At 69.8% G+C, this 57145-nt stretch carries 50 protein-coding genes, 1 tRNA gene, 1 other RNA gene and 1 pseudogene (2 of these 53 running past the window's edge); 22 read left to right on the top strand and 31 right to left on the bottom strand.

Annotated features, from left to right (window positions below; all coding sequences use genetic code 11):
* Window positions 1-399: the 3' portion of a Pr6Pr family membrane protein gene (locus H629_RS0103450; RefSeq protein WP_240471013.1), read on the top strand. 300 nt of this gene lie to the left of the window's left edge; 399 of the gene's 699 nt are visible here — the last part of the coding sequence; the start codon falls outside the window, past its left edge; its stop codon occupies window positions 397-399.
* A 62-nt stretch (window positions 400-461) separates the two neighbouring features.
* Here the strand turns inward: H629_RS0103450 and H629_RS0103455 are convergent, their stop codons facing one another.
* The 4 genes from H629_RS0103455 to H629_RS0103470 form a co-directional block, all read right to left on the bottom strand.
* Window positions 462-698 (bottom strand): Rv0909 family putative TA system antitoxin, encoded by a 237-nt coding sequence (locus tag H629_RS0103455; protein ID WP_024355958.1) that lies wholly within the window; start codon window positions 696-698, stop codon window positions 462-464.
* Between the two features lie 92 nt (window positions 699-790).
* Complete coding sequence (locus tag H629_RS13925; RefSeq protein ID WP_024355959.1) at window positions 791-1384, bottom strand: hypothetical protein; 594 nt, start codon at window positions 1382-1384, stop codon at window positions 791-793.
* A gap of 8 nt (window positions 1385-1392) precedes the next feature.
* On the bottom strand, window positions 1393-2457 hold the full coding sequence (zapE, locus tag H629_RS0103465; protein WP_024355960.1) for a cell division protein ZapE: 1065 nt from the start codon (window positions 2455-2457) through the stop codon (window positions 1393-1395).
* A 33-nt stretch (window positions 2458-2490) separates the two neighbouring features.
* Complete coding sequence (locus H629_RS0103470; protein WP_024355961.1) at window positions 2491-3669, bottom strand: alpha/beta hydrolase family protein; 1179 nt, start codon at window positions 3667-3669, stop codon at window positions 2491-2493.
* 85 nt (window positions 3670-3754) lie between these two features.
* Here H629_RS0103470 and H629_RS0103475 point away from each other — a divergent pair, with 85 nt between their 5' ends.
* The 4 genes from H629_RS0103475 to H629_RS0103490 all read left to right on the top strand — a co-directional run bounded on the left by H629_RS0103475 (window position 3755) and on the right by H629_RS0103490 (window position 8976).
* Window positions 3755-4327: a DUF3000 domain-containing protein gene (locus tag H629_RS0103475; protein ID WP_024355962.1), complete on the top strand. Its 573-nt coding sequence runs from the start codon at window positions 3755-3757 to the stop codon at window positions 4325-4327.
* 2 nt (window positions 4328-4329) lie between these two features.
* Complete coding sequence (locus H629_RS0103480) at window positions 4330-5517, top strand: HRDC domain-containing protein (protein WP_029746538.1); 1188 nt, start codon at window positions 4330-4332, stop codon at window positions 5515-5517.
* A 121-nt stretch (window positions 5518-5638) separates the two neighbouring features.
* Window positions 5639-6835 carry a thiolase family protein gene (locus H629_RS0103485; protein WP_420835243.1) on the top strand — a complete coding sequence of 399 codons (1197 nt, stop codon included), beginning with the start codon at window positions 5639-5641 and terminating at the stop codon, window positions 6833-6835.
* A gap of 5 nt (window positions 6836-6840) precedes the next feature.
* Entirely contained in the window at window positions 6841-8976 is a 2136-nt protein-coding gene (locus H629_RS0103490; RefSeq protein ID WP_024355965.1) for a 3-hydroxyacyl-CoA dehydrogenase NAD-binding domain-containing protein, read from the top strand.
* A 168-nt stretch (window positions 8977-9144) separates the two neighbouring features.
* Here the strand turns inward: H629_RS0103490 and dxs are convergent, their stop codons facing one another.
* The 5 genes from dxs to dut form a co-directional block, all read right to left on the bottom strand.
* Window positions 9145-11112 carry a 1-deoxy-D-xylulose-5-phosphate synthase gene (dxs, locus tag H629_RS0103495; RefSeq protein ID WP_024355966.1) on the bottom strand — a complete coding sequence of 656 codons (1968 nt, stop codon included), beginning with the start codon at window positions 11110-11112 and terminating at the stop codon, window positions 9145-9147.
* Between the two features lie 185 nt (window positions 11113-11297).
* Window positions 11298-13985 carry an aconitate hydratase AcnA gene (gene acnA, locus H629_RS0103500; RefSeq protein ID WP_024355967.1) on the bottom strand — a complete coding sequence of 896 codons (2688 nt, stop codon included), beginning with the start codon at window positions 13983-13985 and terminating at the stop codon, window positions 11298-11300.
* A 154-nt stretch (window positions 13986-14139) separates the two neighbouring features.
* Entirely contained in the window at window positions 14140-14916 is a 777-nt protein-coding gene (locus H629_RS0103505; protein ID WP_024355968.1) for a DUF3159 domain-containing protein, read from the bottom strand.
* Window positions 14913-15578 (bottom strand): DUF3710 domain-containing protein, encoded by a 666-nt coding sequence (locus tag H629_RS0103510; RefSeq protein ID WP_024355969.1) that lies wholly within the window; start codon window positions 15576-15578, stop codon window positions 14913-14915. The genes H629_RS0103505 and H629_RS0103510 overlap by 4 nt, the downstream gene beginning before the upstream one ends.
* A gap of 65 nt (window positions 15579-15643) precedes the next feature.
* Window positions 15644-16081: a dUTP diphosphatase gene (dut, locus tag H629_RS0103515; protein WP_024355970.1), complete on the bottom strand. Its 438-nt coding sequence runs from the start codon at window positions 16079-16081 to the stop codon at window positions 15644-15646.
* Between the two features lie 100 nt (window positions 16082-16181).
* Here dut and H629_RS0103520 point away from each other — a divergent pair, with 100 nt between their 5' ends.
* Window positions 16182-16652 (top strand): DUF3093 domain-containing protein, encoded by a 471-nt coding sequence (locus H629_RS0103520; RefSeq protein WP_024355971.1) that lies wholly within the window; start codon window positions 16182-16184, stop codon window positions 16650-16652.
* A gap of 144 nt (window positions 16653-16796) precedes the next feature.
* Here the strand turns inward: H629_RS0103520 and H629_RS0103525 are convergent, their stop codons facing one another.
* Window positions 16797-17087 carry a DUF4193 family protein gene (locus H629_RS0103525; protein WP_017882531.1) on the bottom strand — a complete coding sequence of 97 codons (291 nt, stop codon included), beginning with the start codon at window positions 17085-17087 and terminating at the stop codon, window positions 16797-16799.
* Between the two features lie 224 nt (window positions 17088-17311).
* On the opposite strand from H629_RS0103525, the gene sepH reads away from it, so the two are divergent.
* A complete protein-coding gene (gene sepH / locus H629_RS0103530; RefSeq protein WP_024355972.1) occupies window positions 17312-18502 on the top strand; it encodes a septation protein SepH in 1191 nt (396 codons plus the stop codon).
* On the opposite strand, the gene H629_RS0103535 is transcribed toward sepH, so the two are convergent.
* A complete protein-coding gene (locus H629_RS0103535) occupies window positions 18499-19740 on the bottom strand; it encodes an alkaline phosphatase family protein (RefSeq protein ID WP_051137795.1) in 1242 nt (413 codons plus the stop codon). The genes sepH and H629_RS0103535 overlap by 4 nt on opposite strands.
* A gap of 10 nt (window positions 19741-19750) precedes the next feature.
* Here H629_RS0103535 and H629_RS0103540 point away from each other — a divergent pair, with 10 nt between their 5' ends.
* The gene (locus H629_RS0103540) at window positions 19751-22204 is read left to right on the top strand and encodes a DNA gyrase/topoisomerase IV subunit A (RefSeq protein WP_024355974.1); all 2454 of its coding nucleotides are present in this window, start codon (window positions 19751-19753) and stop codon (window positions 22202-22204) included.
* Window positions 22205-22207: 3 nt separating this feature from the next.
* Here H629_RS0103540 and H629_RS0103545 read toward each other — a convergent pair whose 3' ends face one another.
* Window positions 22208-23089, bottom strand: a complete 882-nt coding sequence (locus tag H629_RS0103545) for an EamA family transporter (protein WP_024355975.1) — start codon at window positions 23087-23089, stop codon at window positions 22208-22210.
* 235 nt (window positions 23090-23324) lie between these two features.
* Window positions 23325-25460, bottom strand: a complete 2136-nt coding sequence (locus H629_RS0103550) for a DNA gyrase/topoisomerase IV subunit B (RefSeq protein ID WP_024355976.1) — start codon at window positions 25458-25460, stop codon at window positions 23325-23327.
* 200 nt (window positions 25461-25660) lie between these two features.
* Between H629_RS0103550 and H629_RS0103555 the strand changes: the two genes are divergently transcribed.
* A complete protein-coding gene (locus H629_RS0103555) occupies window positions 25661-25882 on the top strand; it encodes a DUF7455 domain-containing protein (protein WP_024355977.1) in 222 nt (73 codons plus the stop codon).
* Between the two features lie 79 nt (window positions 25883-25961).
* Here H629_RS0103555 and H629_RS0103560 read toward each other — a convergent pair whose 3' ends face one another.
* Window positions 25962-27257 (bottom strand): RNA polymerase sigma factor, encoded by a 1296-nt coding sequence (locus tag H629_RS0103560; RefSeq protein ID WP_024355978.1) that lies wholly within the window; start codon window positions 27255-27257, stop codon window positions 25962-25964.
* 182 nt (window positions 27258-27439) lie between these two features.
* Window positions 27440-28408: a proteasome assembly chaperone family protein gene (locus H629_RS0103565; RefSeq protein ID WP_024355979.1), complete on the bottom strand. Its 969-nt coding sequence runs from the start codon at window positions 28406-28408 to the stop codon at window positions 27440-27442.
* Between the two features lie 183 nt (window positions 28409-28591).
* On the opposite strand from H629_RS0103565, the gene lpdA reads away from it, so the two are divergent.
* Both lpdA and sucB read left to right on the top strand, forming a co-directional pair.
* The gene (gene lpdA / locus H629_RS0103570; protein WP_024355980.1) at window positions 28592-29965 is read left to right on the top strand and encodes a dihydrolipoyl dehydrogenase; all 1374 of its coding nucleotides are present in this window, start codon (window positions 28592-28594) and stop codon (window positions 29963-29965) included.
* Between the two features lie 43 nt (window positions 29966-30008).
* The gene (gene sucB / locus H629_RS0103575) at window positions 30009-31769 is read left to right on the top strand and encodes a 2-oxoglutarate dehydrogenase, E2 component, dihydrolipoamide succinyltransferase (RefSeq protein WP_024355981.1); all 1761 of its coding nucleotides are present in this window, start codon (window positions 30009-30011) and stop codon (window positions 31767-31769) included.
* Between the two features lie 33 nt (window positions 31770-31802).
* Here the strand turns inward: sucB and H629_RS0103580 are convergent, their stop codons facing one another.
* The gene (locus tag H629_RS0103580) at window positions 31803-32033 is read right to left on the bottom strand and encodes a hypothetical protein (RefSeq protein ID WP_024355982.1); all 231 of its coding nucleotides are present in this window, start codon (window positions 32031-32033) and stop codon (window positions 31803-31805) included.
* A gap of 402 nt (window positions 32034-32435) precedes the next feature.
* On the opposite strand from H629_RS0103580, the gene H629_RS0103585 reads away from it, so the two are divergent.
* The 4 genes and pseudogenes from H629_RS0103585 to H629_RS13930 all read left to right on the top strand — a co-directional run bounded on the left by H629_RS0103585 (window position 32436) and on the right by H629_RS13930 (window position 36742).
* Window positions 32436-33125 carry a DUF4191 domain-containing protein gene (locus tag H629_RS0103585; RefSeq protein ID WP_024355983.1) on the top strand — a complete coding sequence of 230 codons (690 nt, stop codon included), beginning with the start codon at window positions 32436-32438 and terminating at the stop codon, window positions 33123-33125.
* A gap of 5 nt (window positions 33126-33130) precedes the next feature.
* Window positions 33131-33562, top strand: coding sequence for an RDD family protein (locus tag H629_RS0103590; protein ID WP_024355984.1), 432 nt, complete (start codon window positions 33131-33133; stop codon window positions 33560-33562).
* 145 nt (window positions 33563-33707) lie between these two features.
* Window positions 33708-35132 (top strand): type I glutamate--ammonia ligase, encoded by a 1425-nt coding sequence (gene glnA, locus H629_RS0103595; RefSeq protein ID WP_024355985.1) that lies wholly within the window; start codon window positions 33708-33710, stop codon window positions 35130-35132.
* A 321-nt stretch (window positions 35133-35453) separates the two neighbouring features.
* Window positions 35454-36742: pseudogene (locus H629_RS13930) on the top strand (anaerobic C4-dicarboxylate transporter family protein).
* Window positions 36743-36760: 18 nt separating this feature from the next.
* On the opposite strand, the gene H629_RS15620 reads toward H629_RS13930, so the two are convergent.
* The 6 genes from H629_RS15620 to H629_RS0103625 form a co-directional block, all read right to left on the bottom strand.
* Window positions 36761-37234, bottom strand: coding sequence for a hypothetical protein (locus H629_RS15620; protein WP_240471015.1), 474 nt, complete (start codon window positions 37232-37234; stop codon window positions 36761-36763).
* Window positions 37231-37857, bottom strand: coding sequence for an N-formylglutamate amidohydrolase (locus H629_RS15625; RefSeq protein ID WP_240471017.1), 627 nt, complete (start codon window positions 37855-37857; stop codon window positions 37231-37233). Before H629_RS15625 ends, H629_RS15620 begins: the two co-directional genes overlap by 4 nt.
* A gap of 43 nt (window positions 37858-37900) precedes the next feature.
* On the bottom strand, window positions 37901-38491 hold the full coding sequence (locus H629_RS0103610) for a DNA-3-methyladenine glycosylase I (RefSeq protein ID WP_024355986.1): 591 nt from the start codon (window positions 38489-38491) through the stop codon (window positions 37901-37903).
* A 276-nt stretch (window positions 38492-38767) separates the two neighbouring features.
* Window positions 38768-41788, bottom strand: coding sequence for a bifunctional [glutamine synthetase] adenylyltransferase/[glutamine synthetase]-adenylyl-L-tyrosine phosphorylase (locus H629_RS0103615; RefSeq protein WP_029746540.1), 3021 nt, complete (start codon window positions 41786-41788; stop codon window positions 38768-38770).
* Between the two features lie 25 nt (window positions 41789-41813).
* The gene (locus H629_RS0103620) at window positions 41814-43151 is read right to left on the bottom strand and encodes a glutamine synthetase family protein (protein ID WP_024355988.1); all 1338 of its coding nucleotides are present in this window, start codon (window positions 43149-43151) and stop codon (window positions 41814-41816) included.
* A gap of 86 nt (window positions 43152-43237) precedes the next feature.
* The gene (locus tag H629_RS0103625; RefSeq protein WP_024355989.1) at window positions 43238-43444 is read right to left on the bottom strand and encodes a hypothetical protein; all 207 of its coding nucleotides are present in this window, start codon (window positions 43442-43444) and stop codon (window positions 43238-43240) included.
* A 102-nt stretch (window positions 43445-43546) separates the two neighbouring features.
* Between H629_RS0103625 and map the strand changes: the two genes are divergently transcribed.
* Window positions 43547-44416 (top strand): type I methionyl aminopeptidase, encoded by an 870-nt coding sequence (map, locus tag H629_RS0103630; protein WP_024355990.1) that lies wholly within the window; start codon window positions 43547-43549, stop codon window positions 44414-44416.
* Window positions 44417-44495: 79 nt separating this feature from the next.
* On the opposite strand, the gene rnpB is transcribed toward map, so the two are convergent.
* From rnpB to H629_RS0103655, 6 genes are all read right to left on the bottom strand, one after another.
* Window positions 44496-44871, bottom strand: an RNA gene (rnpB, locus tag H629_RS14435) — RNase P RNA component class A.
* A gap of 13 nt (window positions 44872-44884) precedes the next feature.
* Window positions 44885-45613, bottom strand: coding sequence for a zinc ribbon domain-containing protein (locus H629_RS0103635; protein ID WP_024355991.1), 729 nt, complete (start codon window positions 45611-45613; stop codon window positions 44885-44887).
* Between the two features lie 132 nt (window positions 45614-45745).
* The gene (locus H629_RS0103640) at window positions 45746-46594 is read right to left on the bottom strand and encodes a Nif3-like dinuclear metal center hexameric protein (RefSeq protein ID WP_024355992.1); all 849 of its coding nucleotides are present in this window, start codon (window positions 46592-46594) and stop codon (window positions 45746-45748) included.
* Between the two features lie 3 nt (window positions 46595-46597).
* The gene (locus H629_RS0103645; RefSeq protein ID WP_024355993.1) at window positions 46598-47263 is read right to left on the bottom strand and encodes a methionine ABC transporter permease; all 666 of its coding nucleotides are present in this window, start codon (window positions 47261-47263) and stop codon (window positions 46598-46600) included.
* Window positions 47263-48291 (bottom strand): methionine ABC transporter ATP-binding protein, encoded by a 1029-nt coding sequence (locus H629_RS0103650; RefSeq protein ID WP_024355994.1) that lies wholly within the window; start codon window positions 48289-48291, stop codon window positions 47263-47265. The genes H629_RS0103645 and H629_RS0103650 overlap by 1 nt, the downstream gene beginning before the upstream one ends.
* Before the next feature lie 98 nt (window positions 48292-48389).
* Window positions 48390-49307: a MetQ/NlpA family ABC transporter substrate-binding protein gene (locus H629_RS0103655; protein ID WP_024355995.1), complete on the bottom strand. Its 918-nt coding sequence runs from the start codon at window positions 49305-49307 to the stop codon at window positions 48390-48392.
* 214 nt (window positions 49308-49521) lie between these two features.
* Between H629_RS0103655 and H629_RS0103660 the strand changes: the two genes are divergently transcribed.
* The 4 genes from H629_RS0103660 (at window position 49522) to H629_RS0103675 (ending at window position 53893) form a co-directional block, all read left to right on the top strand.
* Entirely contained in the window at window positions 49522-50961 is a 1440-nt protein-coding gene (locus tag H629_RS0103660; protein WP_024355996.1) for a glyceraldehyde-3-phosphate dehydrogenase, read from the top strand.
* 34 nt (window positions 50962-50995) lie between these two features.
* Window positions 50996-51844 (top strand): universal stress protein, encoded by an 849-nt coding sequence (locus H629_RS0103665; RefSeq protein ID WP_024355997.1) that lies wholly within the window; start codon window positions 50996-50998, stop codon window positions 51842-51844.
* Between the two features lie 14 nt (window positions 51845-51858).
* Window positions 51859-52506 (top strand): MBL fold metallo-hydrolase, encoded by a 648-nt coding sequence (locus H629_RS0103670; RefSeq protein WP_024355998.1) that lies wholly within the window; start codon window positions 51859-51861, stop codon window positions 52504-52506.
* 145 nt (window positions 52507-52651) lie between these two features.
* The gene (locus tag H629_RS0103675; protein ID WP_024355999.1) at window positions 52652-53893 is read left to right on the top strand and encodes an MFS transporter; all 1242 of its coding nucleotides are present in this window, start codon (window positions 52652-52654) and stop codon (window positions 53891-53893) included.
* Between the two features lie 9 nt (window positions 53894-53902).
* Here H629_RS0103675 and H629_RS0103680 read toward each other — a convergent pair whose 3' ends face one another.
* Window positions 53903-54409 (bottom strand): flavin reductase family protein, encoded by a 507-nt coding sequence (locus H629_RS0103680; protein ID WP_024356000.1) that lies wholly within the window; start codon window positions 54407-54409, stop codon window positions 53903-53905.
* Window positions 54410-54544: 135 nt separating this feature from the next.
* On the opposite strand from H629_RS0103680, the gene H629_RS0103685 reads away from it, so the two are divergent.
* Entirely contained in the window at window positions 54545-55033 is a 489-nt protein-coding gene (locus tag H629_RS0103685; protein ID WP_024356001.1) for a glutathione peroxidase, read from the top strand.
* A 186-nt stretch (window positions 55034-55219) separates the two neighbouring features.
* On the opposite strand, the gene H629_RS0103690 is transcribed toward H629_RS0103685, so the two are convergent.
* Window positions 55220-55293, bottom strand: a tRNA-Val gene (locus H629_RS0103690).
* A 77-nt stretch (window positions 55294-55370) separates the two neighbouring features.
* The gene (locus tag H629_RS0103695; RefSeq protein ID WP_024356002.1) at window positions 55371-55832 is read right to left on the bottom strand and encodes a peroxiredoxin; all 462 of its coding nucleotides are present in this window, start codon (window positions 55830-55832) and stop codon (window positions 55371-55373) included.
* A gap of 275 nt (window positions 55833-56107) precedes the next feature.
* Between H629_RS0103695 and aceE the strand changes: the two genes are divergently transcribed.
* Window positions 56108-57145: the 5' portion of a pyruvate dehydrogenase (acetyl-transferring), homodimeric type gene (gene aceE / locus H629_RS0103700; protein WP_024356003.1), read on the top strand. It continues 1689 nt past the right edge of the window; the window shows 1038 of its 2727 coding nt (coding positions 1-1038); it begins with the start codon at window positions 56108-56110; the stop codon falls past the right edge of the window.

The following is a 57145-nucleotide window of genomic DNA, read 5'->3' on the forward strand; positions in this document are numbered from 1 at the left end:
GCTGTCGCCTGCATGATCGTGGTCGCCGTCATCTACAACGGTGTCGTACCCGGCACGGCTGCCGCTCCCCCGTGGGTGAGCGCCACTCTGCATGCCGTGCTGCCGATCGCCGTGGTGCTCGACTGGCTGCTCGTCGGAGACCGACGACCGCTCGCATGGCGCAGCCTCTGGGTGGTGCTGCCCTACCCGCTGCTCTGGCTCGCGGTAGCGCTCACGCGCGGCGCCACGGACGGCTGGGTGCCCTACGGCTTCCTGCTGCCCGAGCGGGGCGCGGCTCTGCTCGCGGTCACCGTGCTCGGACTGCTGGCGGCGCTGCTGCTCGCGGCGGTCGGGGTCTGGGGCGGGAGCCGTGTCGCAGGCGTCCGCGGGGCGCTGCGAAGCCGAGTGCTGCAAGGCTGAGCGCAGCGAGAACCCCCGGCGACCGTCGCGGGCAACCGGGAGCCCTCAGGAGCGCCGAGGCGCTACTCGTTGCCGATCTTGCCGTCGAGGTTGTCGCGCAGCTCGGTGACCTTGTCGCTGTGCTTGCCCCCGGTGACCTTGTTCGCGAGGCCGGCGGCGCCGTCGAGGATCTTGTCGCTGATGCCCTCGGCCTGCTCGCTCTTCAGAGCCTCTTCGATCTTGTCCGCGTTCTGCTTCGCGAACTCGCCCGCCTTGCCCGCCAGCTGGGACACCTGCTTGCCCAGATCCTCGATGCCCATGTCCAGTTCCTCTCGTCGCGCGCCGACCGATTCGTCGCGTTGTCGCCATTATGGCCCGCGACGGGCGTAGCCGACAGAGGCCGAGCCGAGAATCAACCGCGAATGCCGTGCAGCCGCCCCACTGCCTGCACCGCCATCGCGAAGTGCTCGCGCGACAGCACGTGCCCCTCGCGGCGCATGCCGCGGTCGGCGATGCGCAGCACCCGGTCGGGTGCGAGGAAGCTCTCGCGCCCCTGACTGTCCCAGCCGCCCCTGCCGACCGAGACGAAGCCGCGGTGCGCTTTCGTGCTCAGGTAGCAGCCGGCCGTCGTGTCGCCGTCGATCCGCGCGATGATGAGCACCGGCCGGTCCTTCCCGCGCCCGTCGTTCTCGGCGTACGGCACCCAGGTCCAGACGATCTCGCCGGGGTCGGGATCGCCGTCGGGGTGCGGCTCATAGCTCGGACGCAGCGCGCGGATCTCAGCCGCGGTGAGGTCTCGGGTCGCGCCCGCCCCGTTGCGCCCGGGACTGTCCTCGGAGTCGTGGGGGACGGTGCGCAGACGAGTCGCGGAGCGCAGGGTGGCGGATCCGCCTCGCGACCCCGTGCCGCGCCCCGAAGCGGAGCGCCGCTGCGCGCCGATGAGCGCGTCGGCCACGGCGCGCGCGATCAAGCGCAGCAGCCCGCCCTCCGAACCCCCTCCGGCCACGCGCCCGCCTACGCCTCGAGCTCGCTCGAGGTGAGCGCGTTCAAGCGGGACATGCAGCGCAGGTACTTCTTGCGGTAGCCGCCGTCGAGCATGCCGCCGCCGAAGATCGAGGTGAGCGTCGTGCCGGTGGCGCGGATCGGGATCTGCGCGTCGTAGACGCGGTCGATGAACGCGACGAAGCGCAGCGCCGCCGACTGGTCGGTGAGCTCGTGGACGTCGCGCAGGCCGATGCACTGCACGCCGTCGAGCATGCCCACGTAACTCGACGGGTGCACGGTCGCCAGGTGGGCGATGAGCTGCGAGAAGTCGTCGTCGGTCATGCGCTCGCCCGAGGCCGCCACGTCGGCGAGGGCGAAGCGGTAGGCGTCGGTGTCGAGCGCGACGGCGTCGCCCTCGATGTCGCGCTGACGGTAGTCGACGCCGTCGATCCGCACCGTGACGAAGCGATCCGACATCGCCTGAATCTCGCGCATGAAGTCGGCTGCGGCGAAGCGGCCCTCGCCGAGTGCGTTCGGCGGCGTGTTCGAGGTCGCGATGAAGCGGGACCCCGTCGCGGTGAGGTCCTTGATGAGCCGCGTCATGAGCATGGTGTCGCCGGGATCGTCGAGCTCGAACTCGTCGATGCAGATGAGGCGCGCCCCCTGCAGCACACCGAGGGCCCCGTCGTAGCCGAGCGCGCCCACGAGTGCGGTGTACTGGATGAACGTGCCGAAGTACTTCCGACCCGCGGTCGCGTGCCACGCCGCGGCGAGGAGGTGGGTCTTGCCGACGCCGAAGCCGCCATCGAGGTAGACGCCCGGCCTGCTCGGGGCGCTCGGCCGCGGCTCGGCCGGCTTCTTCCGCCCGAAGCCGAAGAAGCCCCCGCGGGCAGCGGGCGGCTCGGGCTCGGTGAACGAGCGCAGCAGGCTTCGCGCCTCGTCCTGCGAGGGATACGCGGGATCGGGCCGGTAGGAGTCGAACGAGGCATGATCGAACTGGGGCGGCGGGACGAGCGTCGCGACGAGATCGGTGCCCGAGATGCTCGGGTGGCGGTCGACGAGACGTGCGGAGCTGTGCTGGGGGTCGGAAGACATCGTCCACCAGTCTACCGCCGCCGCGGCCGCATCCTAGCCGCGCCAGGCCGGCCGGGGCAGGGCGCGCGCGAACTGCTCGGTGACCCGCTCCCAGGGCTCGGGATCGACGTTCCACAGCTTCACATGCTCGCCGTGCCGCTGGAGGCGCAGCTGCACCAGATCGGGCCGCTCCTCCGCAAGGCGCTGAGCCCCGCTGCACGGCACGAACGTGTCCTGCTCGCTCGCGTGGATGAGCACGGGAACCCGCAGCTCGCGCCCGAACGCGGCAGCGTTCAGGCTGTCGAACGCGATGCCGCCGTCCTCTCCGCCGCGCACGCGCCCCTGCCAGAGCAGGCGGATCCCGAGCTCCGCGACGAGCCGCGGCGCCCGCCTGCCAGCCGCGTGGTAGCGCAGCAGCTCGCTCCAGTCCACTGCGGGAGAGTCGAGGATGACGCCGTCGATCACGTCCCGGTGGGCGCCGCGGGTCGCCGTGACCAGCGCCGCCGTACCGCCCATCGACCAGCCGAACAGGGTGACGCGCTGCGCTCCGCGCCGGCGCGCCTCGGCGATGGCGGCGTCGACGTCCCGCGCCTCCGACACCCCCACGCCGTAGCGTCCGTTGACGCCGCTCGGCGCCCCCGGGTCATTGCGGTAGGTGATGACGAGACTGGTGATGCCGGCCCGAGCGAGCGGCGCGACGCCGCGCAGCGCCTCCTCGGGCGGGGCGCCGCGACCGTGCACGTGCACCGCCCAGCGCTTCTTGCGGGCCCGGGCGGGGCGCACGATCCACGCCTCCGCGTCCCCGAGCTCGGTGGGGTAGGCGATCCGCTCGGCGGCGTAGCCCAGCTCGTCGGGCGAGGTGTACCACCAGCCGGTGAGACGGGCCGGCATCCCAGCTCGGGGTTCACCGCGATCCACCCGCAGCAGTTCGCGGATCGTGCCGTCCCGCCCCGAGGCGAGCACCGGGCCGAGACGGGCGTGACCGGCGCCGCGGTCGAAGACCAGCGAGTAGCGGCCCGGGAGGTCGCAGTCAACCCCTCGCAGCCGCACGAGCGTGGCCGTCCCCTCGCGCTGCAAGCCGACCACGGTGACCGGGGACTCGGCCTCCTGCTCCGGAGTCACCGCCATTCGAGCCAGGGCCACACCCCCGGCGACGACGCCCACCGCGCCGACCGCCGCCGCGCCCGCGGCGAAGCCGAGCGCGCGAGCCGCGTTCCGCTGCCAGTCCTCCATGAGCCGCTCTCCTCTCCCGCGATCCGCCCCTGCCCGGCGTGGCATCGCGAAAACCCTCACAGCAAACTCTAGTGTTCCCTCTGTGATGGCAAGGATTGGTCTGCAGTCGATCGACTTCGATGTCGCCGCTGCTCAGATCCGGGGCGGGCAGCTGCGCAGCGAACTCGTGACGCAGGAGATCCCGGCCCCCGAACGGATCGCTCCGCGCTCGATCGCCCTCGCGGCCGGCGTCGCGCGGGGCCCGCGGCGGGGCCTCTCCCCCGACGGCACGATCGATTCGCACCACGGCGCGGGCCGCCTCGTGCTCATGCACGACCCCGACTCCGCCGAGGAGTGGGGCGCGCCCTTCCGCATCGTCTGCTTCGCGCAGGCCCCGCTCGAGGTGGAGATCGGCGTCGACCCCTTCATCTCGGACGTCGCCTGGTCTTGGCTCGTCGACGCGCTCGACTCGCGCGGCGCCGAGTACACCTACCTCTCGGGCACCGCCACGAAGACGCTGTCGAGCGGCTTCGGCACGCTGGAAGCCCAGGGCGACGCCGCCCAGATCGAGCTGCGCGCCTCGTGGACGCCGCTCGGAGCGGACTTCGCCGCTCACGCCGAGGCCTGGTCCGAGCTGCTGTGCCTGCTCGCCGGCCTGCCGCACCGGGAGGGCGAGTGACCATGGTCGAACAGTCCGAGCTCGACACCGACTGGTCGCTCGTCACCGATCAGACCGGCCTGGAGCGCGCCGCCGAGGCGCTCGCCGCAGGCGCCGGCCCTGTCGGGGTCGACGCGGAGCGGGCCTCAGGGTTCCGCTACGGCTCCGACGCGTACCTCGTGCAGGTGTTCCGGCGGGGCACCCGTCCCTTCCTCTTCGACCCGACCGAGCTCGAGAGCTTCTCACCGCTGGCCGAGGCGATCGGCGAGGAGGAGTGGATCCTGCACGCGGCGAGCCAGGACATCCCCTGCCTCAGCGCGCTCGGTCTCGCGCCCGCCCGCCTCTTCGACACGGAGCTGGCTGCGCGCCTGCTCGGCTACGAACGGGTCGGGCTCGGCGCGATCGTGGAGTCGCTGCTCGGAATCAGCCTCGAGAAGGCCCACTCCGCTGCGGACTGGTCGCAGCGCCCCCTGCCCGAGCCGTGGCTCGAGTACGCGGCGCTCGATGTCGCCCTGCTGCCCGACCTGCGCGATGCGGTGGCGGCGGATCTCGATGCGCAGGGCAAGACCGAGTTCGCGCTGCAGGAGTTCGAGGCCGTGCGCACCCGGCCGGACAAGCCGCGCAGCCCGGAGCCGTGGCGGAAGCTCTCCGGCGGGCACTCGCTGCGCTCGCCGCGCGCCCTCGCCATCGCCCGGGAGTTGTGGCTCGCGCGCGATGAGCTCGCCCGTGAGCGCGACGTGGCGCCGGGTCGCCTGATCCCGGATTCCTCGCTCGTGGCCGCTGCCGGGGCGAACCCTCGATCGAAGGGGGATCTCGCCCGGCTGCAGACGTTCCGGGGCCGCGCCAGCCGCACCGAGCTCGACCGCTGGTGGCGGGCAGTCCTGCGCGGCAAGACGACGGAGGATCTGCCCGGCCCGAAGCCGCGTGATCCGGACACGGTACCGCATCACCGCGGGTGGCCGCAGCGCCACCCCGAAGCGGCCGCGCGCCTCGCGGCGGCCCGGTCCGCGCTCGAGGCCGAGGCGGAGCGGCAGCGGATCCCGATCGAGAACCTGCTCACCCCGGATACCCTGCGCCGCGTCGTGTGGAGCCCGCCCGGCGACCGCTCCCCCGCCGCCGTGGCACTGCGTCTCAAGGAGCTGGGTGCACGCGACTGGCAGATTGGCATCACTGCACCAATCATTGCTGCCGCTTTTGTGGACCTCGCATAATTACCGAGCCGATACCGCTCGGAATTGCGGCGAACCCGCACGCCCCCTTCCATCTGTGAGACTCCGTCTCTAGGATGGTGAGCACGCAGATCACACACCTGATGGAGGCACAGTGGCCGCAATGAGAGAAGTCGTGTTCGTCGACGGGGTGCGCACCCCGTTCGGGCGTGCCGGCGAAAAAGGCATGTACGCGGGAACCCGCGCCGACGACCTCGCGGTCAAGGCGCTGCAGGGCCTGATCGAGCGCAACGAGGCGCTTCCGCTCGACCGCATCGACGACGTGGGCATCGCCGCGACCACGCAGCAGGGCGACCAGGGGCTCACCCTCGGCCGCACCGTCGCGATGCTCGCCGGCCTGCCCGTCACGGTGCCCGGCTTCGCCCTCGACCGCATGTGCGCCGGCGCCCTCACCGTCGCCTCGTTCATGGGCGCCGCGATCGGATCCGGGCAGTACGATCTCGCGATCGCGGGCGGCGTCGAGCACATGGGCCGTCACCCCATCGGCCTCGACGCCGACCCGAACCCGCGCTTCGTGGCCGAGAAGCTCGTCAGCCCGGACGCCCTCAACATGGGCATCACCGCCGAGCGGCTGCACGACCGCTTCCCCGAGCTGACCAAGGAGCGCGCCGACCGCTTCGGCATGCTCAGCCAGCACAAGGTGCAGGCGGCCTACGACCGCGGAGACATCCAGGCCGACCTCGTGCCCGTCGCCACGCGCTCCGCGAACGGCTGGGGCCTCGCCACCGAAGACGAAGGCCGTCGCCCGCAGACCACCATGGAGGTCCTCGCCGGCCTCAAGACGCCGTTCCGCCCCCACGGCCGGGTGACCGCGGGCAACGCCTCGCCGCTCACCGACGGCGCGACCGTCTCCCTGCTCGCCGGCGCCGACACCGCCAAGGAGCTGGGACTCGGTGCCAAGATGCGCCTCGTCGGCTTCGCCTTCGCGGGTGTGCAGCCCGAGGTCATGGGGCTCGGCCCCGTGCCGTCGACCGAGAAGGCGCTGCAGCGCGCCGGGCTCACCATCGACGACATTGGCCTCTTCGAACTCAACGAGGCCTTCGCAGTGCAGGTGCTGTCCTTCACGGATCACTTCGGCATCGCCGACGACGACCCCCGCGTCAACCCGTGGGGCGGCGCCATCGCGTTCGGCCACCCCCTCGCCGCCTCCGGCGTGCGGCTCATGATCCAGCTCGCGCGCCAGTTCGAGCAGCGACCCGACGTGCGCTTCGGCGTCACCGCCATGTGCGTCGGGCTCGGCCAGGGCGGCACCGCCATCTGGGAGAATCCTCACTTCGACGGCAAGAAGGGCAAGAAGTAATCGCCATGACCGACTACAGCAAGATCGATTTCTCGCCGATCATCGAGGCGTCCGCCGACGAGGTCGTCACCGAGTCGTACGTGCGCGACGTGGCGCTGCCCTCCGGCGGCGTGCTCGCGCTCATCACCCTCGACAACGGTCGCGACCACACCCGCCCCAACACGCTGGGCCCGCGCACCCTGCAGGGCCTCGAACGCGTGCTCGACGAGCAGCGGAGCCGCGCCGCCGCAGGCGAGATCCGCGCCGTCGCCATCACCGGCAAGCCGTTCATCTTCGCCGCGGGCGCCGACCTCTCGAAGGTCTCCACGCTCGCCACCGAGCAGAACGCCCGCCTCATGGCGCAGTACGGCCACCGCGTCCTCGGCAAGCTGGGCACGCTCGGCGTGCCCTCCTTCGCGTTCGTCAACGGCCTCGCGCTGGGCGGGGCGATGGAGATCGCGCTGAACTCCGACTACCGCACGCTCGACGCCTCAGCGGCCGCGCTCGCGTTCCCGGAGGTCTTCCTGGGCATCATCCCCGGCTGGGGCGGCGCGACGCTCGTGCCCAACCTCATCGGCATCGAGAAGGCCCTCGAGATCATCGTCTCGAACCCGCTCAAGAACAACCGGATGCTGAAGCCCAAGCAGGCCTACGAGATGGGCCTGTTCGACGCGATGTTCGGCGCCGCGAGCTTCCTGGAGCAGTCGATCGCCTGGGCCGACGGCGTCATCGCCGGCCGCACCAAGGTCGACCGCCCCAACGTGCCCGGCAAGCTGGAGCGCCTCACCAAGTGGCCCGCGGCGATCAAGATCGCCCGGGACACTCTCAAGGCGCGCATCGGCACCGCGGCGAAGGCTCCCTACGTCGCTCTGGATCTGCTCAGCGCGGCCAAGGACAACGACATCGAGCGCGGCTTCGAGCGCGAGGACGAAGCACTCGCGCAGCTCATCTCGAGCGACCAGTTCGCGGCCTCCATCTACGCCTTCGACCTGGTGCAGAAGCGCGCGAAGCGACCGGCGGGCGCCCCCGACCGCGAGCTCGCCCGACCGGTGAAGAAGGTCGGCGTCATCGGCGCGGGCCTCATGGCCAGCCAGTTCGCGCTGCTCTTCGCCCGCAAGCTGCGCGTGCCGGTGCTCATCACCGACCTCGACCAGTCGCGCGTCGACAAGGGGCTCGACTACATCCGCGGCGAGATCGACAAGATGCAGGAGAAGGGCCGTCTCTCGGCCGACGACGCCAACCAGGTGAAGGCGCTCGTGAGCGGCACCACCGACAAGACGCTCTACGCCGACTGCGACTGGGTGATCGAGGCCGTGTTCGAAGAGCTCGGCGTGAAGCAACAGGTGTTCGCCGAGATCGAGCCCATCATCTCGCCCGAGGCGATCCTCGCGACGAACACCTCGTCGCTGTCGGTCGAGGAGATCGGTGCGAATCTCGCCCATCCGGAACGGCTCGTGGGCTTCCACTTCTTCAACCCTGTCGCGGTGATGCCGCTCATCGAAGTCGTGAAGGTGCCGGCCACCGACGACCCCACGCTCGCCACCGCGATGGCCGTCGCGAAGAAGCTCGGCAAGAGCGCCGTGATCACCGCCGACCGACCCGGCTTCGTGGTGAACCGCCTGCTGGCGAAGGTCATGGGCGAGGCGGCGCGGGCACTCGACGAGGGCACCCCGCTGCCCGTCGTGGAGCGAGCCCTCGCGCCGATCGGCCTGCCGATGGGCCCCTTCGAGCTCATCGACCTGGTCGGCTGGAAGGTCGCCGCGCACGTGCAGGACACCATGGTGCACGCCTTCCCGGATCGCTTCTACGCCTCCGAGAACCTGCACCGGCTGGCAGAGGTCGACGGGCCGCTCGTCAAGACCAAGCTCGGCAAGGTCGAGGATCTCTCGAAGGCCGGCCGCAAGGTCGTCGTGCTCGGCAAGACTGCCGTGAGCGAGGAGGAGATCCTGCGCCGCGTCGAGGACGAGCTCGCCGGTGAGATCCGGATCATGCTCGACGAGGGCGTGGTCGCCGCGGCTGAGGACATCGACCTCTGCCTCATCCTCGGCGCCGGCTGGCCGTTCCAGGCCGGTGGCGCGACCCCGTACCTCGACCGCGTCGGGGCGAGTGAGCGCGCCGCCGGCGGTGCGTTCCACGACCCGCGTATCCAGGGCGCCCGCTAGCCGCGCGCTGCAGCGCAGAGCCCCTGCCCGGATCGTTTCCGAGCAGGGGCTCTGCGCATGCGAGGTGACGGGTGGAGGCGCTGGCGCTGCACCTAGAAATCGCTTCGAGCGCGCTCGCCGGTGAGCGCAGCGGCTCGGCTGGATGCGGATCGGGGCCGCGGGCGGCGGCTACTCGGGGCGGGCGATCGGGATCCGCTTGCCGCGCACCTGATCTGCGACCGCTGTAGCGATCTGCTCGGCGGTGAGCCCGGCGTCCCGCAGCAGCTCGTCGCGGGAGGCGTGATCGGGGAATGCGTCGGGTGTGCCGAGCTCGCTCACGGCCGTGTCGACGCCGGCGTCGCGCAGCGCCTGCCTGATACGGGTGCCCACGCCGCCCACGCGGATGCCGTCCTCGATGCTGATGAGCAGACGGTGGCTGCGCGCGAGCTCGGTGACGGAGTGCGCGACCGGTACGACCCAGCGGGGATCGACGACGGTCGCCGTGATGCCCTGCTCGGCGAGGATCGCGGCGGCGTCGAGTGCCACCCGCGCCATCGGGCCCACCGTCACGAAGAGCACGTCGGTCGATGAGGCGTCGTCTGCCGAAGCGGCTTGCGTCGAATTCTCCGCCGCAGCGGCATCCTTCACGGTTTCGCCCGCCTCGAGCAGCACATCGACCCCGTCCTGGAGGCGTCGCACGGCCGGCACCGGCGCTCCCACGGAGCCCTTCGGGTACCTGATCACCGTGGGGCCGTCGTCCACCTGCACGGCCTCCCCGAGGAGCTCCCGCAGCGTCGCCTCGTCGCGGGGCGCGGCGATCCGGATGCCCGGCACGATCTGCAGGGTCGCGAGATCCCAGACGCCGTTGTGGCTGGCGCCGTCGGGGCCGGTGATGCCCGCGCGATCCAGCACGAAGGTGACGCCCGCACGGTGCAGGGCGACGTCCATGAGCAGCTGGTCGAAAGCGCGGTTCATGAAGGTCGCGTAGATCGCGACGACCGGGTGAAGCCCGCCGTATGCGAGCCCCGCGGCGCTCGTGACCGCGTGCTGCTCGGCGATGCCGACGTCGTACACGCGCGCCGGGTGCCGCTCGGCGAGCAGGTCGAGGCCGGTGGGCGCGAGCATCGCCGCGGTGATCGCGACGACGCGGTCATCGCGCTCGGCGAGCTCCACGATGCGCTCGCGGAACACCGACGTCCAGCTCGCCCCCGAGGAGGCCTGCACGGGCACACCGCTGTCGGGGTCGATCTTGCCGACGGAGTGGAACTGGTCGGCCTCGTCGTTCTCGGCAGGCGCGTAGCCGCGCCCCTTCTCGGTGATGACGTGCACGAGCGTGGGGCGGCCGTAGTCCTTCGCCTGCCGCAGCCCCTGCTCGACGGCTTCCAGGTCGTGCCCGTCGATGGGGCCCACGTACTTGATGTCGAGGTTCGAGTAGAGATCCTGGTTGCCGGAGGCGCGGCTCGCGATGCCGCGCATCGCCCCGCGGGTCGCGCGGTACACGGTGCGGCCGGGGGCGCCGAAGGCGGAGAAGAACCGCTCGCTGCCCTCTTGCAGGTCGCGATAGCTCGACGAGGTGCGCACCCCGTTGAGGAAGCGCGCCATGCCGCCGATGGTGGGGGCGTAAGAGCGCCCGTTGTCGTTGACGACGATCACGAGATTGCGGTCGTTGTCGTCGGTGACATTATTGAGGGCCTCCCAGGTCATGCCGCCGGTGAGCGCGCCGTCGCCGACTACGGCCACCACGTGGCGGTCGTGCTGGGAGCGCCGCGCGAACGCCCGGGAGATGCCGTCGGCCCAGCTCAGCGAGCTGGAGGCGTGGGAGCTCTCGACGATGTCGTGCTCGCTCTCGGCGCGCTGCGGGTAGCCGGCGAGCCCGCCGCGCTGACGCAGCCGGGAGAAGTCCCTGCGGCCGGTGAGCAGCTTGTGCACGTAGCTCTGGTGGCCGGTGTCGAAGACGATCGGATCGCGGGGCGAGTCGAAAACCCTGTGGATCGCGATGGTGAGCTCGACCACACCCAGGTTCGGGCCGAGGTGCCCGCCGGTCTTCGCGACCTCGGCGATGAGGAACTCCCGGATCTCCGCCGCGAGCTTGCGGCACTCCTCAGGGGTGAGCGCATCGAGGTCGCGGGGCGTTTCGATTCGATCCAGGATCGCCACTCGCCACCTCCGCAGTCGGTTCCGGCGGAATGCGCCGGGCATCCCCTCAGTCTACCGCGCCCCACCATGACGGAAGCCCGCCCCGCCCCTGCGAGCCGAGGGCTCGGGGCGGTGCGGGCTTCTGTGCGGTGCTGGCTCAGCCGGCCGAGCGAAGCTCGGACGGTATCAGCTCAGCCGGTGTCGGCTCAGACGAGCGAGCGCAGCACGTACTGCAGGATGCCGCCGTTGCGGTAGTAGTCGGCCTCACCGGGGGTGTCGATGCGCACGATCGCGTCGAATGCGATCTGCGAGCCGTCTTCCTTGGTGGCGGTGACGGCGACCGTCTTCGGGGTGATGCCCTCGTTCAGCTGCTCGACGCCGCTGATATCGAAGGTCTCGGTGCCGTCGAGCCCGAGGCTGTCGGCGCTCTGGCCCTGCGGGAACTGCAGCGGCAGCACGCCCATGCCGATCAGGTTCGAGCGGTGGATGCGCTCGAAGCTCTCGGTGATGACGGCCTTCACGCCGAGCAGGCGGGTGCCCTTCGCAGCCCAGTCGCGCGACGATCCCGAGCCGTACTCCTTGCCGCCGAGCACGACGAGCGGCACGCCCGCGGCCTGGTAGTTCTGGCAGGCGTCGTAGACGTAGGCCTGGGGGGCGCCCTCCTGGGTGAAGTCGCGGGTGAAGCCGCCCTCGACCCCGGCGCCGTTGTTCTCGGCGGCGAGCAGCTGGTTGCGGATTCGGATGTTCGCGAAGGTGCCGCGGATCATGACCTCGTGGTTGCCTCGGCGCGAGCCGTAGGTGTTGAAGTCCTTCGGAGCGATGCCGTTGGCGACCAGGTACTGGCCGGCGGGCGTCTCGGCCTTGAAGCTGCCGGCGGGGCTGATGTGGTCGGTGGTGACGGAGTCGCCGAGCTTCAGCAGCACGCGCGCGCCCGAGATGTCGCTGACGGGCTCCGGATCGCGCTGCATGCCGTCGAAGTAGGGCGCCTTGCGGACGTAGGTCGACTTCTCGTCCCAGGCGAAGGTGTTGCCGTCGGGGGTCGGGAGGGACGTCCAGTGCTCGTCGCCGTCGAAGACCGTCGCGTACTTCTCGACGAACATCTCGGAGCCGATCGAGGCGTCGGCGATCTGCTGCACCTCGACGGGGTCGGGCCAGATGTCGCGCAGGTAGACGTCGTTGCCCTCGGCGTCTTCGCCCAGGGGCTGGTTCTCGAAGTCGAAGTCCATGGTGCCGGCGAGCGAGTACGCGATGACGAGCGGCGGGCTCGCGAGGTAGTTCATCTTGATGTCGGGGTTGATGCGACCCTCGAAGTTGCGGTTGCCCGAGAGCACCGCGGTCACGGCGAGGTCGTTGTCGTTGACCGCCTGCGAGATCTCCTCGTTCAGCGGACCCGAGTTGCCGATGCAGGTGACGCAGCCGTAGCCGACGGTGTAGAAGCCGAGCGCTTCGAGGTCGTGCTTCAGGCCCGACTTCTCGTAGTAGTCGGTGACGACCTTCGATCCGGGTGCGAGGGTGGTCTTCACCCACGGCTTGGCCTTGAGGCCCTTGGCGACGGCGTTGCGGGCGAGCACGCCGGCCGCGAGCATCACGGAGGGGTTCGAGGTGTTGGTGCAGGAGGTGATCGAGGCGAGGGTGACCGCGCCGTGGTCGAGCTCGAACTCGTTGCCGGCCTCATCCTTCACCTTGGCCGGGTTCGCGGCCTGGGCGTAGTTCTTCAGGTCGGTCTCGAACTGGCTCTTCGCGTGGCTGAGCTCGATGCGATCCTGGGGGCGCTTCGGGCCCGCGATCGACGACACCACGGTGCTGAGGTCGAGCTCGAGGTACTCGCTGAACTGGGGCTCGCGGGCCGGATCGTGCCACATGCCCTGCGCCTGCGTGTAGGCGCGCACCAGGTCGATCTGCTCTTCGCTGCGGCCGGTGAGGCGCATGTAGTCGAGGGTGACGTCATCGACGGGGAACATGGCCGCGGTCGAGCCGAACTCGGGGCTCATGTTGCCGATGGTGGCGCGGTTGGCGAGCGGCACGGAGCCGACGCCCTCGCCGTAGAACTCGACGAACTTGCCCACGACGCCGTGCTTGCGCAGCATCTGGGTGATGGTGAGCACCACATCGGTGGCGGTCACGCCCGCGGGGATCTGGCCCGACAGCTTGAAGCCGACGACGCGCGGGATGAGCATCGAGATGGGCTGGCCGAGCATTGCGGCCTCGGCCTCGATGCCGCCCACGCCCCAGCCCAGGATGCCGAGACCGTTCTGCATGGTGGTGTGCGAGTCGGTGCCGACGCAGGTGTCGGGGTACGCGCGCAGCACGCCGTCGACGGTGCGGGTGAAGGTGACGCGCGCGAGGTACTCGATGTTGACCTGGTGCACGATGCCGGTCCCCGGTGGGACGACCTTGAACTCGTCGAAGGCGCCCTGGCCCCAGCGGAGGAACTGGTACCGCTCGCCGTTGCGCTGGTACTCGATCTCGACGTTGCGCGCGGCGGCGCCGGGGGTGCCGTAGACATCGGAGATGACCGAGTGGTCGATGACCATCTCGGCGGGCGCGAGGGGGTTGATCTTGTCGGGGCTGCCGCCGAGGTCGACGACGGCCTCGCGCATGGTGGCGAGGTCGACGACGCAGGGCACGCCGGTGAAGTCCTGCATGATCACGCGGGCGGGCGTGAACTGGATCTCGGTGTCGGGTTCCGCGGAGGGATCCCAGCCGCCGAGCGCCTCGATGTGCTCGCGGGTGACGTTCGCACCGTCCTCGGTGCGCAGGAGGTTCTCGAGCAGCACCTTGAGGCTGTAGGGCAGGCGCTCGTGACCCGGCACCTGATCGATCCGGAAGATCTCGTACTCCTGCTCGCCGACGGCGAGGGTGCCCTTCGCTCCGAAGCTGTTGACCGCTGCCATTGCAGTTCCTCCACTCATGTCCCGAGGCGCCGCATCCGGCGCCCTGCCCGCAGGCAAGATATCTCGATGTCGAGATAATTCTACACCCACTGCGGGCGCGCTCCGATCACTCTACCGGAGCCGCCTCCCCTGCTTTCGCAACGGTTTCGGACGCCTAATCATCAGATGATGCCGGTGCGCTCGGCGACTCGCCCAGCGACGCCGACACCCGGCTCAGCACGAGCCAGGTCATGATCGCCGCGAGCGCGAACAGCGGCACGCCCATGAGCAGTCGGGCGAGTCCCAGAGCGTCCACCGCCGCCGCGTCCCCGCCCTGCGCGGCGAAGTAGAGCGGCAGCTGCACGGCGAGACGCGCGCCGAAGGCCGCGATCCAGAACACCGTGCAGAGGCTCGCGGCGCGCCGCAGCACGGGGATCCGCCGCCACTGGGTGAGCGAGCCGCGGAGGAAGCCGAGCAGCAGGCCGATGAGCGGCCAGCCCACGAGCAGTGAGACCGTGTGCGCCACGATCCACGCCGCGTTGATCCAGAACCCGGGAAGGTAGTAGTCCTCGCCGCGGCCGGTGAACATCGTGACCCCCACGCAGACGAGCACGCCGATGAACCCCGACAGCGCCGCCTGCACCGGCTCCCGCCGGATGAGCCGCCAGCCGAAGGCGAGCAGTGCGAGCGCCAGCGGCGCGATCGCCGACACGCGAGCGTCGCGAGTGGCGACGTACACCCCGAGGTAGAGGGTGGCCGGCACCAGGGTCTCCGCGATCCCGCGCCAACCGCCGATCGCGTCGAGCACGCCCCGAGCGGACACGCCCTCGCCGTGCAGACCGGCCTCGACGACACCCCCCAGGCCCCCGCGGGCACCCGGAGCGCGCCCCTCGGGCCCGGGCGCCGAATCGACTCCGTCGTCGTCAGGCGCGCCTGCGGGCCGGGCGCTCACGCCTGCTGAGTCCCGCCGGCAGCGGGGCCCTGGCGCTGTGCCTGCACCCCTGCGGGCACGCGCAACGGCAGCAGCTCGCTCGGCGGCATCGGCTGCTCGCCGCGCACGACGACCAGCTCGCGGAACAGATCGATCACACGCTCGCGGGTCGCCACGTCGACGGCGGCCTTGCCCATGATGACGCCGCGCAGCATCCAGCGCGGGCCGTCCACGGCGATGAAGCGCGCAATGCGCGTACCGCCGCCCTGCTCGGCGGGAACGGCGGTCTGGGCGACGAGCTCGGCGCCGAGCGGGCCCTCCTCCTCGACGAGCGCAGCACCCTGGCCGGCCATCTGCTGCGCCAACTCGGCGCGCACACCGTGCCACAGCCCCGTGGTCTTCGGGGCCGCGAACGCCTGCACCTGCAGCAGCGACTCGGCGTAGTCGAGCGACACCGCCACCACGCGGTTCGCGCGCTCGTCGACCTCGAGACGCAGTTGCAGACCCTCGCGCGGCGCCACCTTGATGCCGCCCAGGTCCACGTACGGACGCATCGCGGGCACCTCGCTCGCGTCGAAGGGGCCGGCCTCGGCCCGATCCTCCGGCGCCGACTTCGCATCATCGATCTGCGGAGCCTGCGGCTCCCTCAGCTCGACCTCATCGGCCTGTCGTTCTTCGCTCATCCTCGGAACACTCCTTGTTCGCGCCCGGCCTGCCGGGCTCTTCGTCTGATTGTGCGGGTGCGGGCTCAGCCCCGCACTCCCGTCGACCCGAAACCCGACTCGCCGCGCACGCTCTCGGTCAGCTGCGCCACGGGCACGAAGACCGCGCGAGACACCGGCGTCACGATCAGCTGCGCGATCCGGTCGCCGGCCTCCACCCGGAACGGCTCGGACCGATCCGTGTTGAGCAGGGTCACCTTGATCTCGCCGCGATACCCCGCATCGACGGTGCCGGGCGAGTTCACGACCGTGATGCCGTGCTTCGCGGCGAGTCCGCTGCGGGGCACTACGAAGGCCGCATACCCCTCGGGCAGTGCGATGGCCACGCCCGTGCCGATCAGCGCGCGCTCCCCCGGCTGCAGCACGACCGGCTCGGAGGCGAACAGGTCGGCCCCGGCGTCGTCGGCGTGCGCGTACCGCGGGGGGATCTCGGCTCGGATGGGAATCTCTACGACATCGGTCACCCGGACAGGCTACCGGATCGGACCGGGAACACCGTGAGCCCCGGAGGCCCCCGCGACGGCACTCGGCGTCCTCGCCGCTCGACGCGGGGATAATGGGGGTATGACGAGTCGATCAGCCGTAGAACCCACCGCCCGCGTCTACCGGGAGCGGCTCCTCCCGGGGATCGGCCTCTACATCGCACTGCTGCTGCTCGTGCCCGCCGTCGCGCTGGTGCTCACGCCCATCGACTCGTCGCTGGCTCTGCCCGTGGGCATCGCGGCCTACCTCATCGTCGCCGTCGCCATCACCCTCATGTGCCCCGTCGTCACCGTGCAGGGGCAGCGCCTGGCGGCCGGCCGGGCCGAGATCCCCGTGCAGCAGCTCGGGCGCGTCGAACTGCTCGGCTCGGAGGGCATGCGCGCAGCCATCGGCCCCGGCGTCGACGCTCGCAGCTACCTCGTGGTGCGGGGGTGGATCCACCGCGGCGTGCGCATCGAGAACGTCGACCCGGCGGATCCGGCGCCGTTCTGGATCATCACGACGCGGCACCCGCAGAAGCTCGCCGAGGCCATCCAGGCCGCGAAGGCCTGAGCCGCCGCGGGCTCGATGCGGAGCGCTGGCGCTCATCGCATCGAGCAGAGCGGTTCAGTTCAGTTCAGCGAGCCGAACCGCTCAGTCCGCGCACTCCCCGGTGCAGTGGCCCCGGCTCGGAGTGCGCGGAATCGCCGACAGAACTCAGCCCGCGCACTCCGCGCAGACGGGCCCGAGATCGGTCTCCTCGGCCATCTGCGAGCGGTGGCGCACCAGGAAGCAGCTCACGCAGGTGAATTCGTCGTCCTGCTGCGGCAGCACGACCACGTCGAGCTCGACGTCGGACAGGTCCGAGCCGCCGATGTTGAAGCTCGGGTTGTCGGCATCCTCCGAGTCGATGCCGGAGGCGCCCTTCGCGGGTCCGCGTTCCTTCAGAGCCTCGATCGACTCGGCTTCTTCCTCGGACTTGCGCGGGGCGTCGTAATCGGTGGCCATTCTCTCCTGCATTCCCGTGCCGCGGGAGCGGCACCTCATCGTTCGAGCGGCCATAGTCTGCCCTACGATCCCGGTCCGGCGCAAACTCTTCGGCTCGGAGTTCTCTGTACGCGAAGTCGGGTGGGGAGTCGAGGCGCAGCATTCTTGGGCACGCGCCGCGTCAATACCCCGGGGAACGACGGTTCTGTGGCAGCCTGGGTCGCGACTCACGAAGGGATGCGCCGATGGACGAATTGCGCCTTGTGCGACGCGAAGAGCGCTCGCTGATCGTTGCCAACGACGCCGGCGAGGAGTTCCGGCTCGTCGTCGACGACGCCGTGCTCAGCGAGATGCGCCATCTGGGCCGCCGGGAGCGCGACACCTCCCGCGTGCGACCCCGGGAGATCCAGGCCCTCATCCGGGCTGGGAAGACCCGCTCACAGGTCGCGCAGCTGACCGGTCTCGACGAGGCCGACATCGAGCGCTACGAGGAGCCGGTCATCGCCGAGCGCAACTATGTGCTCGAGCGCGCCCACGCGGTGCCCGTGCGCACGGGCTCGGACGACGACGGCGATCAGCGCTTCGGCGCGGTCATCGCCGAGCGCCTCATCGGTCTCGGCTGCGACACCAGCGAGTGGTCGTCGTGGCGCGACCCGGAGACGGGGTGGATGGTGGCCCTCGAGTTCATCTCCCACGACGTCGCCCACCGCGCGGTCTGGACTTTCGAGCACCGCAAGGGCCTGCTCTCCCCCGTCAACCCCGACGCCGTGAACCTGTCGAAGCAGGGCGACGTGGGCGACCGGCTCATCCCGAAGCTGCGGGCCGTCGACGCCACCGAGGCCTCGCCCCGATTCGACTCCGGCGCGTTCCACGAGTCGTCCGAGGCGGACCCGGCTGCGGACGGCGGCGGTGATCCGTCCGGCGACGCCGCAGATCCGGCGCCCACATCGGAGCTCACCGCGCCGCTTTCGGACGCGAACGCCGAGTACCAGCGCCGCCGCGAGATCGATCAGCGGGCCATCAAGTCGGAGACCGCGGACTCGGATCTCAGCCAGACCGCCGATCTGCTCGACGCCCTGCGCAAGCGCCGGGGAGAGCGGGATCGCAGCCGCAGCGCCGCAGAGGCCCCCCTCGAACTGCCGGCCCCGGTGCAGCCCGCCGCGCAGCCGGTCCCCCCGGCCCCGCCCGCGGACCCCGACCCTGCCCCGGCTCCCCCGCGCAGCATCTGGGGCGCCGTCGCCGGTGCGGCCAGCGCTCCCGAGCGCACGGTCGCGCAGGACGAGCCCACCCGTAAGGACGAGCCCGCCCGCAAGGCCGACTCGAGCCGGAAGGGCGAGTCGTCCGAGGGCGAGCGCGGCGGTCGCAAGGGGCGCGCTTCGATCCCGAGCTGGGACGACATCCTGTTCGGCACCCGCAGCGACGAAGATCCCGCTTAGGGTTCGCGCGACGCTCCCTCGGCGGCGCACAGCGCAGCCGGCTCCGCTGCGGCCACGGCCGATGCGAAGCCGCTGCCAGCGAGCGCACCCGCCAGCGCGAGCGGCACGCCCCGCTCGTCCTCGCTGAACGAGCCGTGCTGCCCTACCATCTCGAGCGAGCGCGGATCGTCGGCGGAGCTGTAGTAGGCCACCTGCTTGCGCGCGGCGATCACCACGTCGCCGATCCGCTGCGCGACCTCGGGCACCACCGGGCCGAAGCAGCCGGAAGCGACCGCTTCATCGCGCGTCGCGATCCAGGCCCGCGACCCCTCGGCCTCGGCCCAGCTGCGCGCCACGGCTTCCGCATCCGCCCCGTCGCGCAGGAACAGCGAGCGGAACCGGGGCTCTCCCCCGACCTCGGCCACCTCGGCGAACAGCTCCGCATGGGCGTCGAGCATCACCTGCTGGTGCGGGCCGACATCGACGATGCCGTGATCGGCGGTGACGACCACCCCCACGTCGCCGGGTAGCGTGCGCAGGAACGCATCGAGCTCGCCGTCGACGCGTTCGAGCCACCGCACCCAAGCGTCGCTCTGCCAGCCGTGCTCGTGCGCCGCCTTGTCGAGCTCGTCGACGTAGAGGTAGGCGACGATCGGGTCGCCGCCGCGCAGCAGCTGCGACGCGACGGCGAAGCGATCCTCGATCCGCTGCCCCGGCAGGTATTCAGCACCGGTGAGGATCGCTTCCGTCAGGCCGCCCGTGGCGTGCGCGGGCCGCCCGATCGCGACCGGCCGCGCCCCGATGGCGCGGGCGATGCCGAACAGCGGCGTCGCCCGCTGCCAGGCAGCCCGATCCTCGATGCCCTGCCAGTCCTTGAGCGTCGTGACGAGACCGAGCTCGGGGTGGCGGATCCGGTAGCCGATGAGGCCGTGCGCGCCGGGCAGGCGACCGGTGGTGAGCGTCGTGAGCGCGGCCCCCGTCGTCGAGGGGGCGACCGTCTCGATGCGCCGCTTCGGCAGCCGGGCGAGCGCCGGGGCGTGCCCCTTGCGCGCCTGCAGGTTCGCGTGGCCGAGGCCGTCGATGACGATCATCACGAAGGAGCGGATCGCGGGCAGCCGAGCGGCATCGGGGATGGGCACGCCCGGGGCAGTTTCGAGCGCCGCCCGCGGGTCGATGCCGAGCCCCAGGGCGACCGCGGAGATACCGCTTGGCAGAATCGCGGCCAGCCTCGCACCGTTGTCGGCGGTCGTCGGTAGCATGATCTCCATTATGACGGAATCCCGAAGTGACGCCCCGCACGAGACCGCGGGGGAACGCATCGAAGACATCGACATCTCGCAGGAGATGGAGGGATCGTTCCTCGAGTACGCGTACTCGGTGATCTACTCGCGCGCCCTGCCCGACGCCCGCGACGGGCTCAAGCCCGTGCAGCGGCGCATCCTCTTCATGATGCAGGACATGGGCCTGCGCCCCGAGAAGGGCCACGTCAAGTCGGCGCGCGTCGTGGGCGAGGTCATGGGCAAGCTGCACCCGCACGGCGACGCCTCCATCTACGACGCGCTCGTGCGCCTCGCCCAGGGCTTCGCGATGCGGCTGCCGCTCGTCGACGGCCACGGCAACTTCGGCTCGCTCGACGACGGCCCCGCCGCATCGCGCTACACCGAGGCGCGCCTCGCCGGCGCGGCGCTCGCGATGACCGATGCGCTCGACGAGGACGTCGTCGACTTCGTCCCCAACTACGACAACCAGATCATGCAGCCGGAGGTGCTGCCCTCGGCCGTGCCGAACCTGCTGGTGAACGGCGCGAGCGGCATCGCCGTCGGCATGGCCACGAACCTCGCCCCGCACAACCTCATCGAGGTCGTCGACGGCGCCAAGCACCTGCTCCACCACCCCGAGGCCACCGTCGACGAGCTCATGGAGTTCATCCCGGGCCCCGATCTGCCGGGCGGCGGCATCATCGTCGGCCTCGACGGTGTGAAAGACGCCTACCGCACCGGGCGCGGCGCGTTCCGCACCCGCGCCAAGGTGGCCGTCGAACCCCTCGGCCCGCGCCGCACCGGCCTGATCGTCACCGAGCTGCCCTACCTCGTCGGCCCCGAGCGCGTGATCGAGAAGATCAAGCAGGGCGTCGAGGCGAAGAAGCTGTCGGGCATCTCGGACGTGGCCGACCTCACCGACCGCAAGAACGGGCTGCGCCTCGTCATCACGCTCAAGACCGGCTTCTCACCGGAGGCCGTGCTCGAACAGCTCTACCGCTACACCCCGCTCGAAGACTCCTTCAGCATCAACTCGGTGGCCCTCGTCAAGGGGCAGCCGCAGACCCTCGGCCTGCGCGAGATGCTGCGCGTCTTCCTCGACCACCGCGTGTCGGTGATCACGCGCCGCAGCGAGTTCCGCCTGAAGAAGCGGCGCGAGCGGCTGCACCTCGTCGAGGGCCTGCTCATCGCGATCCTCGACATCGACGAGGTCATCCAGCTCATCCGCACGAGCGACGACGCCGAGACGGCCCGCACGAGGCTCATGCAGGTGTTCGACCTCTCCGAGCCGCAGGCCGAGTACATTCTCGAGCTGCGCCTGCGCCGCCTCACCAAATTCTCCAGGGTCGAGCTCGAATCCGAGCGCGACCAGCTGCGTGCCGAGATCGAGGCGCTGCTCGAGATCCTGAGCAGCGACGAGAAGCTTCGCGGCGTCGTCGCCCACGAGCTCGACCAGGCGGCAGAGGCCTTCGGCACTCCGAGGCGCACCGTGCTCACGGGCGCCGTGGCCCGGCCCGCGCGAGCCTCCGCATCCGCGGCCTCGCTCGAGGTGGCAGACACCCCCTGCACGGTGCTGCTCTCGGCGACGGGCCGCGCGCTGCGCATCGACCGCGACCCCGAGGCCGCCGAGTCGCCGCGCGCCGCCGCCCGCGCGACGAAGCACGGTGCTGTGGCGTCGCGCGCCGACGGCACCGTGCGGGGAGAGCTGGGCGCGATCCTCTCCGACGGCACCCTGCACCGCTTCACCCCCGTCGACCTGCCGCTCGTGCCGGCCGCATCCATCGCGTTCTCGGCCGGCGTGAAGATCGCCGACTACCTGGGACTCACCGACAAGAAGCTCCGCGTCGCCGGCATCGTGCCGCTCGACGTGGAAACGCCCGTGGGCCTCTTCACGGAGCAGGGCACGGTGAAGCGCGTGGTGCTCACCGATCTGCCGGCGAAGCCCGAGTTCGAGGTGATCGGGTTGAAGGCGGGCGACCGCCTCGTCGGCGCCTTCGCCGCGCCCGACGACTGCGAATTCGCGGTCGTGACGAGCGACGCGCAACTGCTGCGCTTCTCGGCCGCCTCGGTGCGCCCCCAGGGCCGGCCGGCCGCCGGCATGGCCGGGATCCGCCTCGGCGCCGAGGCGCGGGTCGTGTTCGCGGGAGCCGTGCCCGACGGCGCAGAGGCCCGTGTGGTCACCGTCGCCGACAGCTCGATCACGCTGCCGGGCACCGACGTCGCCACGGCGAAGGTGACCGAGTGGTCCGAGTTCCCCGCGAAGGGGCGCGCGACCGGTGGCGTGCGGGCGCAGCGCTTCCTGAAGTGGGAGGATCAGATCGCCTGCGCCTGGATCGGCACCGGAGAACCCCGCGCCCTCGCCGCAGACGGTGCGGCGCGCAAGCTGCCGACCGAACTCGGCAAGCGCGACGGCTCCGGGCAGCCCATCGACGGCGCAGCCGCCTACGTCGGCGAGGCGCCGTAGCGCTCAGAGAGCGACGAGCAGCACGCCCGCCACGACGATCCCCGCCGCGAGCAGCCGCAGCAGCGGCCGGCTCTCCCGGTGGCGGATCGCGCCGTAGAGCCCGACCAGCACCACGCTCACCTCCCGCACGGGCGCCACGAGCGACACCGGCGCGAGTGTCACCGCCGTCAGCACGAGCACGTAGGCGAGCGGCGACAGCACGCCGAAGGCGAGCAGGCGCACCGCGTTGCTGCGCAGCTCGTCCCGCAGCCGCGCGAGCGCTCCCCCGCGCCGTTCGAGCAGCAGCATCGCGGTGAAGAACGGGATCTCGGCGAGGCTGCACCCCACCATGAACGCGACGGGCGCGATGCCCATGCCGGAGACCGCGCGAGCGTCCCACACCGTGTAGGCGGCGATCGCGACCCCCGTCAGCAGCCCGTAGCCGAGCCCGGGATCGACCCCTCGCCGTCGCAGCCCCGGGCCGGGCCGGCTGACGATGCCGAACGCCGCGACGCCCCCGATCACGAGCGCCACGCCGACGAGCGCGCCCGGCCCGGGACGCTCGCCGAGCAGTGCGACGGCCACCAGTACGGTGAGGATGGGCGCCGTGCCCCGCGCCGTGGCGTAGACCGTCGACAGCTCGCCGCGCGCGTAGCCGCGCTGCAGCACGAGCATGTAGAGCACATGCAGCGCACCCGAGACCCCGACCCCGAGCAGGAAGGCACCCGCGGAGGCCGAGCCGAGTCCGCCCGTGAACGGCACTGCGACGGCCCAGAGCAGCGCGCTGGCCACGGACCCCCACCAGAGGAACGGCAGGCCGGAACGGCTCGACCCGTGCGCGATGATGTTCCACGCGGCGTGCGTGATCGCTGCGGCGAGCACGAGGAGCAGGGCTGAAAGGGGCACGGCAGAACCTTCTGCCCGATCGCGAGCGGCGCGACGGGCGAGGTTCCTCCGGGCTTTTGTCCTGTCAGATGACGCCGGATCACGGAACCCGACGTGGCGCCGCTCGGACCAGGCGGGCCGCGCGCTCGCGCCGCGGCCCCGGAACCCTAGGCGCTATCGCTTTCAGCCTAGCAGCGGGCCCGACCACCGCCCGCAGCGTCGGAGGCCGCAGCGCCGGTGCGGTGTCAGACACGCCCTACGCGTCGATGCGCTCGCGGTCGAGGTCGTCGGCGTTCTCCACGATGAACTCCTTGCGCGGGGCGACCTCGTTGCCCATCAGCAGCTCGAAGACCCGGGAGGCCGCCTGCGCGTCCTCCACGCGGACGCGGCGCAGCGTGCGCTGCGAGCGGTCCATCGTGGTCTCCGCGAGCTGATCCGCATCCATCTCGCCGAGGCCCTTGTAGCGCTGGATGGGCTCCTGGTACTTCTTACCGCGCCGCCGCAGGTCGGCGAGCAGGCCGTTGAGCTCGCGCTCGCTGTACGTGTAGACGACGTCGTTGGGCTTACGGCCGGCGTTCTGCACGATCACCCGGTGCAGCGGCGGCACCGCGGCGTAGACGCGGCCGGCCTCCAGCATCGGTCGCATGTAGCGGAAGAACAGCGTGAGCAGCAGCGTGCGGATGTGCGCGCCGTCGACGTCGGCGTCGCTCATGAGGATCACCTTGCCGTAGCGGGCCGACTCGATGTCGAAGTCGCGGCCGGATCCCGCGCCGATGACCTTGATGATGGCGCCGCACTCGGCGTTCGACAGCATCTCGGCGACGGAGGCCTTCTGCACGTTGAGGATCTTGCCGCGGATCGGCAGCAGCGCCTGGAACTCGCTGTCGCGGGCCGGGCGGGCAGTGCCGAGCGCGCTGTCGCCCTCGACGATGAACAGCTCGGTCTCGGCCACGTTCTTCGAACGGCAGTCGATGAGCTTCGCCGGCAGTGAGGAGCTCTCGAGCGAACTCTTGCGGCGCGCGGTGTCGCGCTGGGCGCGCAGAGCGATGCGCGCCTTCATCTCGGAGACCATCTTCTCGAGCAGGGCGCCCGTCTGGGTCTTGTCATCGCGCTTAGTCGAGGCGTAGCGTTCGTCGAGGCCTTTGACGATCGCACGGGAGACGATGGAGCGCACGGCCGCGGTGCCGAGCACCTCCTTGGTCTGGCCCTCGAACTGGGGCTCGGGCACGCGCACGGTCACGACGGCCGTGAGACCCGTGAGGATGTCGTCCTTGTCGGGCCGGTCGCTGCCGGCCTTCAGCTTGCGGGCGTTCTGCTCGATCTGCTTGCGGAAGAAGCGGGTGAGTCCCTGCTCGAAGCCGCTCAGGTGCGTGCCGCCCTTCGGCGTCGAGATGATGTTGACGAAGGTCTGCACCTCGGTGTCGTAGCCGGTGCCCCAGCGCAGCGCGATGTCGACGTCGCAGTTGCGCTCGACCTCGCGCGACACGAGGTGCCCGGTCTGCTCGTCCATCACCGGCACGGTCTCCGTGAAGGTGCCGGAATCGGTGATCCGCCAGGTCTCGGTGAGGGGCGCGTCGACCGCGAGGAAGTCGACGAACTCCGAGATGCCGCCCTCGTACTCGAAGCGGTGCACCGGCGGTTCGCCGGCCTCGGTGAGCGACTCGGGGCGGCGGTCGGTGATCTCGATGGCGAGGCCCGGCACGAGGAACGCGGTCTGGCGGGCCCGGGCGACGAGCGCGTCGGGTTCGAAGCGGGCTGTGGCGAGGAAGATCTGCGGATCGGCCCAGTAGCGCACTCGGGTGCCGGTGACGCCCTTCTTCACCTTGCCGACGACGCGCAGCTCCGAGGAGTCCTCGAACGCGGTGAACGGCGCGTCCGGGCCCTCGCCGTCGAAGACGCCCGGCTCGCCGTGCCGGAACGACATCGCCCAGGTCTTGCCGCCGCGATCGACCTCCACGTCGAGGCGCGAGGAGAGCGCGTTCACCACCGATGCGCCGACGCCGTGCAGGCCGCCGGAGGAGGCGTAGCCGCCGCCGCCGAACTTGCCACCGGCGTGCAGCTTCGTGAAGACGAGTTCGACGCCCGAGAGGCCGCTCTTCGGCTCGACGTCGACGGGCACGCCGCGGCCCTCGTCGGATACGGTCACGCTGCCGTCCTCGTGGAGCGTGATGCCGATCGCACGGCCGTGGCCGGCGAGCGCCTCGTCGACGGAGTTGTCGATGATCTCCCAGAGGCAGTGCATGAGGCCGCGCGAGTCGGTCGTGCCGATGTACATGCCCGGCCGCTTGCGCACCGCTTCGAGGCCCTCGAGCACGGTGAGGTGCCGGGCGGAGTAGCTCGACTCCGCTGAGGTGGACGTCGCCGCCCCGGTCGCTGAACGCTCCGATGCCACTGTGGGGATCTCCTCTGCTCGACGGACGAATCCACCCTAGGGCAGACCGCAGACAGCGGCGCTCTCATCGCCCGGCGAGTGCGGATCCCGGCCACCGGTTGGCTACGCGCACAGCGAACCCGTGCTCCGGACTGCGCGAAAAGCGCCGCGGCGTGCTTGGATAGAGGTGCAACGATTGATCGGACGAACGGGAGGATGCCATGACGACACTCGAGCAGGATCGTGCGACCGAGGTCGAGGCGGCGGATCGCCCGCTCAGCGCTCTGGACCGCTGCGACAGCTGCGGAGCCCAGGCATATGTGCGAGTGATGCTCAGCGGCAGCGAGCTGCTGTTCTGCGCCCACCATGCCCACAAGCACGAGGCGAAGCTGCGCCCGATGGCCGAGGTGTGGCACGACGAGAGCCACCGTCTCGGGGCCTGAACCTCCCCGCAGAACGGAACAGCGCCGCCCCTCGAAGTGATTCGAGGGGCGGCGCTTCGTTCGTGCGCTGGCTCGCGGCCTACTCCAGGTAGTCCCGCAGCTGCTGCGACCGCGAGGGGTGACGCAGCTTCGCCATCGTCTTCGACTCGATCTGGCGGATGCGCTCGCGAGTCACGCCGAAGGTGTCGCCGATCTGATCAAGCGTCTTCGGCATACCGTCGCCGAGGCCGAAGCGCATGCGGATCACGCCGGCCTCGCGCTCCGAGAGCGAGTCGAGGAGCTGCTCGAGCTGCTGCTGGAGCATCGTGAAGCCCACCGCATCGGCGGGGACGACGGCCTCGGTGTCCTCGATGAGGTCGCCGAACTCGCTGTCGCCGTCTTCACCCAGCGGCGTGTGCAGCGAGATGGGCTCGCGGCCGTACTTCTGCACCTCGACGACCTTCTCGGGCGTCATGTCGAGCTCGCGGCTCAGCTCCTCGGGAGTGGGCTCCCGGCCGAGATCCTGCAGCATCTGACGCTGCACGCGGGCGAGCTTGTTGATGACCTCGACCATGTGCACCGGGATGCGGATGGTGCGGGCCTGGTCGGCCATAGCGCGCGTGATGGCCTGGCGGATCCACCAGGTCGCGTACGTCGAGAACTTGAAACCCTTGGTGTAGTCGAACTTCTCCACCGCGCGGATGAGCCCGAGGTTGCCCTCCTGGATGAGATCCAGGAACTGCATGCCGCGGCCCGTGTAGCGCTTCGCGAGCGAGACGACGAGGCGCAGGTTCGCGCCGAGCAGGTGGCTCTTCGCGCGCTGGCCGTCGCGGGCGACCCACTTGAGCTCACGGGTGAGCTTCTTCGAGAGACCCTTCTCGGTGGCGAGCTTCTCCTCCGCGAACAGGCCGGCCTCGATACGCATCGCGAGCTCGACCTCCTCTGCGGCGTTCAGCAGAGCGACCTTGCCGATCTGCTTGAGGTAGTCCTTCACGGGATCCGCGGTCGCACCGGGGATCGCAGTGGTGACGGTCGGTACGTCCTCCTCGTCGGAGGCCTTGAGCACGATCGCACCGGTGGGGAGCGGTTCGGTCACCACGGGGGCGGGCTTCTCCTCCTCGGCGGCCTCTGCGGTCTCCTCTTCGACCTCGGCGTCGACCTCGTCGAGCAGGTCGTCCTTCTTGCTCGCGCGACGCCCGGCCGGCTTCTTGGCGGCCGCAGCGGTCTTCTTCGGCGCAGCCTTCTTGGCGGCGGGGGCCTTCTTCGCCGCCGGCGCCTTCTTCGGTGCCGCGGCCTCGACGGCCTCCTCCGCCGCGACCTGCTCGGTCGCCTCGGAATCCTTCTTCGCCGCCTTCGCGGACGTTGCACGAGTCCTGGTCGTGGATGCAGTTGCCACGCAGCCGCCTCTCTGTCTGGTGTCTCGCCGGAGCCGTCGATGGCATCGACGAGTGCTCACAGCATGAAAACCCATGTCAAGCCCGTCGTATTCCCGAGAACGGGAGAACGCCGGATTGAATGGGCTACGGCCTCTATTATTGCACGCCGCGCGCGGCCCGTCTGACCGCCGCCTGAGCAGCGTCAGCGGCCGCCGCCGGCCCCGTTCTCGCCGTCAGCGCCCGCATCTGAGCCGTCGTCCAGATCGGATCCCGGCTGGCGCTCGGCGAGGAAACGCTCGAGCTCGCTCGCCAGCTGCTCCGCGGTCGGGATCATGCCGTCCTCGCCGATGAGCGGCGAGCGGATGGTCTGATCCTCCATATAGGCGTCGTAGCGCTCCTCGAGGGTGCGGACCATCTCAAGCGACTCCTGATTGCCTGAGATCTGCTCGTCCACCTGGGTCATGAATCGGCGCGAGGCATCGCGCACGGAATCGGTCGACAGGATCAGCCCCGTCGCGGCCATGATGCCGTCGAGGGCCGCGTAGAGCGCCTCGGGGTATTCGGTGTTCGCGAGGTAGTGCGGGATCAGCAGCGCGAAGCCCACCACCTCCTCGCCGAGACTGTGCAGACGGTACTCCAGCACGTGAGCAGCCGACGCGGACAGGCGGGTGGTCGGGCGCCACACCGAGCGCTCCTCGATGAGATCGTCTCGCGATCCGCTGACCGTCATCGAGATGGGCCGCGTGTGCGGCACCGGCATGGGAAGCGCATGCGACCACACCGTGATCGAGACCTCGAAGTCGTGCACGAGCAGCAGCACCGTATCGATGAACTGCTCCCAGCGGAAGTCTGGCTCGTAGCCGCTCAGCAGGAGGAAGGGCTTGCCGAGCTCGTCATGCACGAGGCTGAGCATCAGTTCCTCGGGAGAGTAGTCGACCAGGTGATCCTCGTCGAAGGTGATGACCGGGCGGCGTGCGCGGTAGTCGAGCAGCAGGTCGGCGTTGAAACGCAGCAGCTCCTCCGGCTCGTAGCGGTTCCAGAGGTACTCCTCGAGCTGCGAGATCGCGCCGCCGGCATCGGTCAGCCCCTGCATGGCGACGACGAGCGGCAGGCCGCGCGGCACCCGCGCGCGTCGCTCGGCGTAATCTGCGGAGAAGATCGAATCGGTCACGCCTCCATCCTACGAAGGCGGGCGGCCGGCGCGCCCGTTCGCCGTCACGCCCAGAGCGAACCCGCTCGCGGCAGGCAAGGCGCCCGGCGTTCGGCACAGCGCCGGGTGTAGGCTGGACACAGTGCGCCCGACACCATCCCGGGCCGCCGAGACACATTGCGAACACCCCGAGGGAGATCCCACTTGGCCGATCAGCAGTTTGACATCGTCGTCCTGGGCGGCGGAAGCGCCGGCTACGCAGCCGCCATCCGCGCGACGCAGCTCGGCTTCAGCGCCGCCGTCATCGAGAAGGACAAGCTCGGCGGCACCTGTCTGCACCGCGGCTGCGTGCCCACCAAGGCGCTGCTCCACTCGGCCGAGATCGCCGACGTAGCGCGCGAGGGAGAGGCCTACGGCGTGCTCTCCAGCGTCTCCGGCGTCGATATCGCCGGTGTCACCCGCTTCCGCGAGAATCTCGTCGCGGGCAAGTTCAAGGGCCTGCAGGGCCTGCTCAAGGCGAACGGCATCACCGTCATCGCCGGCGAGGGCCGTCTGGTCTCCCCGACCACGGTGCAGGTCGGCGAAGACCGCATCATCGGCAAGCACGTGGTGCTCGCCACCGGCTCGTACTCGCGCTCGCTGCCCGGCCTCGAGATCGGCGGCCGCGTCATCACCAGCGAGCAGGCGCTCGAACTGCAGGAGATCCCGAAGCGCGTGGTGATCCTCGGCGGCGGCGTCATCGGCGTCGAGTTCGCGAGCGTCTGGCGCTCCTTCGGTTCGGAGGTCACCATCGTCGAGGGCCTCCCCCACCTTGTGCCCAACGAAGAGGAGTCCGTCTCGAAGCAACTCGAGCGCGCCTTCCGCAAGCGCGGGATCGACTTCAAGATCGGCGTGCGCTTCAAGTCGGTCTCGCAGGACGCGAACGGCGTCTCGGTCTCGCTCGAGGACGGCACCGAGCTGGCCGCCGACTACCTGCTCGTCGCGGTCGGCCGCGGCCCCGCCACCCAGGGTCTCGGTTTCGAAGAGGTCGGCGTCTCGATGGATCGCGGCTTCGTGCTCACCGACGAGCGGCTCGCCACGAACGTGCCGGGGGTCTACGCCGTCGGCGACATCGTTCCCGGCCTGCAGCTCGCGCATCGCGGCTACCAGCAGGGCATCTTCGTCGCCGAGGAGATCGCGGGCCTCGCCCCGGTCGTCGTGCAGGACGTCAACATCCCGAAGGTCACCTACTGCGACCCCGAGATCGCGTCCGTCGGCCTCACGGAGGCCAAGGCGAAGGAGCAGTTCGGCGCCGAGAATGTGAGCAGCTACGAGTACAACCTCGCCGGCAACGCCAAGAGCTCGATCCTGGGCACCGCCGGCACGGTGAAGGCCGTGCGCGTCAAGGACGGCCCCGTGGTGGGCGTGCACATGATCGGCGCCCGCGTGGGCGAACTGGTCGGCGAGGCGCAGCTCATCGTGAACTGGGAGGCATACCCCGAGGATGTCGCCCCCTTCATCCACGGCCACCCGACCCAGAACGAGACCATCGGCGAGACCATGCTGAAGCTCGCGGGCAAGCCGCTGCACGCCATCTGAGCGCGGCCGACAGACTTTTACGAACGAAACGGAGATAAGCACGATGAGTGAATCGGTGGTCCTCCCCGCACTGGGCGAGAGCGTGACCGAGGGCACGGTGACCCGCTGGCTGAAGAACGTCGGCGACACCGTCGAGGTCGACGAGCCCCTGCTCGAGGTGTCGACCGACAAGGTCGACACCGAGATCCCCTCCCCCGTCTCGGGCGTGGTCGAGGAGATCCTGGTGCAGGAGGACGAGACCGCCGAGGTCGGCGCCGTGCTCGCACGCGTCGGCGACGGCAGCGGAGCCTCCGCTCCGAGCGAGGCCCCCGCAGCGGAGACTCCCGCAGCCCCTCAGGCCGAGGCTTCCGCGCAGCCCGCTGCCGAGCCGCAGGCGTCCGCTCCCGCAGAGCCCGCGGCTCCCCAGGAAGCGCCGGCCGCAGCCGCGTCCGCGGATGCGCAGGACATCGTGCTGCCCTCCCTCGGTGAGAGCATCACCGAGGGCACGGTCACGCGCTGGCTGAAGAGCGTCGGCGACACCGTCGAGGTCGACGAGCCCCTGCTCGAGGTGTCGACCGACAAGGTCGACACAGAGGTGCCGTCGCCGATCGCCGGAGTGCTGCAGGAGATCGTGGTGCAGGAGGACGACACCGTCGAGGTCGGCGGCGTGCTCGCCCGCGTCGGCAGCGGTGCGGCCGCTCCGGCGGCCCCGGCCCAGCCGGAGTCCGCTGCGACCCCCGAGCCCGCACCGGCGGCCCCTGCGGCCGAGCAGCCCGCGGCAGCAGAGGCGCCCGCGCCCGCCGCCGAGACTGTGCAGCCCGAGGCCGCACCCGCAGCTCCCCCCGCTGCGCCGGCACAGCCCGCTCCGGCACAGGCCGCGCCGGCGGCTCAGCAGCCCGCTGCTGCTGATCCGGCGCAGGCGGCGCCCTCCTCCGGCTACGTGACGCCGATCGTGCGTAAGCTCGCCCACGAGACCGGTGTCGACCTCTCGAAGGTCTCCGGCACGGGCGTCGGCGGCCGGATCCGCAAGGAAGACGTGCTGGCCGCGGCCGAGACGTCGAAGGGCTCGGCGCCCGCTGCGGCTGCCGCTCCCGCGGTCGAGGTTTCGGAGCTGCGCGGCACCACCCAGAAGATGAGCCGCCTGCGCAAGGTGATCTCGGAGCGCGCCGTCGCGTCGCTGCAGGGCACCGCGCAGCTCACCACGGTGGTCGAGGTCGATGTCACCCGCGTCGCGCGTCTGCGCCAGGCGAAGAAGGACGAGTTCCTCCAGAAGACCGGCTCGAAGCTGTCCTTCCTGCCGTTCTTCGCCCTGGCCGCGGCCGAGGCCCTGCGCACCTACCCGATCATCAACGCGACCGTCGACGGCGACTCGATCGTCTACCCCGACACCGAGAACATCAGCATCGCGGTCGACACCGAGCGGGGTCTGCTCACCCCGGTGCTGCGCGCCGCGGGTGAGAAGAACCTCGCGCAGATCTCGGGCGAGATCGCGGATCTCGCCGAGCGCACCCGCGACAACAAGCTCACTCCCGACGAGCTGAGCGGCGGCACCTTCACCCTCACCAACACCGGCTCGCGCGGGGCGCTCTTCGACACCCCGCTCGTGTTCCTGCCGCAGTCCGCGATCCTCGGCACCGGCGCGGTCGTGAAGAAGCCCGTCGTGATCTCGGGCCCGGAGGGCGACTCGATCGCGGTGCGCTCCACGGTGTACCTGGCGCTCTCCTACGATCACCGCATCGTCGACGGGGCCGACGCCGCGCGCTTCCTCACGCAGGTGAAGCAGCGTCTCGAGGCGGGCGATTTCGAGGGCAACCTCGGCTTCTGATCCGCATCGGAACCCGCGTGGGCCGCGGTCGCCTCATCGGCGGCCGCGGCCCACGTCGTTTCCGGGGTCGTGCGACGGTGAGGGCGCTTGCGACGGCGTGATCCTGCGACGCAGGGCGTAGGCGAGCGCGTCGCGGGCGAAGCCTGCATGCCAGGCGCCTCCGAGCGCCTCGATATCGCGCACCGCCTCGTCGAGCGCCTCGCAGACGAGACCGGCGGCCCCGACCGTGTCCCAGACGCGCACGACGCACGCGAGCCGTCGCATCGGCACCCCGAGCGCACCGCATCCCCGATCGTGAGCATGCGCGTCTCGCGGGCGCCCAGGCCGGCCGCGCGGGTCGGCGCACGCGCCCCGGGCTCTGAGCTCGATCCCGGCGAAGCAGATCCGCTCCACCCGAGCGGCGAGCTGCCCAGCACTGCCTGCACGCGCGCTCGGTTTCGTGCTGCGGCTCATGCTGCTCCCTTCCGCGGCTGTCGGCGACGAACCGCACTGAGGTTCTCAGTCTGAGCGAGAGACGGGGCCGACGGGCCCCGCACAGGGGAAGTGTGGAAAACCCGCTCGGAACTCGCCGAATCGTGGTGCTGTGAGCGAACATCCGGTGCCGTGCGGGCGCCGAGGAGCGCTGCGCGGTCCGCGGGCACGGCGAGAGCCGATATCCTAGGTGTCATGGCAGCAGAGAAGGCGAAGCGCAACGGTCGCATCCGGCAGATGGTGGAGATCTACAAGACCACCAAGGTTCACGATCGCAACCTCCCGTGGGCGCTGCTGCTGTGCTTCATCGCACCCATCGCGGTCGCCGTGCTGCTCGCGTGGCTGCTGCCCGGCGGCTGGTTCGGCTGGGTCATCTGGCCGGTGACCGGCGTGCTCGTCGGCATCCTGCTCGTCATGATCGTGCTCGGCCGCCGCGCCGAACGCATGGCGTACCAGCAGATCGAGGGGCGACCGGGGGCCGTGGGCGCCGTCGTGCAGAGCGCGCTGCGCCGCTCGTGGCGCGGATCCGAGGTGCCCGTCGCGATGAACCGCAACCAGGATGCGATCTACCGGGTGGTCGGTCGCGGCGGTGTCGTGCTCATCTCCGAGGGATCCCGCCAGCGCACCGAGCGCATGGCCGCCGATGAGGAGCGCAAGATCAAGCGTGCACTGCGCAACGTTGAGGTCGTGCACCTGTACGTGGGGCCCGACGGCGACGGCGTGCCGCTGCCGAAACTCTCCAAGACCCTGGTGCGCCTGAAGCCCAAGCTCAACCGCAACGAGGTGGCCGCGGTCTACAACCGGCTCTCGTCGCTGCAGGCCGCGCCGGTCGGCATCCCCAAGGGCATGGATCCCAACCGGGTCCGTCCGCAGCGCCCGCGTTGAGCCCGATGCCCGCGTCCTCGACCCCGCAGCGCTTCGGCGATCTCGAACCCAGCAAGTGGCCGGGTGAGCGACTCGGCCTCCCCGACGCGGGGCCCCGTTCGGTCGCGCGACTCGGCCGCCGAGCGCTCGCGATCCTCCTCGACTGGGGTCTCGCCGCGCTGCCGGCGTACCTGCTCATCGGCGGCCCCCACCCCGAGTGGTGGAACTACCTGATCTTCGCGGCGATGCAGATCGTGTTCATCCCCACGCTCGGCGGCTCCATCGGCCACCGCCTGCTCGGCATGCGCGTTGTGCCGATCGCGGGCGGCTGGGTCGGCCCCTGGCGTCCGATCGTGCGCACCCTGCTGCTGTGCCTCGTGATCCCCGTGCTCGTGTGGGATTCGGATCAGCGGGGCTTCCACGACAAGATCGCCGGGACGGTGCTGATCCGTGCCTGACCCCGCGTCGAACCGTCCGCGCAGTCGTGTAACACCCGCGAAACACGCGAATCACGGATTTGAAATCAGGCTCGCATAGGCTGGTACCAAGCAATCGGCCCGCGCCGTCGTGAGCGCACGGGTCGATCTGACCTCGAGGAGCAGTATGTTCACCACCCCCCAAGAAGTGATCGACTTCATCACGGAGACCGACGTCAAGTTCGTCGACATCCGCTTCGTCGACCTCCCCGGCGTGCAGCAGCACTTCAACATCCCGGCCTCCACGGTCGATCTCGACTTCTTCGAGGTTGGGCAGATGTTCGACGGCTCCTCGATCCGCGGCTTTGCCGGCATCGCCGAATCCGACATGCAGCTGATCCCCGACGTCAGCACCGCCTACATCGACCAGTTCCGCGCCGAGCGCACCCTCATCCTGATCTGCGACATCTTCAACCCCCGCACGGGTGAGATCTACTCGAAGGATCCCCGTCAGATCGCGAAGAAGGCCGAGCAGTACCTCGCCTCGACCGGCATCGCCGACACCGCGTTCTTCGCGCCCGAGGCCGAGTTCTACATCCTCGACTCGGTGCGCCACGAGACCACGCCCCGCCGCACCTTCTTCGAGATCGACTCCGAGGAGGCCGGCTGGAACTCGGCGCGCGCCGACGAAGGCGGCAACCTGGGCCACCACACCCCCGCCAAGGGCGGCTACTTCCCCGTCTCCCCCGTCGACAAGCAGGCGGATCTGCGCGACGACATCTCGCTGCGACTCATCGAGGCCGGTCTCCACCTCGAGCGCTCGCACCACGAGGTGGGCGCACCCGGCCAGGCCGAGATCAACTACCGCTTCGACACGCTCGTGAAGGCCGCTGACGACGTGCTGAAGTTCAAGTACATCGTCAAGAACACCTCCGAGCTGTGGGGCAAGACCGCGACCTTCATGCCGAAGCCGGTCTTCGGCGACAACGGTTCGGGCATGCACACCCACATGTCGCTCTGGAAGGGCGGGGATCCGCTGTTCTACGACGAGAACGGCTACGCGCAGCTCTCCGACATCGCGCGCTGGTACATCGGCGGCATCCTGCACCACGCGCCGGCGCTCCTCGCCTTCACGAACCCCACGATCAACAGCTACCGCCGCCTGGTGAAGGGCTACGAGGCGCCCGTCAACCTCGCCTACTCGGCAGGCAACCGCTCGGCCGCGGTCCGCATCCCGCTCACCGGCTCGAACCCGAAGGCGAAGCGCATCGAGTTCCGCGCCCCGGACGCCTCGGGCAACCCCTACCTCGCCTTCGCCGCGCAGCTGATGGCCGGGCTCGACGGCATCCGCAATCGCATCGAGCCGATGGAGCCGATCGACAAGGATCTCTACGAGCTTCCCCCGGAGGAGGCGAAGAACATCCCGCAGGTGCCCGGCTCGCTCGACGAGGCGCTCGAGGCGCTCGAGGCGAACCACCAGTTCCTGCTCGAGGGCGGCGTGTTCTCCGAGGAGTTGATCCAGACCTGGATCGAGTACAAGCGCGAGTACGAGATCCTGCCGATGGCGGTGCGCGTGCACCCCTTCGAGTACGAGCTGTACTACGGAGTGTAACGAGTAGGATTCCGGCTCGAAACGCCCCTCACCGCGCTCCGCGGTGAGGGGCGTTTCGCTGCACCGTCGGGCGTCCGCAGCGCGCGTTCTCAGAGGTCTCTGAGTCCATGAGCTCGATGGGAACGAGGGCACGGGGAGGCCGTACCGAGGTCGCCACCGCATGCGGCCCAGCTTGCTGCAGCATTTCTCTGCGATCGGCGGGTGCTGTCGGGACGGACTCGGTACTACGCTGACCTCAAGGCCTTGAGACTCGCAGGGGAACCGCACATGGAAACCGTTCTGTTCATCACCCAGCTTTTGGTCGTACTCGGGTGCATCGTGATGGGCACGCGCTCCAGCGGTGTTGGGCTTGGGCTGTGGGGAGGCACAGGTGTGGCGATTCTCGTTTTCGTCTTCAGGCTCACACCCGGAAACCCGCCGGTGGACGCATTGCTCATCGGGCTCTCAGTCGTACTCGCCTCTTCGATGATGCAGCCGCCGCTGGCATCGATTGGCTCGTTTCCGTGGCAGCAAAACTCATCGCCAAGAACCCCAAGCAGATCACGCTCGTCGCCCCGCTCGTCTCATTCGTATTCTCAGTCGGAGCCGGCACCTCGAACATTCTCTACCCGTTGCTGCCTGTGATCCAGGACCTGTCGTACCGCAATGGCATTCGACCGTCGCGGCCGCTGTCGCTCTCGGTAGTCGCGACTGGCGTGGCACTCGCCTGCAGCCCGGTGTCAGCCGCAATGGCGGCAATGGTCACACTCACCGATGTCGCGCCCTGGAACTTCGAGCTCATCGACATCTTGAAGGTGACCATTCCCGCGGCCGTCGTCGGCATCGTGCTATCGAGCGTCATCGTCAATCGACTCGGCGCAGAGATCGCAGCGGACCCCGAGATCCAGGCGAAGATCAAGTCGGGAGAGATCCCTCCTCCTGGAGACTCTGCGACCGCCGTCCAGGCAAACGTGACCGTCACCAAGTCGGGGCGCAACGCAGCTCTGATCTTCCTCCTCGGTGTTGTCGCCATCGTGGTCTTCGGACTCTGGAAGGGTCTGCGGCCGCTCGACGGAGCCGGTGACCCTGTTTCGATGACGCCGATCATCGAAATCGTGATGTGTGCGGTCGGCACGATCATCTTGCTCGTCTCTCGACCGAAGGTCGCAGAGATACCGACCACCACAGTTTTCAAGGCGGGCATGGTGTCGGCAATCGCGCTCTTCGGTCTCGCCTGGCTCACCGACACGTTCCTTTCCGCGCACACCGACCTCATCGCGGGCGGTGTCGGCGCGCTCGTCGAGGTCGCCCCGTGGATCTTCGCGCTCGGCATCTTCCTCGTCTGCGTGCTCACGACCAGTCAGTCGACCGCGACCCGCACCATCGTGCCAATCGGTCTGGAGGCAGGCGTGCCGCTCGGACTGCTGTCGGGCATGTGGGCTGGAGCGTTCGCAGGTATCTATCTTCTGCCCACGAATGGCTCTCAGATCGCCGCCGCGAACTTCGACACTTCTGGCTCGACGAAGCTCGGCACGAAGCTCTACGACCACTCGTTCTTCTTGCCGACGTTGATTCTCGCGGCGATCACGATCGCGTTCGGCGCATTGTTCGGTGCGCTCTGGGGCGGGTAGCGGCACGCACCCGTCCGATCACGCGCTTTCGCGGAACAGATTCCACGATCGCATACAGGCGCGGGCGATCGTATCGATGTGATCTTGATCCTCGTCGACCCAGTCGACGCCGGGCCGGTGCAACTCCTCGGTCGCAGCTTCACCGAGCAGCAACTCACGAAGAAACTCTGCTTGCACCGCTCCCAGCACGAGTCCGGCTGCTGTGGCTTCCTCCGCCAGGTCTCGAAACTTCTGGCCGTCGGCCAGAATCTCTTGACTGCCGAGGTATGGCTGATTGAGCGCGACATCTTCGGGCTTGCGTACGTGGAAGCCCTCCCGGTGCGCCTCGGCCAGGCGCCTGAGCGCTGCCGGGCGCATGGTTGGCGGATCCGCGTCCCCTCGCGACTCGCCGCGAGCATCACCGCAGTTCGACAGAGCCACCACTCTCGGCAGCCGATCTCCGGGCAGGCGCTCGACGTTCACCGCCCCCTCTCGTGTGGTGGTGGTGTTCATCGTGTCGTGAAACGAGAGTCGGGTGAAGCTGCCTCCATGCGCGAGCCGCGCGCCACGAACCTGTCTACGAGATCTTCGCAGGTGCGCTGATAAACGTCGAGACCTTGCTCAGCGGTGGTGGCGAACGCATCCACCAGCCGGTCGAGTTCCGCGGCGTTCTCGGGAATCTCGAGTATTGGAAAGAAGGAGAAGGTCACCGGCCGGATCGCATCGACGCCGGTGAGGTCAACTCTCTGCCAGGATCCCGCCGCCCGCACGCGCTCAATCGCCTCGGCTAGCTTCGCGCGTACGTCATCTGGCTTCGCGCGATTCAGGTCGCGCACAAGACGCGGATGCGGGTTGATCACAGCAACAATTCGAGGATCGAGCTCGGCCCAGCGCTTCACGATCCCTGCCGTGGCAACGTCTGAAAAATCATTCTGCAAGCGCCGAGTGAGGGAGGGCGAGAGGAACTCCGCGAGTTCTTCAGGAATTGCGGCACCCGAATGCGGGGTGGTCACGAGTACGTCGGCCTGCGAAATAGCCTGCTCGAGCGTACGCTCACCGGCAGTCTTATCCCGCCAATGCGTGATTTCGTCAGCAGAGAACGTGGTGCCTGCGGGAATGAAATCGAGGCCACTCATGGCCTCAGCGTAGTCGCCCGAACAGGGTTTCCAAAGGAATGCTCTACGACCGGTCCTCGGCAACCCGCCAGCACCCGGCGAGGTGATCGTCGACCATGCCGGCGGATTGCATCAGTGCGTACATGGTGGTGGGGCCCACGAAGCGGAAACCCCGCCGGCGCAGCTCCTTGCTCAGCGCCGTCGATTCTGGCGTGATCGCCGGCACCTCCCCCATTGTCGCGGGGCGGCCGCGGGCGTCGCCGGCGGACGGCGCGAACGACCACATCAGCTCGTCGAGCTCGCCGTCGCGCATCTCGCGCACGAGCGCCGCGTTGGCGATGACCGCCGCGATCTTCGCGCGGTTGCGCACGATGCCGGCATCGGCCATCAGACGTTCGACGTCGGCGGCATCGAAACTCGCGACCGCGGCCGGTTCGAAGCCCGCGAAGGCCTCGCGGAACCGGGGGCGCTTGCGCAGGATCGTGATCCACGAGAGGCCCGCCTGGAAGCCTTCCAGGGCCATCTTCTCGAACAGCGCGCGATCTCCTCGCAGGGGAACGCCCCACTCCTCGTCGTGGTAGCGGCGGTACTCGGGGTCGTCACCGACCCAGGCGCAGCGTTCGACACCATCCGGCCCGGTCACGATCGCATTCACCGTGCAAGGCTATCAAGCCGGGCACCCTGACACAGCAGAAGCCCCCGGCCGCTGGGCCGGGGGCTTCTCCCTTTCGTATCGGGCGACGTCGCTGTCGCGTGGATCACCGATCAGGATTCGAGTTCGTCTTCGAACTCAGCACCGTCTTCGGCGAGGAGGGCCTCGAGGAATGACTGTAGGTACTGCATAACGATCAGATTACGCTTCGGTAACACTTTATGGAAGACCTGAGAGTGAACTTCGCGGTGATATTGCGTATCGTGACGGTGAACGACGTCAGGGCAGCGGGAATCGCACGTCCTGCTCCGTGTACCCGAAGAACTCGCGCTCGAAGACGGCACGGGCGCGACGCGAGACTGCGAACCAGCGTTCTTCGAGTTCGAAGGTGCGGCCCCGCGGCAGATCCAGCACGCCGGCGATGCCGTCCAGGTCGGCGCGATCGACGGGCAGCGAATCGGATGAGCGGCCGGTCCAGAGCTTCAGCGCGCTGCGCACCCGGCTCGCGAACCGCCAGGAATCGGCCAGGTGCTCGGCATCGAGCGGATCGAGCAGTTCGAGTTCGCTCGCCGCCGCCAGCGCGCGCAGCGTCGAAACCGTGCGCAGGGCCTCGAACCGCGCCCCCTCGCGCAGCTGCAGCAGTTGCACCAGCCACTCGACGTCGCTGATGCCGCCGGGGCCGAGCTTGAGATGCCGGCGGGGATCCGCTCCCTGCGGCAGCCGTTCCGCCTCGACGCGGGCCTTGATGCGCCGCACCTCGCGCACCTCGGTGTCGCCGAAGGCCGCGGGAAAGCGGATCTCATCGGCCAGCGCGATGAAGTCGGCGCCGAGCGCCGGATCGCCCGCCACCACCCTGGCACGGAGCAGCGCCTGCGCCTCCCACGTGACCGACCATCGCCGGTAGTAGGAGCGGTAGGCGTCGAGGCTGCGGGCGAGCGGCCCGTTCTTGCCCTCCGGTCGCAGATCGAAGTCGAGGTCGACGGGGAAGCGCGGATCCGAGACGAGCCGACGCAGCTCCGAGATCAGCCGCACCCCCTCGCGAGAGGCGCGATCCGGAGCCACGCCCTCCGGAGCGCGGAACACCGCGACGACGTCGATGTCGGAGGCGAAGCCCAGCTCTCCCCCGCCGTACCTGCCCATGCCGATGAGGGCGACTTCGAGCGGGTCGCCCTCCCACTTCGCGGCGGCGTCGAGCCGGATCGCGGTGAGCAGCGCGTCGAGCAGAGCGGTGTGCGCCGCATCGAGCCCTGCGGCGACCTCGGCTTCGCCGATGACGCCCGCCACCCTGCCCATGGCCAGCCGCAGCACCTCGCGCCGGTGCACGGTCCGCAGCGCCGCCGCGGCCGCCTCCGCACCGTCGCGACGCGAGGACAGGGACCGCATCTCCGCGAACAGCTGATCGCGGCTCATCGGCCGCAGCTGATCGTCGCGCTCCAGCCAGGCCACCGACTCCGGCAGCGACTCCAGCAGTTCGGCGGCGAAGCGCGAGCACGACAGCACCCGGGTCAGCCGCTCGGCGGCCTCCGTGCCGTCGCGCAGCAGCCGCAGGTACCAGGGAGTCTCGCTGTTGGCCTCGCTCACGCGACGGAACGCGAGCAGGCCGTAGTCTGGGTCGGTGCCGTCGGCGAGCCACTGCAGCAGCACCGGCATTAGGTTGCGCTGGATCCGCGCCCGCCGCGAGGTGCCGCGGGTGAGCGCGGCGAGGTGCCGCATCGCGCCGTCAGGATCGCGGAACCCGATGCTGACCAGCCGAGCGCGCGCCTCGTCACTGCCGAGCACGAGTTCTTCCTCCGGCAGCGCGGCGACCGCGCTGAGCAGCGGTGCGTAGAAGATCTTCAGGTGCAGCTCGCGTACCTCGCGCTTGGTGCGCTCCCAGCGCTGCAGCAGCTCGGTGCCCGTATCGGCGAGGCCTGAGGCGCGGGCGAGCACGCGCAGCGCCTCATCGTCGGTGGGCATGATCGCGGTGCGGCGCAGCTCGCGCAGCTGCAGGCGGTGCTCGAGCACGCGCAGGAAGCGGTAGTCGGCCGCCAGCCTGTCGCCGTCGCCGCGCGCGACGTAGCCGCCGTCGACCAGGGCCCGCAGTGACGGCAGCGTGCCGCGCAGGTGCAGGCGGTCGTCGTACTGACCGTGCACGAGCTGCAGCAGCTGCACGCTGAACTCGATGTCGCGCAGCCCGCCGGGGCCGAGCTTGAGCTGTACCTCGAGCTCGTCATCGGCGATGTGCTCGGTGACGCGCTGGCGCATGCGCTGCACCGAGCCCACGAAGTCCTCGCGCGACGAGGACGCCCATACGAGGTCGCGCGTACGCTCCACGAACTCCCCGCCGAGGTCGAGATCGCCGGCGAGGGGCCGCGCCTTCAGCAGCGCCTGGAACTCCCAGGCCTTCGCCCAGCGCTCATAGTAGCTGAGCATCGAACCGAGCGTGCGCACGAGCGCGCCGTGGCGTCCCTCGGGGCGGAGGTTGGCGTCGAGCTGCCACAGGGGCGGCTCGAAGGACGGATCGTGGATCCCCCGCATCGTCTCGCTCGCGAGGCGGGTGCCGACGCGGATCAGCGCGTCGCCGTCGAGCACGTCCTCGTCGGCGCTCGCGACGACGAAGACCACGTCGACGTCGGAGACCACGTTGAGCTCCTCGGCGCCGCACTTGCCCATCGCGACGACGGCGAGCTGCGCGGCGGCGACGCGCTCGGGTGGGAGCTGGGGGCCGGATCCGCCGGCTACGAGCGTGGCGCGGGCGACGGCCAGCGACGCCTCGATGGCCGCGCCCGCGAGCGCCGACAGCGAGAGCGCGACCTCTTCGAAGGCATCGCTCGCGTCTCCCGCAGCGCTGCGGCGCAGGTCGAAGAGCATCAGTTCGGAGAGCAGCTCCCGGTAGCGCACGCGCAGCGCGTTCCAGCCGGCCTCCCCGGAGCGCGCCCGGCCGCCGCCGTCATCGGCGACGGCGGCGAGCAGCGCGCTGCGCGCCTCGTCGGCGAGGATCACGCGGCCGCCGGAGTCGAGGATCTCGGCGAGCCGCTCCGGGCGCCGGGCGAAGAAGTCGCCGAGGGCGGGCGAGGCGCCGACGAGCAGGCAGAGCCGGTGCAGCAGCGGGGCGCCGAGTGCGCGCGCGTGCTCGGGGTGGGCGTCAGCGAGGTGCCGGATGCGGATCAGCGCGGCGTCGGGATCGGCCGCGCGTGCGAAGGCCTGGAGCAGTTCGCCGACGGGCACGTCGAGTGCTTCGGCCAGGGCCTGCAGCTCGTCGCGCGACGAGGAGAGCTCCCTGAAACCGGCGCGCGCCACCTCGGCGAGGCGCAGGACCATCGGCTCGGACACGCTGGCGCGCCCCTCAGATCGTGTCGAGCATCGAACCGAGCTCGTAGGGCGTGACCTGGGAGCGGTACTCGCTCACCTCGCGCCGCTTGTCTCGGATGAGGTACGCGAACACCTGCTCCCCGAGCGTCTCGGCGACGAGCTCGGAGCGCTCCATCACCGCGAGGGCGTGGTCGAGGCTCGTAGGAAGGGGGTCGAAGCCCATGGCCCGACGTTCACCGTCGCTGAGCGCCCAGACGTTGTTCTCGGCCTCCGGGGGCAGCTCGTACTCGTCGCGGATCCCCTTGAGGCCCGCGGCGAGCAGCACCGAGAAGCCGAGGTAGGGGTTCACCGCGCTGTCCATGCCGCGATACTCGACGCGCGCGGCGCCGCCCTTGCCCGGCTTGTACATCGGCACGCGCACGAGTGCCGAGCGGTTGTTGTGGCCCCAACTCACGAAGGAGGGGGCCTCGTCACCGCCCCAGAGGCGTTTGTAGGAGTTGATGAACTGGTTGGTGACGGCGGTGATCTCGGGCGCGTGGCGCAGCAGACCGGCGACGAAGCGGCGGCCCGTCTGAGAGAGCTGGTAGAGGGCGCCGGGATCGTAGAAGGCGTTGGCGTCGCCCTCGAAGAGCGAGAGGTGGGTGTGCATCCCGGAGCCGGGGTGCCCGACGAGCGGCTTCGGCATGAAGGTGGCGTGCACGCCCTGCGCGATCGCGACCTCCTTCACGACGGTGCGGAAGGTCATGATGTTGTCGGCCATGGTGAGCGCGTCGGCGTAGCGCAGATCGATCTCGTTCTGGCCGGGGCCCGCCTCGTGGTGGCTGAACTCGACCGAGATGCCGAGCTCTTCGAGCATCGCGACGCTCTCGCGGCGGAAGTCGTGGGCGGTGCCGCCGGGCACGTTGTCGAAGTAGCCCGCGCGGTCGACCGGGATCGGCCCCTCAGGGCCGTACTCCGCCGACTTCAGCAGGTAGAACTCGATCTCGGGGTGGGTGTAGAAGGTGAATCCCTGCTCGGCCGCCTGAGCGAGGGTGCGCTTGAGCACGTTGCGGGGGTCGGCGACCGCGGGCTCGCCGTTGGGGGTGCGGATGTCGCAGAACATGCGTGCGGTCGGCGCCGACATGCTGCGCCACGGCAGCAGCTGGAAGGTGGAGGGATCCGGCACCGCGAGCAGATCGGACTCGTAGGCGCGTGTGAGCCCCTCGATGGCCGAGCCGTCGAAGCCGATGCCCTCGCTGAACGCGCCCTCGACCTCGGCCGGGGCGAGCGCCACCGATTTCAACGTGCCGGAGACGTCGCTGAACCAGAGCCGGACGAATTTGACGCCCCGCTCCTCGATGGTGCGAAGAACAAAATCGCGCTGCTTGCTCACGCCGGCTCCGTTCACTCAGTTGACGGTCATGGCCAGACTAGCGCGCCCCTGTGACATCCGTGTTTCGCGAAGCCGGGGGCGTCCGCTCAGGAGTCCTCCCTGGCGTCTTCCTCGGCCCACTCCCGGGCGCGCTCCTGCAGCTTGGCGGGGCCGTTCTCGGCTTCCTCCCGCGTCTTGAAGGGTCCGATCCGATCGATCCCGAGCGACTGCGGCCCCTCCTCGACCTGGCCGGTGCGCGTGTTGTACCAGTAGCTCGTCTCGGAGTCGTCGACTCCCCAGTCCTGCTTGCTCATCATGACTTCCTCGGTCAGCGCGGATCGCGCGGTATTCGGCGCCCGGCGGCTCCGGGACGTTCCGAACCCGGAAGCACCGGGCTCACTTCATAGACTAGAGGCATGCCCTTCGACGCACACGGTCATCTGATCCCGGGTTCTGCCCCGCAGTCGCTCGCGGTCCCCCCGCACATCGCGCGCCCGCCCTACGTGGGTCTCACCGCGCCGCCCGCATACACGGGCGACAACACCTACACCGAAGCCGAGATCGAGCGCATCCGCGCGGCCGGCCGGATCGCCTCGGGCGCCCTCGACGCGGTGGGCGCGGCGGTGCGCCCCGGCATCACCACCGCCGAGCTCGACCGGATCGCGCACGAGTACGTCGTCTCGCGCGGCGCCTACCCGTCGACGCTCGGCTACCGCGGCTACCCGTCCTCGTCGTGCACCTCCGTCAACGAGGTCATCTGCCACGGCATCCCCGACGACACCGTGCTGCGCGAGGGCGACCTCGTAAACGTCGACGTCACCGCCTATCTCGACGGCTTCCACGGCGACACCAACCGCACCTTCCGCGTCGGCCGAGTCGCCGAAGACGTCGAGCTGCTCATCGAGCGCACGCACGAGGCGATGATGCGCGGCATCAGGGCGGCGAAGCCCGGACGGCAGGTGAACGTGATCGGGCGGGTCATCGAGACCTACGCGAAGCGCTTCGGCTACGGCGTCGTGCGCGACTTCACCGGGCACGGCGTCGGCTCGTCGTTCCACTCCGGGCTCATCATCCCCCACTACGACTCCGCACCCGCCTACGCCGACGTCATCAAGCCGAACATGGTGTTCACCGTCGAGCCGATGCTCACCCTCGGCTCGCACGAGTGGGATCAGTGGGACGACGGCTGGACGGTCACCACGCGCGACAAGAGCATCACCGCGCAATTCGAGCATACGATCGTGGTGCGCGAGGACGGCTTCGAGCTGCTCACCGTCTCGGAGTGAGACGGCGGCGCCACGCGCAGTCGACCGCATGCCGACGCTGCCGAGGTGGCGCGCACGGCGGGCGCCGGAGCTTGTGAAGGGGAACGGGCCGGCTGTACGCCGGGTTCTGTCCCGGCCGACGAAGCGGCCGGTGACGGTCATCTCTCTCGGGGCACTGTTGCCAGTACCCTCTAGCGGCCTACCCGCAGACTCGGCGAGGAGCGTCAACGTCTGCTGTCTGGCCTTGCTGCGAACGAGGTTTGCCTGGCCGCCCGTGTCGCCACGGACGCCGGTGGTCTCTTACACCACCCTTTCACCCGTGCCTCCCGGCTCGCACCGGGAGGTCGGTCTGCTCTCTGTTGCACTTTCTCGCGGGTTGCCCCGGGTGGGTGTTACCCACCGTTCTCCTCTGTGCAGCCCGGACGTTCCTCGGCGCGAGCGCCGAAGCGCCGCGACGCGACCGTCCGCCGGCCCGTTCCGGCGATAAGTCTACTCCCCCTCGACCCGCACGAGGATCGCACCCGTGCCGGGGCAGAAGACCAGCTCGTCGGGTGCGGCTGAGCGGATGTCGCTGAGCTCGGCCGGGGTGAGCGACATGTTGCTCGCCTCTGAAACGGTGCCGCGCAGCCGGGCGGCGCCGATCCCGAGGCGGCCGCGCAACTCCTCGTAGAGATCGAGCAGATCGCGCTGCAACTCGGCCGCGAGCCCGGCCCGTTCGGCGGTGTGCGTCGCGAGGTCGCGGTCGATGCGCTGCTCGGCCTCCGCGATCTTGGCGCGGATTGCGGCGCGTCGCTCGTCCACGCCCGCGAGCACCTGCTCCGCGGCCGAGAACTCGGCCTGAGCGCGCTCCTGCACCTCCATGATTTCGAGTTCGCGATCCTCGAGCTCGCCCTGCCGCCGCGCGAGGGTGTCGAGTTCGTGCTGCAGCGCCTGCGCCTCCTTCGGCGAGGTGCTCACCGCGATCAGCTGCTCGTCGCGCTCGCGGCGCTGCCGCACCAGCTGCACATCGGCCTCGATGCGCGAGATCTCGGCGTTCTGCGCGTCGAGATCGCGCTGCGCCGCCATGAAGCGGTTCCTGGCCTCGCCGGCCTCGCCGCTCTGCCCCTCGAGCTCGGCTCGCTCGGGCAGCGTGCTGCGCTTGCGGCGCAGCCGGGCGATCGTCGTGTCGAGATCTTGCAGGTCGAGCAGCAGCTGCTGCTGGCGAGGGCTGGCTTTCATGGGTCCAGCCTACCGGGGCTGCGCCCGCAGACGTTTCCGCGGATCACACCGATGTCTCGGAGCGAGACCCGCGCTTCGATCCGAAACAACGGCCCGCTCCGAAGCATCAGCACGAACCACAAGACCTGCCGGTCAGTTCGCAGACCCCCCGACGGCGAAGCTCCACGGATCGGTGCGACGACGGCTCACCGTGAACTCGACGCCGGGCAGCCGGGCCGACAGCCGCTCGGCGGCGCCGTCGAGCCAGAGCGACTCGCTGGCCCAGTGGGCGACATCGACGAGAGCCGGACCATAGGCCGCGAGCGACTGCTCCAGCGACTCCTGCGCGGGATGATGGCGCAGATCCGAGGTGAGGTAGACGTCGGCGCCGCGTACGACCGGATGGTCGAGCAGACTGTCGCCCGCGCCGCCGAGCAGCGCGATCCGCCGCACCCTCCGATCGGCATCCCCGGCGACGCGCACCCCGCCGATCGTGGCGGGCAGGATCCCGGCAACCCGCTCGGCGAACTCGCGCAGCGAGACCGCCTCGGCGAGCTCCCCGACGCGTCCCACGCCGAACACCTCGCCGGCGCGCGGGCTCTCCGCCGGCACGATCGCCTCGGCCGAGATCAGCCCCAGCCGCTCGGCGAGCACGGCGGAGACCCCGCCCTCGGGCTGATCCGCGTTCGTGTGGGCGGCGAGCAGGGCGCAGCCGCCGCGGATGAGCCGAGCGAGCAGCGCACCCTTCGACGTGTCCTCGGCGATCGAGTGCACCCCGCGCAGCAGGAGCGGGTGGTGCGTGAGCAGCGCGTCCGCGTCCAGTTCGAGCGCCTCGTCGACCGTCGCCGCGACGGCGTCGACCGCCAGCAGCACCCGCCGCAGCGGCGCGTCGCCCGCGCCCGAGACGAGGCCCACGCGATCCCAGCCCTCAGCCGTGGCGGCCGGCCAGAACTCCTCGGCGATCCGCTGCAGATCACGGAGCGTGCTGAATTCTGATGACACGGGCTACCTCCTGAGCAACTTGCGCGAGATGACATTGCCGAGCAGCTGCACCAGCTGCACGATGGCGATGATGATGAGCACCGCCGCCCACGTCACCCACGGGTTGAACTGCCGGTAGCCGTACTGCAGGGCGAGGTTTCCGAGACCGCCGCCGCCGATCACGCCGGCCATCGCGGTCATGTCGACCACGGCGATGAACGCGAAGGTGTAGCCGAGCACCACGGGGCCGAGGCCCTCGGGAATGAGCACTGTGAGGATCGTGCGCACCGGGCCGGCGCCCATCGCCCGAGACGCCTCGATCACTCCGGGCGGCACGGTGAGCAGGTTCTGCTCGACGAGGCGGGCGATGCCGAAGGTCGCGGCGAAGACGAGCACGAAGATCAGGGCGCGGTCGCCGATACCGGTGCCCACGGCGAGGCGCGCGAGCGGCTGGATCGCCGCGATGAGGATCACGAACGGGATCGGCCGGAAGAAGTTCACGAGGAAGTTCAGGATCCAGTACAGGGCCCGGTTCTGCAGGATGCCGCCCTGCCGGGAGACCGTCAGCAGCACGCCGATCACGAGACCCAGCACGCCGCCGATGCCCATCGCGAACACGACGTAGACGAGCGTCTGGATCGTCGCCTCGAGGAACTTGCCGTTCGCGAGCAGCTCGATGAGCTTGTCCATCAGACCAGCACCTCCAGGTCGGTCTCCTGCGCGAGCGCCGCGATCGCGTGCTCGACGCGCAGCTCGTCGCCGATGAGTTCGAGGGTGAGCTTGCCGAAGCTGCGGCCGCCCACATCGGTGACGCCGCCGTGCACGATGCTGACGCCGATGCCGCGCTCGGCGAGCGTGCGGAACACGACGGGCTGATCCACATCGCCGTCGCGGAAGGTGAGGGTCACGAGTCGGCCGCGATGGCGTTCGCGCAGCTGCTCGAGGTGCTCCGCCTGGGGCTCGGTCGGCAGCGCGCTCGAGACGAAGCGTCTCGTGGTGGCGCTCTGCGGGCTCGAGAAGACGTCGAAGACGCCGCCCTGCTCGACGGCGCGGCCGCCGTCCATCACGGTGACGCGGTCGGCGATCTCGCGCACGACCTCCATCTCGTGGGTGATGAGGACGATCGTGATCCCGAACTCCTGGTTGACGCGCTTCAGCAGCGCGAGCACCTCCTGCGAGGTCTGCGGATCGAGCGCGCTCGTCGCCTCATCGGCGAGCAGCACGCCCGGGTTCGTGGCGAGGGCGCGGGCGATGCCCACGCGCTGCTTCTGTCCGCCCGAGAGCTGATCGGTGTAGGCGTCGGCCTTGTCGGCGAGACCCACGAAGTCGAGCAGTTCGGCCACGCGCCGCTTGCGCTCAGCCGGCGCGACGCCTGCCACCACGAGCGGGTACTCGACGTTCTTCGAGACCCGCTTCGAGTGGAACAGGTTGAACTGCTGGAAGATCATGCCGATGCGGCCGCGCACGGCCCGCAGCTTCGCCTCGGGGAGGCTGGTGATCTCGTCGTCGCCCACGAGGATGCGCCCCGAGCTCGCCTGCTCGAGCCCGTTGACGAGCCGCAGCAGCGTGCTCTTGCCGGCGCCGGAGTAGCCGATGATCGCGTGGATCTCGCCGGAGGCGACGTCGATGGAGACGTCTTCGACGGCGACCACGGGTGCGGCCCCCCTGCCTCGGCCGGGGTAGCGCTTCGAGACGCCGATCATCTGGACACGCGTCATGCGCGGTCTCCCTCCTGCTCGCTGCGGATGCGGATCGGGGCGCTCGGTATCACCGAACGCCCCGATCCTAATCGCTGCTCGCGCTGCGTGCAGCGCGGTTACTTGTTGTCGCGGACCTGAGCCTCGGAGTCGGCGAGGATCTCCTGCAGCTCCGAGACCGGCGTCTGCACGAGGATCGCGCTGTCGCCCGAGTTCTCGAAGACGCCGTCCTGCACGTCCTGGTTGGTCTGGTAGATCTCGACGAGCTTCTTGTAGGTCTCGTTGTCCTTGTCCTCGGCGCGCGCCGCGAAGATGTTGATGAAGTACTTCGCGCCCTCGTCTTCGGGGTCGTCCTGGTAGAGGGCCTCGTCGAACTTCAGGCCGGCGTCGGTGACGAAGTCGTTGTTGACCACTGCGGCGTCGACGTCCGCGAGCGAGGTCGCGGTGAACGACGCGTCCATCTCGGTGACCTGCACCTTCGACGCCGAGGCGTCGATGTCGTCGGGGGTCGAGAAGAGGCTGCCGCCGTCGCTCAGCTCGATGAGCTCGGCCGCCTGCAGCACGTTGAGCGCGCGGGCGCGGTTCGTCGGGTCGGAGGGGATCGCGACGGTGCCGCCCTCGGGGATGTCGGCGAGCTTGTCGTGCTTGGTCGAGAACACGCCGAGCGGGTAGATCGCGGTGGAACCGATCGCCACGAGGTCGTCGTCATTCGCCACGTTGTAGTCGGCGAGGTAGACGATGTGCTGGAACTGGTTGAGGTCGAGCTCGCCCTCGCTCAGCGCCGGGTTCGGCTGGTTGTAGTCGGTGAAGTCGACGAGCTCGACCTCGATGCCCTCCTCGGCGGCGGCCGCGGAGAAGGTCTCCCAGTAGGGGTCGCTCGCGCCGACGACGCCGATGCGGACGGTCTCGGAGGCGCCCTCTGCGCCGTCGGAGCCGTCGGTCGCCGCGGGCGCGGCGCAGCCCGCGAGCGCAGTCGTGGCGGCCAGCGCGAGCGCGGTGACGGAGGCGGCGAGAAGGCCGCGCTTCTTGAAGGTCATGATGCTCCTCATGATCGATGTGCGGGTGGATCGCCGCGCATCGGGCGCGGCGGTACGGGATCAAGCGTGCAGGATCCCGTCCCACCGCGAGAAATCCTGGTGTCACACGGCGTCATCGAAGGTCGTTCATGGGATACTGGCATTGACGAACAAGCGTCTTCGGCGGGCAGGCCGATTCTCTTCATGACAGTGTTGGAAGGAACCCTCCGTTCACATGATTCAGCGTGCTGATGCTCACCTCGAAGCTTGGAAGGCGAAGCAGGAACTCGCAGAGCGGATGATTCCGCTGATCGGCCAGCTCTACCGCGACCACGACGTCGTCATGTCGGTGCACGGTCGCAGCCTGGTGGGCCGCTCCCCCATCGACATCATCCGCGCGCACTACTACGCGCACAAGATCGACGACGTCGAGCTGCCCCTGGCCGAGACCTCCGCCATCGTCGAGGCGCTCGCCAAGATCCAGCCGGGGCCGGTCTCGCTCGACCTCGCCCTGCTTGCGAACGACTTCCGCGCTTCGGGAAGCGACGACGTCGAGACCTACCTGCGCGAGCAGCTCGCGCCGGTGCTCGACGCGAGCTCCGGCCAGGGCACCGACGTGGTGCTCTACGGCTTCGGGCGCATCGGCCGCCTGCTCGCCCGCATCATCATCGATCACTCGGGCAGCGGCAACGGCCTCAACCTGCGCGCGATCGTCGTTCGCCGCGGCTCGGAGAACGACCTCGTCAAGCGCGCCAACCTGCTGCGCCGCGACTCGGTGCATGGCCCCTTCAACGGCACGATCAAGGTGCTCGAGGACGAGAACGCGATCCTCGCGAACGGCGTGCGGATCCAGGTCATCTACTCGAACGACCCGGCCAGCGTCGACTACACCGAGTACGGCATCGAGAACGCGATCCTGGTCGACAACACCGGCCGCTGGCGCGACGCCGACGGTCTCGGCCAGCACCTGCAGAACAAGGGCATCTCCCGCGTACTGCTCACCGCACCCGGCAAGGGCGACATGCTCAACGTGGTCTACGGCGTCAACAACGACAAGATCACCGACGAGCACACGATCCTCAGCGCGGCCTCATGCACGACCAACGCGATCACCCCGGTGCTCAAGGTGCTGAACGACCGCTTCGGCGTGAAGCGCGGCCACGTGGAGACGGTGCACTCGTACACCAACGATCAGAACCTCATCGACAACTTCCACAAGGGCGACCGTCGCGGCCGCTCCGCCGCGCTGAACATGGTGCTCACCGAGACCGGTGCGGCGAAGGCCGTGGCGAAGGCGCTGCCCGAGTTCGAGGGCAAGCTCACCGGCAACGCGATCCGCGTGCCCACCCCGGACGTGTCGATGGCGGTGCTCAACCTGCAGCTCGAGCAGGAGACCACGAGCGACGAGATCAACGCGTTCCTCGAGGAGGTGTCGCTGACGGGTGCGCTGCGCACCCAGATCGACTACGTCGCCTCCCCCGAGATCGTGTCGAACGACTTCGTCGGCTCGAACCGCGCCGGTATCGTCGACGGCCTCGCGACGATCGTCACGGGCGACAGCGCCGTGGTGTACGTCTGGTACGACAACGAGTACGGCTACAGCTGCCAGGTGGTGCGCATCATCGAGCAGCTGGCGGGCAACCACCCCGCGCATCTTCCGGCGCTCAAGGCCTGAGCCCGCGCCGCAGAACCGAGAGAAAGGAACGAAGATGTCACTGAAGTACCTCATCGGTGTCGATGGATCCGAGCAGAGCCGGGTCGCACTCGCCTGGGGCCTCGCCCGCGCCTCCGAGCGCGGAGCCGAGGTCGAGCTGCTGCACGTCGCCGACGACTCCTTCCTCTCGGAGAGCGTCGCCTTCCTCTCGGAGGCGCAGCAGGCGTCCGAGCAGATGCTCCAAGCCGAGACCGAGTACGCTCGCAGCCTCGGCTTCACTGGCAAGATCTCGGGCACCGCGGTCGTGGGCCACCCGATCGCGGAGGTCGAGGAGGCCTCGAAGCGCGCCGACCTGCTCATCCTGGGCGCCCACAACGGGAGCCGCTTCGCGGGGTCTTTCTTCGGCACTCGCGCGGTGAAGGTCGCGGCGACCGCGCACTGCCCGGTCGCCGTGATCCCCGCGGTCGCGGCGGCCGAGCCGAAGGCCGGCGTGGTCGTGGGCGTCGACGGTTCGGAGGCCTCGAGGAAGGCGATCGCGGTCGCCGCCGAGTCGGCCTCCTTCCGGGGTTCGCCCCTGATCGCGGTCTACGCGTGGATGCCGCCGCTCACGCCGGGCCTCGAGTACCTGTGGAGCGAGGAGCTGGTCGAGTCGCAGCGCTCGGCGGCCGAGGAGGCCATCGCGATCGGCGTGGCCGGCCTCGCCGAACGCTACCCCGACCTCGAGATCCGCCGCGAGATCGTGCAGTCGCCCCCTGTGGCGGCGCTCGTGCAGGCGGCTGAGGGTGCGGAACTGCTGGTCGTGGGCAGCCGCGGTCGCGGCGGCATCTCGCGACTGCTGCTCGGCTCGGTGAGCCACGGCGTGCTGCAGGCGCTGCCGTGCCCTGTCGTGGTGACCCGCGGCTGAGCCCGCTCGGCATCATGTCTGCAGCACGGATCGACCGGGTGGTGACCCGCGGCCTCGTCGGCGCGGGTCGCCCCGGCTACCCCGTCGACGGGGTCGAGCTCGAGAACAACACGTGGATCGTCGGCGACGACGAGCAGGCGCTGATCATCGACGCCTCGCACGACGCGGAGGCGATCGCGGCCGCGGTGGGCGAGCGGGACGCCCTGGGGATCCTGCTCACCCACGGCCACGAGGATCACGTGAACGCGGCGCTCGACGCCGCTGACCGGCTCGACACGCACGTGTACCTGCACCCGGCCGACCTCTTCCTCTGGCAGCAGACGCACGGAGATGCGCTGCCCGACTTCGAGCTCGCCGACGGCGCAACCTTCTTCGTCGCCGGCGTCGAGCTCGCGGTCGCGCACACGCCCGGCCACACGCCCGGCTCGGTGTGCTTCATCGCGCCGGCGCTCGGCACGGTGTTCTCCGGCGACACGCTCTTCCGGGGCGGTCCGGGCGCCACCCGCTGGGAGTACTCGAGCTTCGAGCAGATCGTCGAGTCGATCCGCACCCGCCTCTTCACGCTGCCCGGCGCGACCGTCGCCCGGCCGGGTCACGGCGAACTCACCTCGGTGGCCGACGAGATGCCCGATCTCGAGGCGTGGCTCGCCAGGGGTTGGTAGCAGAGGCTGGTAGCAGGGGCTCGTTCCCGTTGCGAGCCGTGGCATCGCGCTGCGGCGAGGGTCTAGACTTGGCCGGTCGCAATGCAGCGCAGTCCTCAGCGAGCGGGCGGATCCGGGCGCACGCCCGCCATCCGAAAGGTCGACCGTGACCGTTGCCCCGCTCTCCCCGCTCCGCCGCGGAATCGCGCTGTTCGCGCTCGCCTTCGGCGGGTTCGGGATCGGCGTGACCGAGTTCGCCACGATGGGTTTGCTGCCCGACATCGCGGACGAGCTGCTGCCCGGCTTCGCCCAGGCTCCGGATCAGGTGATCGCGCAGGCCGGCGCGCTCGTCACGGCCTACGCACTCGGCGTGGTGGTCGGAGCCCCCACGTTCGCGGTGCTCGCCGCTCGCATGTCGCAGACCAGGCTCGCGTTCTGGCTGCTGGGGCTGCTCGTCGCCGGCACGGTGGCGTCGGCCTGCATGCCGACGTTCGGGTCGCTCGCGATCTTCCGCTTCGTCGCCGGTCTGCCGCACGGTGCCTACTTCGGCGTAGCGTCACTGCTCGCTGCGCGCATCATGGGTCCGGGGCGTCAGGGGCGCGGGATCGCGCTCGCACTCTCGGGACTCACGATCGCGAACGTCGTCGGTGTGCCGCTCGCCACGGGAATGGGCCAGGCGCTCGGCTGGCGCTCAGCCTACGTGCTCGTCGCGGTGATCTTCGCGACGACGCTGCTGCTCGCCGCGCTCGCACTCCCCCGGTATCCCGGCAATCCGTCGCGCAGTCCCCTGCGGGAGCTCTCGGCGTTGCGCAATCCCCGGATCTGGGTGATGATCGCCGTCGGCTCGGTGGGGTTCGGCGGATTCTTCGCCGTCTACTCGTACATCGCCGAGGTGACGACCCGTGAGACCGGGCTCTCCCCCTCGACGGTGCCGTGGGTGCTGGCCTGTCTCGGCCTCGGCATGACGATCGGCAACCTCGTCGGGGGCTGGGCCACCGACCGCAATCCGCGTCGCACCGTCAACTGGGGGTTCATCGCGTTCATCGCCGCACTCGTGCTGTACACGCAGTTCGCGTGGCACCCGTTGGGGCTCTTCGCGTGCGTGTTCGTGCTGGGCGGTACCTCGTCGCTGCTGATCCCCTCCATCCAGGCGAGGCTGATTCGCATCTCCGACGAGGCGGCGCTGCTCGGCGCCGCGGTGAACCACGCCGCATTCAACATCGGCAACAGCCTCGGCGCGTGGCTGGGCGGTCTCGTCATCGCGAGCGGCCTGGGGTACCTCGCGCCCGGATGGGTGGGCGCCGCGCTCGCGGTCGCGGGGCTCGGGCTCGTGCTGCTCAGCAACGCTGTCGAGGCGCGCGACAAGGCGCGCGGCCTCGACACCGTCGGCATCCGCGTGGTGGAGTAGCCCCGTTCGCTACTCCACGGGCGCGAGTGTGCGGAAGGCCCGGTCGAGATAGACCATCGGATCGGCCGTATCGCCGAAGACGGCGTCGAGCACCTCCGCCACGACGATCACCGAGGCGCCCACTCCGAGCGAGTGCAGAGTGCGGCAGCGCAACGCGACGCGGGTGCTCGGCAGGTGCGGTTCGCCCGTCGGCAAAGTCTCCCAGCCCTGCTCGGCGGTGAAGCGCTCCGATCCGGACACCGCAAACGTCGCACCGATCGATGCGTGACGCGCGTCGAGCAGGTGCACGAGGTAGGTGTCGGCCGCGAGAATGCCGCCCGCGCTGCCCGTAGCGCGCGTGACCGAGAACGAGAGCGTCGCGGGATCGAGCCCGACCGAGGCGACGCTCGATGCGGTGAGCCCCACCGGGCCCTCCGGCGTCTGCGCCGTGATGAGCGACACCCCCGCCGGATGCTCCCTGAACGCGCGCTTGAGCGCCTCGGCGCCGGTGTTCTCGGTCTGCGGATCTGCGGCCATCCGGTGGCCCTCCCTCATCTCGTGGGCCGCATCGGGGCGGCCGCGTTCGTCGACGCCGTTCTCAACGCGGCGCGATCCGGAATCATTCCTCACAGCACCTGGCAGCGCATCCGCACGAGGCGTAGGCTGGCCGACATGGACGAGCTGCGCGAGGTGCCCCTGACCACGATCGACGGCGATCAGACCTCGCTCGCGGAGTACGCGGATCGCGCCGTGCTCATCGTCAACGTAGCTTCGAAGTGCGGGCTCACACCCCAGTACGCAAAGCTCGAAGAGCTGCAGCGGCGGTACGCGGATCGCGGGCTGACGGTGCTCGGCTTCCCCTGCAACCAGTTCCTGGGTCAAGAGCCCGGTAGCGCCGACGACATCAAGACCTTCTGCTCGACGAGCTACGGCGTCACCTTCCCGCTCATGGAGAAGGTGCGCGTCAACGGGCGCCGCAAGCACCCGCTCTACGCGCTGCTGCGCGAGACGCCCGATGCGGAGGGCAAGCGCGGGCGGATCAGCTGGAACTTCGAGAAGTTCCTGCTCGCGCCCGACGGCTCGGTGAGCCGCTTCCGCCCGACCGTGGAGCCCGACGATCCTACGGTGATCGCCGCCATCGAAGCCGCGCTTCCTGCGTAGGAAGCGGGAGCCTTGCTGCGCAGGACGGCGATGGAGTGAACGGTGCGCCCGGAGGGACTCGAACCCGCCCAGCCGCTCAGGGCAACGCGCCAGCGTTGCGCGGCGATGGCGCGTGGCGAGCCTGCGAGCCACGTTGAGGGTTCATCGATGAGCCCGACGGGCACGTGAGGGAGCGAAGCGAGTGAGTGCGCCCGGAGGGACTCGAACCCCCGACCCTCTCGGTGTAAACGAGATGCTCTAACCAACTGAGCTACAGGCGCGTGACCGCGAGGCGGACCTCCCCAGCATAGGGGACGCCGCCTCGCGGTCGCGAATCACGCAGTCGCGCTCTCGCCGCTCAGGCGAGCTGGGCGAGCGCCTCGCGGTAGGCGCCGAAATCGCGGGCCTCGCCGGGTGCGGTCTCGAACGAGGCCAGCACGCGGCGGTCCTCGCCGATGATGAGGGTCGCGCGGGTCGCGATCCCGGCCTCCTCGACGAACGCACCGTACTGCCGGGCCACCTCGCCGTGCGGCCAGAAGTCGGAGAGGATCGAGAACTCGTAGCCCTCCTGCTGCGCCCAGGCCTGCAGCGCGTAGACGGAGTCGATCGAGATGCCGAGCAGGCGCACCTTGCTGTCGGCGAAGATCGACAGGTTGTCGCGCAGCTCGCACAGCTCACCCGTGCAGATGCCGGAGAACGCGAACGGGAAGAAGACGAGCGCAACGGGCCCCTCCGCGACCAGCTCCGACAGCGTCAGCTCCTCGCCGTGCTGATCCGAGAGCGTGAAATCGGGCGCCTGCGCGCCGACCTCGAGCACCATGGGTGCCTCCTTACCGGCGCCTGAAACGCCATCGATGTACGAACGCCTCCACACTACCGACCCCCGGTCGTCGCAGACGAGATCCGCCGTCTTCCAATCGCCACCGAATATTGTGCGTCTGTGACACCTTCAACAAGGGTTATGCGAGTTTCTTCGTGGAACTTCGATAGTCTGGACCGGACCCGCGGACCAGCGGGGCTGACCGAGCATGCCGCGAACGACTGCACCAACCCGCTTCGCAGCGCGGCGCTCCCAGTGGTGATTGGAGCACAACCTTGGCTGTGAACACGCAGGATCCCTACGCGCCCGATCGTGACGATATGGACCCGCAGGAGACCGCCGAGTGGCGCGAGTCGCTCGACGCCGTGGTCGAGGAGCGGGGCGCGGGTCGCGGCCGCGACATCATGACGAGCCTGCTGGATCGTTCACGACAGCTGCACCTCAATGTTCCCCAGGTGCCCACCACCGACTACGTGAACACCATCGCCTCGGCCGACGAGCCCGACTTCCCCGGCGATCACGACGTCGAGCGCCAGTACCGCTCGTGGATCCGCTGGAATGCGGCCATGACCGTGCACCGTGCGCAGCGCCCCGGTATCGGCGTGGGCGGCCACATCTCCACCTACGGCTCGGCCGCTTCGCTCTACGAGGTCGGCTTCAACCACTTCTTCCGCGGCCAGGACCACCCCGGCGGCGGCGACCAGATCTTCGTCCAGGGGCACGCCTCCCCCGGCATGTACGCCCGCGCCTTCCTGGAGGGCCGACTCGACGAGAACCAGCTCGACGGCTTCCGTCAGGAGAAGTCGCACGCGCCCCACGGCCTGCCGAGCTACCCGCACCCGCGTCTGCTGCCCGATTTCTGGCAGTTCCCCACCGTGTCGATGGGGCTCGGCCCCATCAACGCCATTTACCAGGCGCAGCTCAACAAGTACCTCACGAACCGCGGCATCAAGGACTGCTCGGACCAGCAGGTCTGGGCGTTCCTCGGCGACGGCGAGATGGACGAGGTCGAGAGCCGCGGCCAGCTGCAGGTCGCCGCGAACGAGGGTCTCGACAACCTCAACTTCGTGATCAACTGCAATCTGCAGCGGCTCGACGGGCCGGTGCGCGGCAACGGCAAGATCATCCAGGAGCTCGAGAGCTTCTTCCGCGGCGCCGGCTGGAACGTCATCAAGGTCATCTGGGGCCGCGAGTGGGACGACCTCCTGACCCGCGACACCGAGGGTGCGCTGCTCAACGTGATGAACACCACCCCCGACGGCGACTACCAGACCTACAAGGCCGAGAACGGCGCCTTCATCCGCAACCACTTC

Origin of the sequence: Leucobacter chironomi DSM 19883, from assembly GCF_000421845.1 — a bacterium.
Taxonomy (GTDB): Bacteria; Actinomycetota; Actinomycetes; order Actinomycetales; family Microbacteriaceae; genus Leucobacter; species Leucobacter chironomi.

Bases quoted from the DNA above. Each gene is read 5' to 3' on its own strand.
- H629_RS0103475 (WP_024355962.1), top strand. From the start codon at position 3,755: ATGGCAAGGATTGGTCTGCAGTCGATCGACTTCGATGTCGCCGCTGCT.
- H629_RS0103615 (WP_029746540.1), bottom strand. From the start codon at position 41,788: ATGGTCCTGCGCCTCGCCGAGGTGGCGCGCGCCGGTTTCAGGGAGCTC.
- H629_RS0103455 (WP_024355958.1), bottom strand. From the start codon at position 698: ATGGGCATCGAGGATCTGGGCAAGCAGGTGTCCCAGCTGGCGGGCAAG.
- H629_RS0103665 (WP_024355997.1), top strand. From the start codon at position 50,996: ATGTCACTGAAGTACCTCATCGGTGTCGATGGATCCGAGCAGAGCCGG.
- H629_RS0103650 (WP_024355994.1), bottom strand. From the start codon at position 48,291: ATGACGCGTGTCCAGATGATCGGCGTCTCGAAGCGCTACCCCGGCCGA.
- H629_RS0103525 (WP_017882531.1), bottom strand. From the start codon at position 17,087: ATGGCCACCGATTACGACGCCCCGCGCAAGTCCGAGGAAGAAGCCGAG.
- H629_RS0103540 (WP_024355974.1), top strand. From the start codon at position 19,751: ATGACGGAATCCCGAAGTGACGCCCCGCACGAGACCGCGGGGGAACGC.
- H629_RS0103655 (WP_024355995.1), bottom strand. From the start codon at position 49,307: ATGACCTTCAAGAAGCGCGGCCTTCTCGCCGCCTCCGTCACCGCGCTC.
- H629_RS0103590 (WP_024355984.1), top strand. From the start codon at position 33,131: ATGCCCGCGTCCTCGACCCCGCAGCGCTTCGGCGATCTCGAACCCAGC.
- H629_RS0103585 (WP_024355983.1), top strand. From the start codon at position 32,436: ATGGCAGCAGAGAAGGCGAAGCGCAACGGTCGCATCCGGCAGATGGTG.
- H629_RS0103580 (WP_024355982.1), bottom strand. From the start codon at position 32,033: ATGCGACGGCTCGCGTGCGTCGTGCGCGTCTGGGACACGGTCGGGGCC.
- acnA (WP_024355967.1), bottom strand. From the start codon at position 13,985: ATGGCAGCGGTCAACAGCTTCGGAGCGAAGGGCACCCTCGCCGTCGGC.
- H629_RS0103645 (WP_024355993.1), bottom strand. From the start codon at position 47,263: ATGGACAAGCTCATCGAGCTGCTCGCGAACGGCAAGTTCCTCGAGGCG.
- sucB (WP_024355981.1), top strand. From the start codon at position 30,009: ATGAGTGAATCGGTGGTCCTCCCCGCACTGGGCGAGAGCGTGACCGAG.
- map (WP_024355990.1), top strand. From the start codon at position 43,547: ATGCCCTTCGACGCACACGGTCATCTGATCCCGGGTTCTGCCCCGCAG.
- H629_RS0103555 (WP_024355977.1), top strand. From the start codon at position 25,661: ATGACGACACTCGAGCAGGATCGTGCGACCGAGGTCGAGGCGGCGGAT.
- H629_RS0103480 (WP_029746538.1), top strand. From the start codon at position 4,330: ATGGTCGAACAGTCCGAGCTCGACACCGACTGGTCGCTCGTCACCGAT.
- H629_RS0103470 (WP_024355961.1), bottom strand. From the start codon at position 3,669: ATGGAGGACTGGCAGCGGAACGCGGCTCGCGCGCTCGGCTTCGCCGCG.
- H629_RS0103660 (WP_024355996.1), top strand. From the start codon at position 49,522: ATGATTCAGCGTGCTGATGCTCACCTCGAAGCTTGGAAGGCGAAGCAG.
- zapE (WP_024355960.1), bottom strand. From the start codon at position 2,457: ATGTCTTCCGACCCCCAGCACAGCTCCGCACGTCTCGTCGACCGCCAC.
- H629_RS0103625 (WP_024355989.1), bottom strand. From the start codon at position 43,444: ATGAGCAAGCAGGACTGGGGAGTCGACGACTCCGAGACGAGCTACTGG.
- H629_RS0103635 (WP_024355991.1), bottom strand. From the start codon at position 45,613: ATGAAAGCCAGCCCTCGCCAGCAGCAGCTGCTGCTCGACCTGCAAGAT.
- H629_RS0103535 (WP_051137795.1), bottom strand. From the start codon at position 19,740: ATGCTACCGACGACCGCCGACAACGGTGCGAGGCTGGCCGCGATTCTG.
- H629_RS0103510 (WP_024355969.1), bottom strand. From the start codon at position 15,578: ATGAGCGAAGAACGACAGGCCGATGAGGTCGAGCTGAGGGAGCCGCAG.
- glnA (WP_024355985.1), top strand. From the start codon at position 33,708: ATGTTCACCACCCCCCAAGAAGTGATCGACTTCATCACGGAGACCGAC.
- H629_RS0103490 (WP_024355965.1), top strand. From the start codon at position 6,841: ATGACCGACTACAGCAAGATCGATTTCTCGCCGATCATCGAGGCGTCC.
- sepH (WP_024355972.1), top strand. From the start codon at position 17,312: ATGGACGAATTGCGCCTTGTGCGACGCGAAGAGCGCTCGCTGATCGTT.
- H629_RS0103680 (WP_024356000.1), bottom strand. From the start codon at position 54,409: ATGGCCGCAGATCCGCAGACCGAGAACACCGGCGCCGAGGCGCTCAAG.
- H629_RS15625 (WP_240471017.1), bottom strand. From the start codon at position 37,857: ATGAGTGGCCTCGATTTCATTCCCGCAGGCACCACGTTCTCTGCTGAC.
- H629_RS0103520 (WP_024355971.1), top strand. From the start codon at position 16,182: ATGACGAGTCGATCAGCCGTAGAACCCACCGCCCGCGTCTACCGGGAG.
- H629_RS0103685 (WP_024356001.1), top strand. From the start codon at position 54,545: ATGGACGAGCTGCGCGAGGTGCCCCTGACCACGATCGACGGCGATCAG.
- H629_RS0103485 (WP_420835243.1), top strand. From the start codon at position 5,639: ATGAGAGAAGTCGTGTTCGTCGACGGGGTGCGCACCCCGTTCGGGCGT.
- H629_RS15620 (WP_240471015.1), bottom strand. From the start codon at position 37,234: ATGAACACCACCACCACACGAGAGGGGGCGGTGAACGTCGAGCGCCTG.
- H629_RS0103670 (WP_024355998.1), top strand. From the start codon at position 51,859: ATGTCTGCAGCACGGATCGACCGGGTGGTGACCCGCGGCCTCGTCGGC.
- H629_RS0103695 (WP_024356002.1), bottom strand. From the start codon at position 55,832: ATGGTGCTCGAGGTCGGCGCGCAGGCGCCCGATTTCACGCTCTCGGAT.